Below are 55677 nucleotides of genomic sequence, written 5' to 3'. Positions count from 1 at the left end.
CAAGTCGCTGTTCGACGGGCTGGACGGTATCGACGCACTCAACGCCCAGATCGCCAATGCGACCGCTGATTTCCAGGCCATCGACGCGCTGATGCCGCAGATGATCACCCAGTTGAAGATTCAGCGTGACCAGACCCAGGCCCTGCAGGCCGTCATCGTCAACTCCTACGGGCCGTCGCATCTGCAGTCCACCCAGACCGACCAGACCTTCGACGACATGATCAACGTGGGCAACGATTTCGACGCCTCCCGCAGCGACGACTTCTTCTACATGCCGCGGGAAGCCTTCGACAACGAAGACGTCAAGACCGGTATGACACTGATGATCTCGCCCGACGGCAAAGCCGCGCGGTTCATCGTCACCCACGAGGGCAATGCGATGGGACCCGAGGGCGTCGAACACGTCGAACAGTTCCCCGACGCCATCAAGGCGGCACTGAAGGAGACCTCCCTGGCGGGGTCCCGGGTGTACATCGGCGGCGCCGGGTCCAACAACAAGGACATCAAGCAATATGCGGCATCGGATCTGCTGATCGTGGCGATCGCCGCGTTCATCCTGATCTTCCTGATCATGTTGTTCATCACGCGAAGTCTGATCGCCGCCTTGGCGATTCCCGGGACCGTGGCCTTCTCGTTCGCCGGTGCGTTCGGACTGTCGGTGCTGGTGTGGCAGCACCTGATCGGGCTGCACCTGCATTGGCTGGTGCTGCCGATCACGTTCATCATCCTGGTCGCGGTCGGATCCGACTACAACCTGCTGCTGATCGCCCGGGTGAAGGAGGAAGTGCACGCCGGACTGCACACCGGCCTGATCCGCGCGCTGGGCAGCACGGGAGGCGTGGTGACCTCGGCGGGGTTGGTGTTCGCGTTCACCATGCTCGCGATGCTCACCAGTGACCTGCGGACCATCGGCCAGGTCGGCACGACGGTGTGCATCGGACTATTGCTGGACACCTTGATCGTGCGGTCGTTCATCGTGCCGTGCTTGATCCGGATTCTGGGCCCCTGGTTCTGGTGGCCGACGCTGGTGCGCACCCGTCCGCTGCGCGAACCGACCGACTTCGCGGGGGTGCGGCGATGAGTATGTGGGCCGTACTGACCGTCATCTTCTTCTGTGCCATCATGGTTTTCGCCACGCTCGGTTCGATCTTCGTGGCACGGTTGGTGCGCCGGCCGACACTGCAACTCAGTGAGGGCGTCGGCGGCATCGCGGAGGTGCTGCGCAAACTGCGCACGCGTGAACCGATGACCGATGAGGAAGTCACCCTGGCGCGGCAGGTGGTGACCGACCGCGGGTCTTTCCTGGCGTTGTGCATCCCGCTGACCATCTTCAGCATCGGCTGCTTCTACGTGTTCGGCAGCCTTGAACACCTGCACGGTCTACGCCCCTCGGAACGCACCTTCCTGGGCGTGATCCCGATGTTCACCTCCACCAACCTGGGCGTCCGGATGCTCAAGAGCGCCAGGCTGAAACGGCGACTACCGAAGTAAAACACCTAGACTGGCCGCCGTGCGCCGCGACCGGGTCATCACCGCAACCATGATGTTCGCCGCGCTGATGGCGGCGGTCGTGGGCTGCTCTACTCCGCCGCCACCCACACCGACGGCCGCCGCACCGGTACACAACCCACCGCGTGCCACCATGCTCGACGAGACGACCACGGTGACCGGCGCACAGCCGACGCTGTCCGCGGACCCGGCCCAGCTGGCCGACGATCTGGTGGCCGACGAGCGCACGCTGCGCGACCCGGCCGCATCGGAGCCTGCCCTCGCACAAGCGGCGCGCCGGCAGCAGGTGGCCTACCGGGCCATCGGCCGTCACCCCGAATGGGACGGCGTCATCCGGCCGCGCATCCCGGGTGAACTGTCCGAGGTCTTCGACCGCAATGTCGACGCCCGCCGCCAACTGGCCGCGATGGCCCACCCCAAGGACACTGTGCCGGCCTGGCGCATCAACGCCCCGGCGCCCGCCGACGAGCTGATGACCTACTACCGCGAATCCGAGGCCGCCTCGGGTGTCGGCTGGAACTATCTGGCCGCCATCAACCTGATCGAGACCCGTTTCGGCAGTATCGCCGGCGACAGTGTGGCGGGCGCGCAGGGGCCGATGCAGTTCCTGCCGTCCACCTTCGCGGCGTACGGAGAGGGCGACATCCGCGCACCGCGCGACAGCATCATGGCGGCCGGGCGGTATCTGGCCGCCAACGGTTTCGCGGGCGACCATGATCACGCGCTGTTCCGCTACAACCACGCCGACGAATATGTGCGCGCGGTCAACGACTACGCGGCCGCCATGGCCGCCGATCCGGCGGTGTTCCCCACCTTCTACCGCTGGGACGTCTACTACGTGACGACCGCCGGTGACGTGCTGCTGCCGATCGGATACGCCGCCGACACACCGATCCCGGCGGTCGAGTACCTGGCGGCGCACCCGCAGTAGTCACGGTCAGATCAGCCGGGCGCCTGCGTACACAGCGTGCCGCGCGCGGCCGCCACCAGTCCGGCCGCCTGCTCCGGTGTCGCACCGTTGGGGCCCGCCACGGTGTCGATCGCCCCTTGCACACCCTGACGGATGTACAACGCGCGGCAGGCCTGCTGGCCGGCCATCAAGATCTGGTCATCGCCGCCGGGGAATCCCGCGCCGCGCGCCTGGTTGATGAAGTTCTGCTGTTCCGGCGTGATCGGGATGGGCCATGCGGCCGCCGTCCCGCCCGCGAACGCCAGCAACGCACCGGCCCCAAGTGCGCCGGCCAGTAGCCGAATCGGTGTCCCCCGCATGATTCCCCCTCGATGACGTGTCGATTTACCCCGTGCTCCAGTACATCATCTTTGCCACGCCGCCATGCCGGCCTGAACTAAAGTCCGTGCGAACCCGCCATGGGGCGGTCGATTCGGCGGGAGCAGATCCATGACGACGACGAGCGAAGATCGCAAGCCCGAACACCGGGGCGTCATGCAATCCCTCACCGGAATCTGTGTCCGGTATGTCGAGCGTCTGATGCCCGACCCCTACCTGTTCGCAGTGATCCTAACGCTCATCGTCGCCGCACTGGTCGCCCTACTGGTGAACGACGCCTCGCCCAGCGGCATGCTCAAGGCGTGGTACGGCGGCGTCTGGGGACCGCAGAACATCTTCACTTTCGCCTTCCAGATGGTGCTCATCCTGGTGACGGGCTACACGCTCGCCGAAGCTCCGATCCTGAAGCGGGCGATTGTCGCCATTGCGAGCAAGCCGACCACGCAGGTCCAGGGTGCGCTGCTGTGTTTCGGGGTGAGTGCCGTTCTCGCCCTGCTGAACTGGGGACTCGGCTTGGTGGCCGGTGCGCTGGTCGCCCGGCAGGTCGCCAAGCGCTTCCCCGATTCGCATTTCGGCTATCTCATCGCGGGGGCGTTCATGGGCTTCATCGTCTGGACGCAGGGACTGTCCTCGTCCATCGCGCTGGCCAACACCGACAGCGGCAGTCCGATCAACGTGATCCACAAGTTGACGAACATCACGGTGCCTTTGAGCCAGACCATCTTCCAGCCGTACAGCTGGTTGTCGGCGATCATCCTGCTCGCGCTACTCGCGCTGGCGATCTGGCGGATGGAGCCCGCGCAAAGCCTCGCACCCGATCCCGCGGTGTTCGAAGACGAGGACCAGCCGCCGATCGAGGCCGACGGCAAGAAGACATTCGCGGAGTGGCTGGAGAATCTGTGGATCCTCAATGTCCTCGTGTTCGCCGCGGGTGTCGCCTACTTCTGCGTCAGCGGTTTCGCACTGAACATCTCGTCGATGATCATGCTGTTCACCGTCACCAGCGCGCTGTTGCACCGCACGCCCATCCGGTTCATCCGCGCATTCACCGGCGCCGCAAAGGTTTCCGGACCGTTGCTGTTGCAGTACCCGCTCTACGGCGGACTGGTGGGCCTGCTGGGCTATCACGCGGTCACCGATTCGACGCCGCTGCAGACATTGTTGGCTCAGACGTTGGTCAGTGGAGCGACGGAGTACACGCTGCCGTTCCTGACGTTCATCGGTTCGGTGATCATCAGCTTGTTCGTGCCATCCGGCGGCGGGCACTGGGCGGTTCAGGGACCGATCGCCGTCGACTCGGCGCTGGCCATCGGTCAAGGCTCGCCTGCCTACCTGGGGTTGATCTCCATGGCGGTCGCCGTCGGCGAAGGGGTCGCGAACATGATCCAGCCGTTCTGGCTGCTGCCGCTGCTGGCGATCGCGAAACTCAATGTGCGCCAGGTGATGGGCTTCACGATCGTGGCGTTCCTGATCGGACTGGTGGTGTTGGGCGCCACCACGTTGATCGCGCCTTACGTGATCTGACCCTGAAGCGTCGCCGTCTGCTGCAGGTTCTCGGCGACCTCCTGCTGCCAGAAGCCGTTGGCATGGTGGGTGTCCACTTCCAACTCGAACCGGTCGGTCATGTCGCTGGAGACATCGGCAGCGTCGACGTAGAACTGCTCATACCAGCGCCGGTGCTGATAGACCGCGCCGTCCTCCTCGGTGAGCAGCGGATTCTCGATGCGGCTCTTGTGTTTCCAGATCTCGACATCCTCCATGAAGCCCTCGCCGAATGAGGTGTTCATCGCCTTGGCGAGCTTGGCGGCGTTCTCGGCAGGCATCCCCGGGATCAGCTGCACCGCCACACCCCACTGCAGCACGAACGAGTCGTGCGACACCGGGTAGTGGCAGTTGATCAGGGCCACCTCGATGGTGAAGTCGGGCGCGACGTCGTTGTGCAGCCAGTTGATCATGTAGGCGGGGCCGAAGTAGGTGGCCTCCGACCGCAACTTCGTTCCCTCCCAGAGCTTTTCATAGTTCTTCGTGGTGTCCGGGCGCGCCTTGGACTCCATGAACTGCGTGGCGGTGTGCCCCTCGATGACGTTCTTGAAGTACGTGGGATAGGCGTGATGGATGTAGAAGAAGTGCGCCATATCGACGTTGTTGTCGACGATCTCGCGGCAGTGCGAGCCCTCGATGAGGATCGAGTTCCAGGACCACGGCGACCACTCTCCCTCGTCGTAGCCCTCGATCGTCGGTGGGAACAGTTCGGGCGTGGGCTCTGCGCCTTCGGGGTCGTGCCACACCAACAGCTGGCCGTTGACCTCGCCCGTCGGCCAGCGCCGGGTACGGGCCAGCCGCGGCGTGCGCTTGGCGTAGGGCACCAGCGAGCACTTGCCCGTCGAGCCCTGCCAGCGCCAATCATGGAATGGGCACGCCACCGAATCGCCCTTGACGGAACCCTGCGACAGATCCCCACCCATGTGCCGGCAATAGCCGTCGAGCACCTGCAGGTCGCCCTGCGAGTCGGCGAAGACCACCAGCCGTGATCCGAAGGCGTTGACGGCGTGCGGCGTGCCGTCGCGGAAGTCGGCGGCCAGCCCGACGCAGTGCCAACCGCGCGCGAAGCGGTCCATCGGGACACCCGTGTCGATCTCCCGGATGGTGCTGTCTTCAACCATGGTGTCTCCTCACCTGACTGGCCTCAGTTAAGCATATTCGCTTATTTTGTCAGCGGGAATTATCATTCTGCTCATGAGGCGAGGGCAGCAAGCTCGAACCGCGATCTTGGATGCGGCCGAACGACTGATCGCGGAGCGCGGCACGCAGGTGCCGTTACGCGATATCGCGGTCGCCGCGGGCCAGCGCAACAATTCGGCCGTCAACTACTACTTCGGCAACCGCGAGGAGTTGATCGAGGCCGTGGTGCGGCGTCGGCTGGAGCCGATGGAATGCGAACGGCGACTCATGCTCGATGCGCTCGGACCTGCTGCGGGCCACGATGTCCACGCCCTGCTCAGGGTATTGCTGCTGCCCCTGACCACAGTCGAAAGCGACTGCTATGCACAGTTTCTCAGGGCTGCGGCGGTGTACTTGCCCACCGATACCGACCATTCCGGAGGTTCGGCGTGGAGTGAGGTGCTCGACGGACTTGCTCGGGCGATTCCGACGACGAACCCGTCGGCGCGACGCGGCCGCATCGCAGCGTTGGGCACCACGATGTTCGCGCTGCTGGCCGAACTCGAGCGGTCGCCGCACTCTGTCGGATCGCTCGACGAGATCATCGGCATGCTCGCCGCGATGCTGACGGCGCCGGTCCGGGAGCCTGCAATCGCGCGCTGATCTGTGGCCAATCTTTCTGCGGCGGTTGAATTCCCAGTTGATTCACAGAATGGGGCGGTCACGTCCTGAGCGCACTCCCCTATGCTGCGCAACATGCGCGATCACCGACTTCGGGTGAGGTCGGCATTCGCTGTGTGGTTATTGCTCGCGACCGTCTGCGCCGGCGCAGTGCGCGTCGATGCTCCGGATCCGCGCGCACGACACCCCGTCGTATTGGCATCCACCCTTGACGCCGTCCCTGATCGACGCAGTCACCATTCCCATTTCATGTTCTGGGATGACGGCTCAGGTGCGGGCACACCGGTGCACGGCATGGTGGGCTGGATCGTCGGTCTCACCGCCGTGTTCGTGTCGCTACTGGTGGCAGTGCTGGTGCTGCGCAGGGTTCGGCGCGCGAAACGACCGACCGACACGAACGGGCGAGCCACCCTCTGGTGGGCGTTGGCCGGCGGACTGGTCGTCGTGGCAGCGGTGGTCGTCGGCATCACCTTCGGGATGTGATCCGACTTAGGCGCAGCCGTGCCGTCGGCGATTTTGCTACGCACCCGCCGGGCTCCTATCGTCAACGGGACATGCAGTGCGCACTTGAGAGGCGGCCATGACCCCAGATCCCGATTCCGACGAGGGCGGTCTTGCGGCCGTGAGCACGTGCGCGATCACTGAGCGTCAGATCGGATCCGTCACCGTCATCTCAGTGAGCGGCACCGTCGACATGATCACGTCGCCGCAACTGGAAGCCGCGCTCACCGCGGTCAGGGCGACATCACCGCAAGCCATCATCGTGGACTTGAGCGCCGTCAGCTTCCTGGCCTCGACCGGAATGGGGGTGCTCGTCGCCGCACACGATGCGCTTCCGGAAGCCACTCGGTTTGCGGTCGTCGCAGACGGTCCTGCCACCAGCCGCCCGCTCGATGTGATCGGATTCTCCGCCATCCTCGGGGTGCGCCCCACGCTGGACGACGCCCTGAGCACTGTCGCCATATAAAGGCGGCGCCGGAAACCCAAAGAACCCCACCTGGGCGGACACGAAGGCTCCGTCTTCCTCGTCGGCTCAACGGGCAACGACTACTGCGTGACACTTCTTGGCGTAGCCCCTGTCGGCCGCGAAGTCGTTTGAGCAGGTCCAGCACTGGCTGGTTCGCGCGAATGTTGTCCTTCTGAAAGTGGGTGATATCCCGCCGTACATCGTCCCCGGTGTGGCGTGGGCCCGCCCTTTTCGGTTGCGCCGGCAAAGGGGCTTGCGCTCATCGTTGCGGCCGGCGTGGTGGCCGTTGAAGTGTCATTCAGTTGGGATGGGAAGGCGCTGGCGGTCTGGATTGTCGGCGGGCGACGCGCCACAGGCTCGCGGGTAGCAGAATCAGCACCGCGGCGGGCAGCACCCACCACGTCGCGATGGTCGTTGTGGCGCTCAGCGCGCCGGTGAGCGCCAGCGCTACGAGGACACCGGCCGCCACGCGCCAGTCGTCGCCGACGATGAAGCGGTACCAGAACCTGGTGAACGCTGCGAGGCTGCGCATCACGAGGCCTTCTGCCGGTTCGCCGACGGCGAAGACAACTGCGGCCCGCGCGTCATCCCGCGCAAGACCACGACGAGCGCAAGGGCGAAAAGAGCGACGGTCGGAACTAGAGCCACCACGGCAACATCGGCGCCAGGCCAGTGTGCACCGGCGCCTTCGGCGCCCCAGAAGATACCGAAAGACGTGAGCATGATTCCGACAGCGAACTTCATGGTGTTCTCCGGTACCCGGGCAAGCGGGGCCCGCACCGCGATCCCTGCGGCAGCCACCACCAGGACCGCCGCCAGGGCCGCCCCCGCCGCGAGCGGAATGTCATGTTGATTGGCCCAAAGGTGACGGCGATGAAGGCGACCTCCAGACCTTCCAAGACCACGCCCTTGAACGACAGGGTGAAGGCGTACCAGTCACCGACCAGGGTGCGCCGGTCAGTCGGTGCGACCCGGGCGGCCGCGAGTTCGGTCGCAAAGACCGCGTCTTCGTCGTGCAACTCTTTAAGGCCGGCGGAGCGAAGGATGGACTTGCGCAGCCATCGCAGCCATCGCAGCCCGAAGGCCAACAGCAACCCACCCACCGCGAGACGCGGCGTACTCTCACGAGTCCAGGCCCGCGCACGAAGCCGCGCGTCAGCTTCTCCTGACGTAGCCCTGCGGCTCGTGCACCCAGTGTCGAATCCTGTTCGATAACATTGATCACGAGGTGATACCGATCGAGGTCGTTAAGCATGACCATGTCGAACGGCGTTGTGGTAGTTCCATTTTCCTTGTATCCCCGCCCATGCATGCCGCCGTGGTTGGCCTGCCGGCTGGGTATTCGGGCACGCATGGCCTGGGCGGGCCTCAAGGTCACCACATCGAAGGGTTCGACGATCCCGGATCGGAACCCTGTGAGTCCGGTTCCGCCAGCGTGAGCGAGGATCTTTGTCGCCGACCTTCGGGCTCGCACGCGAGCGAACGTGGCCCAACCGATGTGCAGCGCTTGCCTTGAAGTCGTTGGCAACCAGGACCATTCAGTCGTCGGCGGATCATCGGCCGAAGCGGCCAACACACGCACCCGGGTCGATCGTAAGCGCCAAAGGACTCTGATGCCTGGATCACCGGGCGCCATGCTTCACTTGGGTGCAAGTGTCTCGACCGACGTCGCCAACGGTGCAGGCAACGACATGGTCTGCCCTGTGCCCAGGGTTGGGCTTGCGGCTAGTACAACCGGGAACATTGCCAATTCAATCGACATCGACCGCTAGACAGCTAACCAATGGCCCCTTCACCGCCGGGATCGATATCGTCTGGCCGAAAGGCCATTATGGCTGCTCACTATCGGTGGTGGCCGCAAAGGAGTTAAGCTCGGTGCGACTCCCCAGATCCCGGATGAACGGAGGTTTGGTGCGTGACAGTCGGTGATGAGACGTCGGCATTTGCGGCGCTCGGGCAACGTGGACTGGTCAGTAGCATGCACGCTCGACTCGACGAGTTACTGGCCTCTCGTGACCAGATGGAGCGACTGCTGCGGGTGGTCGTCGGGTTGGCCTCCGACCTCGACCTCGACGCCACACTGCACCGCATCGTGACTGCGGCGATGGAACTGACGGGGGCGCGGTACGGCGCGTTGGGTGTACGCGCCATCGACGGCACCCTGCTGTCGTTCCTGCACTCCGGCATTTCATCTGACTCCGCAGAAAAGATCGGTCACTTGCCCGTCGGTAAAGGAGTCCTCGGTGTGCTGCTCGACCACCCCGAGCCGCTGCGCCTCGACAATCTGGGCGCACACCCATCGGCGGTCGGCTTTCCCGAGCATCACCCGCCGATGGGCGCCTTTCTTGGTGTGCCGATCACTATCCGCCAAATCACCTTCGGCAGCCTGTATCTCACCGAGCCGACCTTGCTCGCGACGTTCACCGAAGCCGACGAAATCGCCGCGCGGGCGCTAGCCTCGGCAGCCGCGGTCGCCATCGACAACGCCCGGCTATTCGACCAGGTACGCCTCACCGCCAAATGGATGGAAGCCAGCCGGGCCATCACCACTGCACTGGTCGCCGACGCCGCGCCCGTGGCATTGCCACTGAAGATGATCGCCGAACGCGTGTGCGAACTGACCCACGCCGAACAGGTCATCGTGCTGGTGCCCAGCGACACTGAACTGCCCGCAGCCGAGGTCGAAACCCTGATCGTCTCCGCCGCGGTCGGCCTGTACGCCGATGAGGTGATGGGCCAGTGCGTACCAGTCCAGGGCTCCACGAGCGGCGGCGTCTTCCGCTCGGGCGAACCGCTGATCACCGAGTCATTTCGCCATCCAATTCAATCTTTCACCGATATCGGGCAGCGGCCGGCGATCGTGATGCCACTGGGTGCCCAGCCCTCGACCACACTCGGCGTCTTGGTCATCGCGCGCAACCAGGGCGACACGCCTTTCGATAGTAGTTATCTCGACATGGTCAGCGATTTCGCAGACCACGCCGTCGTCGCTTTGGTATTGGCCGAGAGTCGCGAGCAGGCGCGGGAGCTGTCGGTGATCACCGATCGTGAACGAATCGCGCATGACCTGCACGATCACGTCATCCAGCGCCTGTTCGCGGCCGGAATGGATGTGCAGGGCACCATTGCCCGCTCGCGCTCCCCTGAGGTCAACCAACGGCTGAACCGGACGGTCGACGATCTGCAAGCCACCATCGACGAGATTCGCACCCGGATTTTCGCACTTCAGACGCCGGCGACTGAGTCTGATTTCCGTCACAAGATTCAGGACGCCATCGCCGGTCTCACAGAAAACCGCACCATCGAGACGACTCTGCGGATATCGGGACCACTGGGCGCAGTCGGGACAGAACTCGCCGAGCAAGCCACGCCCGCCATCGTAGAGGCGGTGAGTAACGCCGTACGCCATTCGGGCGCAGACCATCTCATCATCTGCATCGATGTTGCCGACGAGCTGACCATCGACATCAGCGATGACGGTTGCGGGATCAATCCCGACAACCATCGCCACAGCGGGCTGGCAAACATGCAGCGCCGAGCCGAATTGGTAGGCGGCAGTTGCGAAGTCGATGACGCGGCAGGTGGCGGCACTCGTGTACGTTGGACCGCTCCTATCGTGCTGTTCTGATCGCCAGCCCGGAGCGGCGCCTGAATGTCCGATCCCGTAGCCGAGGCATTGCAAGCTCAGAGAGCAACGATGTCGACGCAACACACTCGGGCCCATTGCTTTCCGACGTCAGCAGGCGATTGCCCTAAGATAGACGCCCTATCCCCCGTGGCTGAACCTGGCGGCACGGCGGTGGATCCGGTGCGTGCGACCCCGGGTACGTCGAGCATCGCGGTCATGCGCCGAGTCGGCGTAGAACACCTTCTTGGTTACTTCGACGAGCACGAGGTAGAGCAGGGCCATCATCACCAGGGCGGCGAAGAACACCAACGGCAGTGGCGTGAAGCCCAGTGGCTTCGCCAGCGGGGATAACGTCAGGGCCACCCCGACACCGATCACGGCGAACGTCGCCGCCGTCAGTACCTTGCCGGGTCGACTGCGGTAGAACGGGACACGCCGGGTTCGGATCGCGAAGATGATCAGTGTCTGCGTGGCAAGAGATTCGACGAACCAACCTGTGCGGAACTCAATCGGGCCCGCGTGCAGGACACCCAGCATCAGTCCGAAGGTCAAGAAGTCGAACAGCGAGCTGATGGGTCCGAACGTCAGCATGAAGCGGCGGATGAAGGAGATATTCCAGTGGGCGGGCGCCTGCAACTGTTCCTCGTCGACCCGGTCGGTGGGAATCGCGAGCTGCGAGCTGTCGTAGAGCAGGTTGTTCAACAGGATCTGGCTCGGCAGCATCGGCAAGAAGCTCAGCACCGCCGAGGCGGCCGCGGCGCTGAACATGTTGCCGAAGTTACTGGAGGTGCCCATCAGCACGTACTTGATGGTGTTGGCGAAGATGCGACGACCTTCGGCAACTCCGGTCGCCAACACGCCGAGATCCTTCTCCAACAGCACGACATCAGCGGCATCCTTGGCGACATCGGTCGCCGTATCCACCGAGATGCCGACGTCGGCGGCGTGTAGCGCCAGCGCGTCGTTGACGCCATCGCCGAGGAACCCCACCGAACGGCCGTCGCGCCGAGCCGAGGTGATAAGCCTTGCCTTGTGCTCCGGAGAGATCCTGGCGAAGATTGTGCAGTTACGCACGATGTCATCAAACGCATCGTCGTCCAGCTGGTCCAGCTCGACCCCGGTGACGGTGCCCCGGCTCACCAATCCCAAATCAGCGCAGACACGTTCGGCAACAAGGGGATTGTCGCCCGTAGCGACCTTGACCTCGATACCCAGTCCGGCCAGCCGGGCCAAGGACAACCTGGCGGCCGCCTTCGGTTCGTCGGCGAAGACCAGAAAGCCGTCCAGAGTCAGCTCCGACTCGTCATCGGCGGCGATGCTAGACAAGTCGGGGGCAGGCTTGCTGGCCACGGCCACCACCCGGCGACCATCGGCGAAGAGGGCGTCGAGCGTCGATACCGCCGAGCCGGGCACGCCGAAGCACTTGGCGATGACCTGCTCGGGTGCCCCCTTCACGATCAGCAGCCTTTGGGCGCCCTCGCCTACCAATGCCGAAGCCGCGCGGCGGGTGTGATCGAACGGCCACGTCGCGACGAGTCGAAGATCCCCGATCCTCAGACCACTGGCTCGTGGCGACTCCCACAGGGCAGCATCGAGGGCGTTGGCCGATCCCCCGCCCGTGACGGGATCGACCGCAGTCGCCAGCAGCCCCAGCCGAAGGACCCGGTCGGCACCGTGCCCGTCCGGATCCACCGCGTCGACCAAGGTGATGTGCCCGTCGGTCAGCGTGCCCGTCTTGTCGGTGATCAGCACGTCGATGTCGCCGAGGTCTTCAATGCACACCAGTCGCTTGACCAGAACCTTGAGTTTGGCCAGTCGTCCCGCACCCGTCGCCAGGCTGGTGCTCACGACGGCGGGTAGCAATTGAGGGGTGATGCCGACCGCGATCGCCAGGGCGAAAAGAACCGAGTCGATGATCGGGCGCTGCAACAGTATGTTGCTGACCAGGATGACCGCAGTCAGCGTCATTGCGACCCACAGCAACAGATAGGAGAAACGGCCGAGACCCTCCTGGAAGGCGGTCTCCGGCTGGCGGGTGCCGAGCGCTGCGGCGATCCGGCCGAATTGCGCGTCCGGCCCGGTCGCATAGATCACCCCGGACCCATCCCCGGCACTGACGATGGTACCCATGAAGGCCACATCGGTAGAATCAGCCAATGCAACACCGGCATTCGTTGTCGCAGGCCATTTCTCGGCGGCGCTCGACTCCCCGGTCAGAATGCTCTCATCACACTCCAGGCCGGACGCCGTGATCAGGCGCACATCGGCGGGCACGACCTCGCCCAACTCCAGACGGATCACGTCGCCGGGAACCAATTCGGCGACGTCGACCGGCGCGAACCGTCCGTCGCGGCGCGCCATCGCGGTGTGGCGCAGAGACGAATGCAGTTGCGCCGCCATCCGTTCGGCCCGGTACTCGTTGAAGAACCCCAGTCCGATGCTGGCCACCAGGATGACGCCGATGATGATCGCCTGCGTACTGTCACCCAGGAAGTAGGACAGCACGGCCGTACCCGCCAAGAGGATGAGCAGCGCGCTGCGCAGTTGACGTCCGAGTATCGGGAGCGCGCTGACCCGATGGGTGCGCACGGCGTTGGGGCCGTGGCTCGCAAGTCGGGCGGCAGCCGCGGCACCGGTGAGCCCCTGCAACGAGCTGTCCAACCAGACCAGGACCTCATCGGCCGATGCAGACGCGGCCCGCTCGGAGGTGATGAAGTCCGGCGTACTGGGCGGGGGTGAGGCCAACGGGCTCGCGGCGGCACGCATTACGAGGTGTGAGCGACGAAGACCGGCGTCAGTGGTTCGTCGCGCAGTGCCACATCCCGGAGCGCCCATTCGACTGCCGCATTCGACCACAACAAACCGTCGACTCCCACGATCAGCCCGCTACGCACGATGGCTGCAGACACGTCATCACCCTTCTGAGGGTTGGTCGCGCAGAATGATTTCTCCCGCGCCAGATATCCCTGACAGTAGGTTCCCTCGCGAGCCCGAGGCGTGGGCCATTGGTCACTTTCTAGAAGGCCTTGGGGCACCGATTACCTGGCCCGTGACGACCAGCGTCCTGGATAGTCGAGGACCTTGGACTCCAGCGAGGTGCCCTGGTGGCTCCGTAGCGTCGCCCATGCACTCTCCCCACGAGCAGTTAGTTCCGAAGCCCACGCCGCGGTTTGGTCCGCCGGCCACCAACGACAAGGAGAACAACGATGATCGACTTCGAATTCGACCAGGCCACCAGGATATTACGGCTGAGCCCCAAATCAGCCCTCGACAGAGTCGATTTCACCGAACTCGCGAACGCCGTCGACCCCGAGATTCAGAGCGGCGGGGACCTCGCGGGCATCATCATCGATGCCCCCCACTTTCCGGGCTGGGACGGATTCGGGGCGTTGGTGACCCACCTACGGTTCGTCCGCGACCATCAACAGCACGTCAAGCGGATCGCCGTTGTCACCAACTCGCACCTGGGCGACCTTGCCGAACGGCTGCTCTCGCACTTCGTCGCCGCCGAGGTCCGTCAGTTTCCTGCCGGTCAGACCGCGCAGGCGAGACAGTGGATCACCGTCGGGGCGGCGAACTCGGCCGATGCCGCCTCACTCTGAGACGCCACCGGTCTTTTTCGGGTGCAACGTGACACCGAGACCACCCCAACCATCCGAGCAACGAAGGACCCTCTCGTGAACGCATCGACAACGACGGGCACAGCAGGCGGTGCGGGTCAGCCGCTCCCTCTGACCCCGCGCAACCAGCAGAAGGCCGACGCACTCGGACTGACCTCGGCCACCGGCCTGGTCATCGGCAGCGTCGTGGGCACCGGCGTGTTCACCATGCCCGCCGTGCTTGCGGGCGCCGGCACCGTGAGCATCATCGTGCTGGCCGTGATCGCCGGTGGCGCGTTGCTGCTGGCCGTTCTGTTCGGCCAACTCACCAAACGGATCCCCAACAGCGACGGCGGACTGTACGCCTACGCGCGGTACGAGTTCGGCGACTTCGCCGGTTACCTCGTCGGCTGGAGTTACTGGATCTCCGCGTGGGCTGGGAACGCCGCCATCGTGGCGTCTTGGGTCTTCTACGTCGATGCCTTGTTCCAGCTGCACGATCCGAGCGGCCTGCTGAACTGGAGTATCGCGCTGATCGGTCTGTGGGTACCCGCAGTGGTCAATCTCGTTGGGGTGCATCAGATGGCGTGGTTCCAGAACGTCACGGTCGTGCTGAAGTTCCTGCCCCTGCTGTTCGTGGGCGTGGTGGGCTGGCTCTTCGTCGACAGCGCGCACTTCGGGGCGTTCAACGGCTCCGGCGGCAGCCTTTACAGCGCCATCGGAATCTCCGCAGGCGTGGCGCTTTTCTCCTTCATCGGGGTGGAGGCGGCGGCCATCACCGCCAAGCGCGTCACGAACCCCCGGGTAAACGTAGGACGTGCCTCACTGATCGGCACCGCCGCCAGCGCCGTGCTCTACGTACTGGTGACCGCCGCGGTCATGGGCCTGGTGCCACACGACACGCTCGTCAACACCGGGTCACCCTTCGTCGACGCCTTCGAGTCGATGTTCCCCAACAGTGCATGGGCCGGATCGTTCATCGCCGCGGTCGCGGTCATCTCCGGAATCGGGGCGCTCAACGGCTGGACCTTGATCGTCACCGAGAGCTCGCGGGCCATCGCCCAGGACGGACTCTTCCCGCGGCCATTCGCATGGACCGACCGCAACGGTACGGCCTGGTTCGGCATCGTCGCCGGTACCGTCCTGCCGTCGCTACTCATGTTGTGGCGCTACATGTCCGGCTCGGGTCTGACCGTGTTCACCTACCTGGTCAACCTCACCGTGATGACGGTTGCCATCGCCTACTTCTTCTCGGCCCTGGCCCAGCTGACCTTTCTGGTTTCCCGCCGCAGGCGGGCGCACGGCTGGCGATTGGCGCGGGACCTGATGGTCGCCGGCATCAGCGTGCTGTTCTCGATGTGGGTGACCTTCGCCTCCGGCTACCAGGTCGTCTATCAGGCGCTGGTGGTCATCTTGGCGGGCATGATCATCTACGCATTGCTCAATGCCCGTCGGCAGCGCCTTGGGGAGACCGCCGAGCCCACCGACAGCCGCACAGGGCAGGCCAACCCCGTTCCCCCGGCAGCAGGGCAGACGGGTTCGGACAGAGAAGTCGCCTGACGCGGTGCCGATAAGGGACTAAAGCCTCCTTACCGCAACGCAACTCGCCCCATAGCGTCGACCCTATGCGGTCAAGTCCGCGTGAACTGAAAGGACGAGGATGTCCGACACACTGATTTCACCCCCACCGGTAACCCGACCCGTCGCCAAGACCGGTCTCGGGCTGGCCGCCCTGACGGCAATCGTCGTCGGATCGATGATCGGCAGCGGAATCTTCGCGCTGCCTTCGCAGATGGCAGCCGTCGCTGCGCCAGGTCCCCTTCTCATCGGCTGGGCGATCACCGGCCTCGGCATGCTGACCCTGGCGTTCGTCTTCCAAACGTTGGCCACCCGCAAGCCCGGTATCGACGGCGGTGTCTACGGTTACGCCCGTGCCGGATTCGGCAACTACGTCGGCTTCACCTCGGCGTTCGGCTACTGGGTGTCGGCCTGGGTCGGCAACGTGGCCTACCTCGTCCTGCTCTTCTCGACACTGGGCTACTTCTTCCCCGACTTCGCTGGCGGTGCAACGGTTCCCGCGATCATCGGCGCCTCGGTCGTACTCTGGGTCGTCCACGGGATGACCCTTCGCGGCGTCCAGACCGCCGCTGCCGTGAACGTCGTGGTGACCGTGGCGAAGGTGGTCCCGATCCTGGTGTTCATCGCCATCGTCGCGGTCGGCTTCAAGGCAGGACTGTTCTCCGCGGACTTCTGGGGCAAGGCCGTACAGATCGACGGGGCAACTCTGGGCGACACCATGACTCAGGTCAAGAGCATGATGCTGATCACCGTCTGGGTGTTCATCGGTATCGAGGGCGCCTCGGTGTACTCCCAGCGCGCCGCCAAGCGCCGAGACGTCGGACGGGCCACGGTCCTGGGCTTCGCGGGCGTGCTGGCGCTGCTGCTCATGGTGAACCTCCTGTCCTACGGGCTGATGGCTCAAGCGAAGCTCGCCGGAGTGCCCGATCCTTCGATGGCCGGCGTCCTGGAGAACGAGGTCGGCACCTGGGGAGCCGCGTTCATCTCCATCGGCCTGGTCATCTCACTGCTCGGCGCCCTGATCGCGTGGGTGATGCTGTGCGTGGAGATCTTGCGACTGCCCGCCCTGGAACACGTGCTGCCCAAGGCGCTCGCCAAGGAGAACGCGCACGGCGCACCCGCGAACGCGTTGTGGCTGACCAACCTGTGCGTGCAAGCTCTGCTGCTATGGACGTTGGCCAACGCCAGCACCTACACCAGCCTGGTCTACCTGGCGACCTCGCTGATCCTGTTGCCCTACCTGTGGTCCGCGGGCTACCAGGTGCTGTTGGCGGTACGCGGCGACACCTACGAGGCAGGCCGCGGGCGTACCCGCGACCTGATCATCGGAATCGTGGCCCTCGGCTACGCGGTGTGGCTGGTGTACGCAGGCGGCTGGCAGTACCTGTTGGTGGCGGCGTTGTTCTACCTCGCGGGCACCGCGCTCTACCTGTGGGCACGAAGGGAAAGCCACCTCCCGGTCTTCACCAAACCGGAGGTCGCCGTCTTCGCAGGCGTCGTGGTGACCTCGGTGGTCGCCGTCGTGCTGATGGCCACCGGAAACCTGTCCGTCCTGTGAACGCCAACGAATCCCGGCTCGGCGTCTGGTCGGAAGCGGGCACGCTGCGACGGGTCATGGTCTGCGCTCCCGGCCTTGCCCATCAGCGCCTCACCCCCGAGAACTGCCACGACCTGCTGTTCGACGACGTCATCTGGCTACAGCAGGCCCGTCGCGATCACTTCGACTTCGTCGCCAAGATGGTGGACCGCGGCGTGGAGGTCCTCGAACTTCAGGACCTGCTTGCCGACGTCGTGGCCAAGCCCGACTCCCGCGGGTGGCTGCTGAATCGCACGGTGACCGACGACCTGGTCGGCCCCGGCCTCACGCACGAGATCCGGGCCTGGCTGACCGAACTACCGCCGGATCGGTTGGCGGAGTACCTGATTGGCGGTCTCGCCTACCAGGACGTGGTCGAGGAGGTGGACAGTGACTTCCTCTCGGTATTCAACGCACTGGACCCTGCCGGGTTCGTCATCCGCCCCCTGCCCAACACGCAGTTCATGCGCGACAACTCCGCGTGGATCTTCGGCGGGGTCACGCTGAATCCGATGTACTGGCCGGCGCGGCGGCAGGAGACGCTGCTCACCACCGCGGTGTACAAGTTCCACCCCGCGTTCGCCGACGAGAAGTACGACGTGTGGCTGGGCAACACCGACGGAGCGCCCTCCGATCACGGCTTGGCCACCCTGGAGGGGGGCGACGTGATGCCCATCGGCAAGGGACTCGTCGTCATCGGCATGGGCGAGCGGTCCTCGCACCAGGCGATCACTCAGGTGGCGCGCAACCTGTTCGCCACCGGCGCGGCCGAACGTGTGATCATCGCCCGCCTGCCCAAGACACGCTCGGCGATGCACCTGGACACGGTGTTCACCTTCTGCGACTGCGACCTGGTGACCGCCTACGCTCCCGTCGTCGACGGCATCGTGCCGATCAGCCTGCGGCCCGACGACGGTTCACCGTCCGGGTTGGACGTCCGTCGCGAACCCAAGGGACTCATCGACACCATCGGCGACGCCGTCGGCGTCGAGTTCCGGGTGGTGACCACCGCCGGTGACGTATACGGAATTCAGCGCGAGCAATGGGATGACGGCAACAACGTGGTGGCACTGAAACCGGGCGTCGTCATCGGCTACGACCGCAACACCCTGACCAATACCGCCTTGCGCAAGGCGGGCGTCGAGGTCGTCACCATCGACGCCAGTGAGCTGGGCCGCGGGCGCGGTGGCGGCCGGTGCATGACCTGTCCCATCCTGCGCGACCCGCTCTATACCTGAACCCCCATCGACGAGAAAGGACGCAACGATGGCGTTCAACAACCGCAACCGCAGTCTGCTGAGCCTCGTTCACCACACCGACCGGGACCTGCAATACCTGCTCCAGCTGGCCCGAGACCTCAAGCACGCCAAGTACTCCGGGGTCTCACAGCCCCGCCTGACGGGCAAGAACATCGCCCTGATCTTCGAGAAGAGCTCCACCCGCACCCGCTGCGCCTTCGAGGTCGCGGCCTACGACGAGGGCGCACACGTCACCTACATCGACCCGACGTCCTCCCAGATCGGGCACAAGGAGTCGATGAAGGACACCGCGCGGGTGCTCGGCCGGATGTATGACGCCATCGAATATCGCGGGGCGGGTCAACAGGTCGTCGAGGAGTTGGCGCAGTTCGCCGGAGTTCCCGTCTTCAATGGGCTGACCGACGAGTTCCACCCCACGCAGATGCTGGCCGACGTGCTCACCATGACCGAGCACTGTCCAAAGCCGTTGACCGACATCGCCTTCGCCTTCGTCGGCGACGGTCGCAACAACGTCGCCAACTCGCTGCTGCTGGTGGCGGCCAAACTTGGCATGGACGTGCGGATCGGCGCGCCGCAGGACCTGTGGCCATCTGAAGAGCACCTGACGATGTGTCACGACTTCGCCACCGCCTCGGAGGCCCGCATCACGGTGACCGACGATCCGGTGAAGGCCGTGAGCGGGGTCGACATCGTCTACACCGACGTGTGGGTCTCCATGGGCGAGCCCGTGGAAACATGGAGTGACCGGATCAATCTGCTGCTTCCGTTCCAAGTCAACCGCGAGCTTCTCGCCGCAACGGGTAACCCACGGGTCAAGTTCATGCATTGTCTGCCCGCCTATCACAACGCCGAGACCGAGGTGGGTGCGAAGATCGCCGCGCAGTACCCGTATCTCGCCGAAGGCGTCGAGGTCACCGAAGACGTCTTCGAAGGCCCGGCGAACATCGCCTTCGAGCAGGCCGAGAACCGGATGCACACCATCAAGGCGGTCCTCGTGGCCACCCTCGGCTGAGCCGATGCGGATCGTCATCGCCTTGGGAGGCAATGCACTCCTGCAGCGCGGGCAACCCATGACCGCGGAGAATCAGCGGGCCAACATCCGGGTGGCCGCCGAATGCATCTCGGCGATCACCGCCGGCAACGAAATCATCGTTGCGCACGGCAACGGCCCCCAGATCGGTCTGCTCGCCCTGCAGGCTGCGGCGTACCACGACGTGTCGCCTTACCCGCTCGACGTCCTCGGCGCGCAGACCGACGCGATGATCGGGTACGTCATCGAGCAGGAGCTCGGCAACCTGCTGCCCGCCGATCAATCGTTGGCGACGGTGTTGACCATGATCGAGGTCGATCGTGACGACCCGGCGTTCGAGCACCCCACCAAGCCGATCGGCCCGGTCTACGACCGCAACACCGCCGACCGGCTCAGGACCGCCAGCGGCTGGGCGATCGCCGCCGACGGCGACGAGTTCCGCCGCGTCGTCGCCAGCCCGAAACCCCAGCGGATCTTCGAGATAGAACCGATCCGACGACTGGTCGAACAGGGCACCATCGTGATCTGCGCCGGGGGTGGGGGCATCCCCACGATGTATGACGAGGATGGCCGGCTGCACGGCGTCGAGGCCGTCATCGACAAGGACCTCGCCTCGGCGTTACTGGCCGAACAACTCGGCGCCGACCTGCTGGTCATCGCCACCGACGTCGACGGCGTATACACCGACTGGGGCACGCCGAATCAAATCCGACTCGGTCGGGTCACCCCCGATGACCTCGACGACCTCGATCTCCCCGCGGGCTCGATGGGCCCCAAAGTTCAGGCCGCAGTGCAGTTCGTGCGAAATACCGGGCACGACGCCGTCATTGGCGCACTGTCGGCCATCGTCGAGGTCGTGGAGGGCGCGGCCGGAACGCGCGTGAGCACGCGCTGGCGCCAAAGCTCACCCCTGCGTGGCGTTTGACTGCCCTGCTTGAGTCGGCTCCGCCACACTCATCACGGTGGCGGGGCTGCGGGCAGTGTCAGTCGGAACGTTGCTCCTCCGCCAGGTGTCTCCGCAACGTCGATGTCACCGCGGTGGGCCACCGCGATCTCGCGGATAAGTGCAAGCCCGATCCCGTAGCGTTCGCGACCTACGGTCGACGTGTGATTCAGGCCGTGCGCGAACCGGTCGAACAATGTTCCCACCGCATCAGGATCGACACCCACGCCATCGTCGCGCACCTCGATGACGACGTACGTTCCGCGTCGTGCGACCCAGATCTCGACAGACCCACCCGGGTGTTCGTGGGCCAGGGCGTTGTCGACCAGGGATGCGATGGCACGGCGGATCGCCGCGGCCGACCCCAAGACCGTGGCGTCACGGGCTGACGAGTCGCCGTGAAGTGTCATCGTCAGGCGCACGCCGGCGGACTCTGCATGTTCGACCATGCTGGCTGCGACATCGCCGGCTATCCGCGGCACGTCGACCCGGACACGGGGTATGGCATTGCTTGCCATGGAGGCCGACGCGAGCAGGTCTTCGATCACCTCGCCGAGCACCCTGGTATCTGAGGCCAGGGCCTCGATCTGTTCCTTGGCCTCGTGGGCGTCGCCGTCGTCGAACCGGCGAGCGAGTAGCTGAATCCTGGTGTGCAGCACAGTCAACGGCGCGCGGAGCTCGTGGGAGGCATCCGCGACGAAACGCCGCTGCCGCGCCAGTGCTTCGGTGAGCGGACGGATAGAGCGTCGGGTGAGCAGGATGACCACCGCGATCGACGCCAGAATGCCGGTCAACTCAGCTGCACCCAGCGCGAGCAACAGCCGGCGTCGGCCCGCCTCGTAAGGTTCCAGCGCCAGCAGTGCCACCACCCTTCCCTGAGGCTTGTCGGCCACCAAAACCCGGTTCAGCCTGCCGTCGATACGTACGTCGGAGAACCCCGCCGTACGCCCGAGCAGATCGGTCGACGGCAAGTCGGTGGCGCTCGCCTGCACCTTGCCCGTGAGGTCACGCAGCACGAGCTGCATGCCCGGCGGCGGATCCGTCGCGTCGTCGGCGGTCGAAACCACCGAGTTCAGCTGCTCGGCGATCTGCTTGTTCTGGACGCGGACATCGACCAGGAACACCACCGCACCGACCACCAGCAGCACCGCCGCCAGCGCCAACGACGCTTGTACAGCGGCGATCCGGCCCGCTCGTCGCACGACCGCCAGGTCGCTACCGTCGGCCGTCATTCGACACCGAGGCGATAACCGGTGCCGTGTACCGTTCGCACGATCTGCCGACCAAGTTTGCGACGCAGGTAGTGCACGTAGGTGTCGACCACGCCGGGGTTATCGGCTCCGTCGAACGCCGCGGCCAGGAGTTGGCCGCGGGTGTAGACGCGTCCCGGCGCGGTCATCAGAACACTCAGGAGGGCAGCCTCTCGCTCGGAGAGCTCGACGTCGGCACCGATCCGGCGGCCACTGGCAGTACGCGTCACCCGATCGAGGCACAGACCGTCTGCACGAAGGGTCGAGCTGCTGGTAGGCCGTCGCACCAGTGCGCGTATTCGAGCCAGAAGTTCCGGCACCTCGAACGGCTTGACCAAGTAGTCCTGGGCTCCCGCGTCGAGACCCTCGACGCGATCGGCGATGGCGCCGCGCGCGGTGAGCACGAGGATGGGTGTCGCGATTCCGCGTGACCTGAATATCTCGACGAGCTCCACACCATCCATGACGGGAAGCCCGCGGTCGAGGATGACCGCGTCATAGTCTCCGAGCAATCCCCGGTGTAGTCCCTGCTGGCCATCGTGGGCCACGTCCACCTGGTAGCCCTCGTCGGTGAACAGCTCAGTGAGCATCGCGCACAGCGCCCGGTCATCCTCGACGAGGAGCAGTCTCGGCGCTGTACTCCGTTCGGCCACCAGACGAGCGTGCCATGTCACATCTTCGAAGGCTCGAAGATATGGCTGCCAGCATCGGTTCATGGATGCACGCCGCTCGGGATTTCGTCGCGCCGCGGCCGCGTCGTGGGCCCTCGCCGGGCTCGGCGTGGCCGGTGTAGCGGGCACCTCGGCGCTTGCCTTCGCCGATACCTTCAAACCGGCCCCGGCCCCGGCGGCGGTGCCAACGACCTTGGCGACAGACCCCGCAGCCGAGCAACCCGGCCGGTCGCCGAACCTCGACGTACCGCCCGCACCGACGGCCGACCCGGCTCCCGAACCCAGCACGACGTTGGCACCCGCGTCCAACCCTCGGTACACGCCTGATGACACGCCACCGGTCGCGACCGTCCCGGCTCCTGCCACGCGTGCGTCGCGGGTACCGTCGACGCCCCCGACCACGAAGCGACGCAGCCTCACGCCGACGACGGTGATGGCACCGAATTTCTCACCGCGCATCACGATTTCCCGCGGCTCATGACCGTCGCCGCACCGCTGGCGGCACACAGCCGGTGGCAGCGCTGGAGCACTGACATGCAGATCGTGCTCACCGATCCCGAGTCGCTGCCCATCGCCCGGGCGGAGGTCGACGCAGAACTCGACGCCGTGGACGCAGCCGTGTCCCGCTTCCGGCCTGACTCCGAGATAGCTGCGCTGGTGAGGTCCGCCGGTCGACGCACGAGGATCAGCGCGACGCTGACGAACCTGCTCGGTGCCGCACTGGACGCGGCCGCCCAGACCGGTGGCGATGTGGACCCGACTGTCGGCGCGGCACTGGTCGCACTCGGTTACGGCGGCGCCGTGGCGCCCCCCGACACCGGCGAACCGCTCATCTCTTCGATTCTCGCACCGGCGGTTTGGTCGATGGTCAAGCTGGAGGACGGCTTCGTCACGGTGCCACCTGGAGTACTGCTCGACCTCGGGGCGACCGCCAAGGCGGTGGCCGCCGACCGGTGCGCGGCACGGGTACTTGGGGCAACCGGCAGCGGGGTACTGATCAATCTGGGCGGCGACATCGCCACTGCGGGCCCGTCGCCCACCGGCGGCTGGCAGATCGGGGTTCACGATGCCGACGGTGAGCCAGAGACGTCGCTGGCCCTGCCCGCCGGCGCGGCGCTCGCCACGTCCAGCACCCTGCGCCGCCGCTGGCGATGCGGCGGGGATCTCGTTCACCACATCGTGGACCCGCGGACTGGACAGCCTGCGGATCCGGTATGGCGCACCGTCAGCGTGGCCGCGCAATCCTGTTACGCGGCCAACACAGTCTCCACCGCCGCCGTCGTTCGCGGCTGGCGGGCCGTGGAATGGATTGACGGCCTTGGCATGTCGGCGTGGTTGGTCGATCGCGCCGGCAACGTCCACCGGGTCGGTCGCTGGCCCCGGACGAATTCGGAGGCGCACCGATGACCGACCAGGCACTGTGGGCGCTGGGCCGGGGAACGGGAATCACGGCGTTGGCGTTCCTGACGGTCTCCCTGGCGCTGGGCATCGCCACCCGATCGGGGCGCCGAGTCGCGACACTCCCACGATTCGCCGTCACCGACGTGCACCGGTTCGCCGCACTGGCCGGCACCGCCCTCGTCGCGCTGCACATCAGCCTGCTGTTGGCCGACCCGTACGCTCAATTGCGATTGATCGACGTCGCTGTGCCCTTCCTCGGCGCATATCGACCGTTCTGGCTGGGGATGGGAACGCTCGCGCTCGACGTGCTCGCCGTGTTGATCCTCACCAGTCTGTTGCGCCACCGGCTGGGGTTGCGCGCCTTCCGCATCGTGCACTGGGCCGCATACGCATTGTGGCCGATGGCGTTGGCACACGCCCTCGGCAACGGCACCGATGCCGGCCGCGGATGGTTCGTGGCCATCGCAGGCGGTTGCGTGCTGGCTGTCGCGGCGGCGCTGGTATGGCGGCTGCGGACCGATTTCACCGAATACGCGCAAGCACGCGCAGTGGGTCACCGATGAGTCTGACGAGATCACCAGAACCAGATCCGCCCATGGCAAATCGGCTCTTCGCGGCACGCGGCCCTGAACTCCGTGAACACCACGCCCGGTTCGGCAGGATTCCGGCGGCTACCGCCGCGAATCTGATTTCCGCACTGCAGTTGGCAGGTCTGACCGGCCGGGGTGGTGCCGGATTCCCGACCGGCCGCAAGATGGCATCGGTTTCCGGACGCAAATCGGTCGTGATCGGCAACGGCGCCGAGGGCGAGCCGCTGAGCCGTAAGGACGCGGTACTGATGTCTCGCGCACCGCATCTGGTCCTCGACGGGCTACAGGTGGCCGCCGAAGCCGTCGGCGCTCAGGAGCTCTACCTCTACCTCCCCAAGCACGTGGCGCCGACCGCGCGCCACGCGATCGGCGAACGCGTTGCGGCCGGAGTCGACCAACGTTCCGTCCGCGTGATCGAGGCCCCTGACACCTTCATCGCCGGCGAGGAATCGGCTGTCGTCAGGCGTATCGAGGGCGGACGGGCGGTGCCCCGTGACCGCACCGTCCCCACCTCACTGTCGGGGGTGAAAGGACGCCCAACGCTGGTCAACAACGTCGAAACCCTGGCGCACGTCGCGCTGATCGCCCGGTGCGGGCCGCAGTGGTTCCGATCCGTCGGAGACCCCGCGACACCGGGCAGCATGCTGATCACCGTGTCCGGTGGCGCAAGCAGGCCCGCGGTCACGGAGATCCCTTGCGGGACAACCCTCCCGGAGGTGCTGGCCCGCGCAGGTATCGATGATCTGAGCACAGTGCGCGCCGTGCTCGTCGGCGGCTACCACGGCACGTGGATCCCGGCGTCGGCCATCGCGGGGGTTCGGCTGTCGCGGGCGGGCCTGGCCCCGTTCGGAGCCAGCCCTGGCGCAGGAATTGTGCACGTGCTCCGCACCGACGAATGCGGCCTCGGGCGGACTGCCGACATCGTGGCCTACCTTGCGGGGCAAAGCGCCCAGCAGTGCGGTCCATGTCGCATCGGCCTGCCATTGATGGCCCAACTCTTCGACGACCTGGCCTACGGTCGAGCGGACGATGTCGCCCTCGTCGAATTGGACCGGCTGTTGGACGTGGTGGATGGTCGCGGCGCGTGCCGGCACCCCGACGGAACCGTTCGACTGGCCGCCAGCGCGCTGTCCGCCTTCGGCGGCGACATCGCCGCCCATAAAGTCGGCCGCTGCGAGGCCGCCTTCGCCGCGGCGCTGGTCACCGCAAGCCGTGATCGAGGACGACACCAGGAGCACTCGTGACAACCTCACCGAATTCACTTCGCCTGCACGTCGACTGGACCAGGTGCGATGGCCGAGGGCTCTGCACCGAACTGTTACCGGGTCTGCTCACCCGGGACGACTGGGGTTATCCACTGGCGCGCAACGGCTCTCCCGAACCCACCGTTCCCATCAACGAACTCGGCGCAGCTCACATCGCGGTACGCCGATGCCCGCGCATTGCCTTGTCGCTGCTGGCCATTCCCAAATCCTGACCGGGCAGCGTAGCCCGTCCCCCGTTAGATCAACCCGAGAAGGAGTTAGTTCGTGACGACGCTCAATGGGCTGCCTGCCCACGCCCTGCTGGTCCACTTCATCGTCATCCTCGCACCGCTCACGGCGGTCCTGGCGATCCTGTGCGCGCTCTGGTCGCCGGCCAGGAAACGATTGGTGTGGCTGGTCTTTGGTCTCGCGACAGCCATCGCCATCGTCACGCCCCTCACCACCGATGCGGGCGAATGGCTGGAACACCAGGTGGACCGGTCGCCGCTTCTGCACGCGCACACCGAACTGGGTGACACGATGATCTACTTCGCCGTCGCGCTGTTCATCGCCGCGGCGTTGCTGACGGCGATCCACCTACGCGAGGTCCGTGGTCACACCATCGGCCGCAGTGCGTCGTGGATCGTGGCCGCCCTCGTCATCGTGGTGAGTGTGGCTACCTCGGTGCAGGTCTACCGCATCGGCGACAGCGGCGCACGCGCGACCTGGGGAGATCAGGCCGGCAGTACCGCAAAGCCATCCGCTCCGTGACTGAAGCGAGTCACTCGACGCCGCGGTTCGGTCCGATGCCGGTTCTTGGAGGGCTCGAAGAATTCGATGCCAGCATTCGACCCATGGACTCACCCTCGGTCGGGCTTCCTCCGCGGATGACCACCCGGAATACGGGTACCACCCCCAAAGACCCGTACGCGTTCGGCGCAGCTCTCATTGAACTGGCCACACAACATGTTCGGCTACGTCACTCCAATCGCAACTCAACGACGAGCATCCTCGGAGATGCCGATGCCAACGTGTCACTGACCAGCTACGGAAAGCGCATCTCCACCGTATGGCAGACCATCGAGACAATCGGGGCGGGAAGCACCAGGCCACGTCGCCTCATCCTGTGGCTTGATGATGCCGAGGCTTTGGCCGACCTGCCGCCCACCCTGCGACGGCTGCAAGCTCGCGGGCTGGAAATCCGACGGTGCCTCGACCACGGACCGCACAAGAAGTACTTTCCCTACCTCAACGAGGTCCTCCCTTCGGAACCCGACCGCACGCTCGTCACCGCCGACGACGATGTGTTGTACCCAGCGCAATGGCTCAAAGACCTTCTCAACGCGCATCACCCGAATCAGGTGACAGCGTTTCGCGCCCGAATCCGGAACGAAGGCCCCTACCGCACATGGCCACTATGCGAAACGATCGAAGCGTCGGACAGGGTATTGGCGACCGGCACCTCCGGTGTCGCCTATCCGCCCGCGGTGCTTCTGACCTTGAGGCATCACGGCGACGCATTCACCCGGATATGCCCACACGCCGACGACTACTGGCTGCACTACGCCACAATCGCTTCAGGTATGCAGGCCCGCCAAGTCCGTGAGACCGCTGCGTTGTGGTGGTCGGTACCTAACGCGCGAAACCGAGGGCTGTGGGACGGCACCGGAACCGCAAACGACGCCATCGCCGATATAACACGTCACTTCTGGCAGGAGAACTGAGATGGGATCACCGCCCACCGACTCAATGCAGGAAGGCCGAGAGTGCATTGGATCGGCGACCTGAGATGACCGGCGTGGCAGGCACCGAGCGCGGTCAAAGCGGCGTGCAATCGCCCGCATTGCGCGCCGCGGCTTACGCATTCGGTCTGGCGAGCCTGGTCTGCGCGACGCTGCTGGGCATCTACACCGCGACCGCCACACTGCCGGACTGCGCCGGCTTCTACACCTGCACCCGGGTCACCGACCGCACCATCTTGCTGGGATCGACGGCCACCGCGACCTCGCTCGGCGTATTCGTGGTACTGGCGCTGTTGCGGCTCACGCATGCCCGCGCGCCCGCCTGGCTCCCCCGGGTACTGCGCGTCATCCTCGTCCTCGGCGCCGCCGGCTTGCTGGCCTGCTACCAGCTCACCCAATTCCCCACCCTGCGCAGCGCCATGACCGCGGTCATGGCCGCCTCACCGCCCATGTGGACCGCCAGTTGGGCCCTCTGGCTCACCGTGACAGGCCTGCTGGCAACAGCCGCAGGCATCACCGACACGGGTCACGCCGCCGCGGCCCAATCGCAGCCCGATGTTGGGTGACCAAATGCTCTAGTCGCCGTAGGCAGCGTCAAGCACCCTGAGACTGCAAGGCAGCAAGGAGAACCCATGACCCGCCACCGTCTCAACACCCTCGAAGAAGCGTTCCTGCAGACCGAGGACGCCGATGGCCACGTCAGCATGGCGCTCGCGGCAATCGCTGTACTGGACGGCCCTGCACCCGACATGGACAGCCTGGTGGCCGTGCTCGAGGAACGCACCGCCCGTCTCCCCCGGTGCCGTGAGCTCCTGCACGAGACGCAGATGGACCTCGCGGCACCGCGCTGGGTCAGAGATGAGGCATTCGACATCGACCATCACGTGCGCCGGGTCGCGGCGACAGCGCCGGGCGACAATGCCGCGTTGTTCGCCGTCGTGGCCCAGGTGATGGAGCGACGTCTGGACCGTTCACGCCCGTTGTGGGAATGCTGGGTGATCGACGGCCTGGCCGGAGACCGATGGGCGATGTTGATCAAGATCCACCATTGCATAGCCGACGGCATCGCGGCGACGGCCATGTTGGGCGAGATCTGTGACAACGGGTCGCTCGCCGTCCCCGACGCCGGGCGCGCTGAGTCGACGACCACGCCCTCGGGCGCCTGGAACATGAATCCTGTCGATTGGGTGCGCTCTGCTTGGCGGATCTCGGCGGGCATACCTCAGGCCGCATTCCGGATCGCCACCGGCGCAACCGAGTTGGCGACTGCACTCTTGGCGGACTCGCCCACGTCATTCACCGGACCGTTGAGCGATCTGCGCGCCTTCGATACGGCGTCCGTCAAACTCACAGATGTGCGCATGATCGGTGAGCGCTTCGGCGCCACGGTGAACGATGTGGCACTTGCCGCGATCACGGACAGCTTCCGATCCGCAATGCTGCGACGTGACCTCACCCCACGGGCCCATTCACTGCGTAGCGCCGTACCGGTGTCGCTGCGGTCGGCCGAAGACCTCCACACTCCGGATAACCGCGTTGCCGTCACGTTGCCACAGTTGCCCATCGAATATGAGGATCCCCTGCGGAGGCTGCAAGCGGTCCATGACCGCATGGCGTCGGCCAAATCGGGCGGTCAGGTGAGTGCGGGCGCGTTGGCCGTCGCGGCGGCAGGGCTGCTGCCGTATGCCGTCACCGCGCCACTGGTGCGGTTGCTGACCCGGCTACCGCAACGCGGCGTGATCACGGTCGCCACCAATGTGCCTGGCCCGCAAGGCCTGTTGCACATCGCCGGCTGCGAGGTGCTCACCTTGATTCCGGTGCCGCCGATCGCCGTGCACCTTCGCACCGGTATCGCGATCCTGAGCTATGGCGACGAGTTGGTATTCGGCGTGATCGGCGACGCCAACAGTCCGCTCAGCCCGGACGAATTGGCGCGCGGTATCGAAGCCGGGGTTGCCCGGCTGGCCGCCATCGCCGCTGCTGCCCGGCATTCACGCCGGATGGGCAACCTTCTACTGCTGGCCGGATAGGCCCGCAGGTCTCACGATTGGAGATGTGCCATGTACTTCAACCACGACATGGGCTGGTGGAGTTACGCCGGGATGGGTGTCGGCATGGTGGTCTTCTGGTCCGCCGTCCTGTTCGGAATCATCGTCACCGTGATGTATGTGTTCCGGGACCGTCCGTCGATGACGCCGCCGTCGCCGCAGAGCCCACCTGCCGAGGAAATACTCGCCGCAAGATTTGCCCGCGGAGAGATCGATGAAACCGACTATGAGCAACGGATTGCGTTACTGCGCGCCCAAAGCCGCCGTTAGATTGAACCGGTGACAGCACAGACCATGCGAGCATGGCAGGTCCGCTCGCCCGGAGCGATGCGCACCCGGCCGCTGGAATTCGTCACCACCACCGTCGGCGAACCCATCGGTGACGAGGTGCTGATCGCCGTGCACACCTGCGGGGTGTGCCGCACCGACCTGCACGTCAGCGAGGGCGACCTGCCCGTCCACCGGCCCCGGGTCACCCCGGGGCACGAGGTGGTCGGCGAGGTTGTCGCACTGGGGCCGGCAGCCACCGGGATCGGTGTCGGCGACCGGGTGGGTGTCGCGTGGCTGCGGCATACCTGCGGGCAGTGCCGGTATTGCCGCGCAGGCCGGGAAAACCTGTGCCCGGACTCGCGCTACACCGGATGGGACGCCGACGGCGGTTACGCCGAATTCGTCACCGCGCCTGCATCTTATGTGCACCATCTGCCGGCCGGCTATTCCGACACCGAGCTGGCACCGTTGCTGTGCGCGGGCATCATCGGCTACCGGTCGCTGCTGCGCGCCGACCTGCCGCCCGGCGGGCGCCTGGGCATCTACGGTTTCGGCGGCAGCGCGCACCTCACCGCGCAGGTGGCCCTCACCCAGGGCGCCGAGGTACATGTGATGACACGCGGCGCCGCGGCCCAGGAGCTCGCGCTGGCGCTGGGCGCCGTGTCGGCCCAGGGAGCCAGTGACCGGCCACCGGTCCCGTTGGATTCGGCGATTCTCTTTGCGCCGGTGGGTGAGTTGGTGTTACCGGCGTTGGAAGCACTCGATCGGGGCGGCACCCTGGCCATCGCGGGCATTCACCTCAGTGACATCCCGGTGCTGAACTACCAGCGGCATCTCTTTCAGGAACGCCAGGTACGTTCGGTGACGTCGAATACCCGCAGCGACGCGCGCGCGTTTCTGGCCTTCGCCGGCCGGCACCACATCGAGGTTAGCGGCCCGGAGTATCCGCTGGACCGGGCCGACGCCGCGCTGGACGATCTGAGCTCTGGGCTGATCGCCGGTGCTGCGGTACTGCGAGTCAGCTGAATCCGGATGCTGAGCCCGAAACGCACCGCTCAGTAACCTTCGATCTCGCCTGAAGTGTGTGGCGCGGAAACACCGACGCTGCGGGCAAGATCGACCAGGGCGCGTGTCACCGCTACCTGACTGCCCGATCCGCCCGGTCCCTGATCGCTGCGTGCGAGCGACGCCAGCCCGGCGCCGACCCATTCTCGCCCGTGGAAGTTCAGCTTCGCCCGCGCGATCGTCTGATCTTGACGATCGCCGATCGATATCGTGACAAGCCAACCATCCTTGGCGGGATCTGCCTGTTCAGGGCGTTCTAGGTCGCTCATGGAACCTCCTGGGATGCGTGAACTATCTCCATCCCAGCGCAATGCCGTCACCTCCGATAGGGACCGAAGTCCCGTACCTGAATTCGTCGAGCACCCACCACCCGGGCAGCCGAGGCAGGGTGACTTATGGCCCTGGTATCGGTGCAGGCCGGGTCCGTAATGTCGAAGCCATGTTGCCAGACACCAAACCCGTAACCGTTCTCTCCGAGAGCCAGTGCTGGCAACTGCTGGGCAGCGTGTCGCTCGGCCGGCTCGTCACCAGCGCCGATGGCGAACCGGCGATCTTCCCGGTCAATTTCGTCGTACAGCAACGGACGATACTGTTCCGCACCGCCGAAGGGTCCAAACTGGCCAATACGGCGATCAACAAACACGTGTTGTTCGAGGCTGATGACCATACCCTCGGTGAGGGTTGGAGTGTCATCGTCGCGGGCCATGCACGGACACCACACACCGACGACGATCTTCACGACGCCGAACAGGCCGGGCTGTATCCGTGGACCGCCACACCGAAACCCCACTTCGTCCGTATCCGACCGCTGCGAGTCACCGGTCGCCGGTTCACATTCGGCCCCGAGTCCGTTGTCTAGCTAAGTGATTCGGTGCGATCATGCCTGATCCGAAGATTGACGGAGCCATCGTCGTCGCTGTCGACAACTCGCCGACGAACGTGGCTGCCGTGCAATGGGCTGCAGAAGAGGCGCTCCTGCACGCCCGCCCGCTGCTACTTGCGCATGCCGTGACGCCGGACATCGTCGATACTGACGATCCCGTCTTGCGCACTCGTTTCGATCGTTGGCGTATGCACTGCGCCCGAGTACTTCTCGCGGAAACGAAAACCTCCGTGGCCGAGCACACGGAGCTGGATGCCGCCACCATATCGACTGCGGCGTTCTTGGGCAACCCGGTGAAGTCGCTGACCGAATTGTCTGAAAGCGCATGGATGATCGTCCTCGGCAGTCGTTTCCGCGGATCAGTAGGCGGTCGCCGGCTCGGGTCGACGAGTGCGGCGTTGTGCTACCGAGCGCGGTGCCCCATCGCGGTGATCCACATGCACGACCCCGTCCCGCCGGGAAAGCCCGTCCTCGTCGGCATCGATGGATCTGCCGCGTCCGAACACGCTGTGTCCCTGGCATTTGACGAGGCAGCGCGGCGTCACGTCGGGCTCGTGGCGGTGCACGCGTGGAGCGATGAGAACGTCCTGCAACTGCTCGGCGCGGATTGGGAGGACTACCGCGGCCATGCCGAACAAGCCCTGCGACGAGCAGTGACGCATTGGCGCGGACGGTACCCGGACGTTGAGGTGAGCGAGAAGATCTACTGCGACCGCCCGGCCCATTGGCTCATCCAGAAATCCGAGCACGCCGGCCTGGTGGTCGTCGGCAGTCACGGACGTGGCGCCTTCTCGACACAGATAAACGGATCAGTCGCGACCGCCGTCGCCGAAGGCGCTGCCGCGCCGGTGATCATCGCTCGGGAGGTGTGAGGTGCCGCAAGCGGTCGTCCCACTGCTCGATGGGCGATCGAAGGTCACCTTGCGCGACCTCACGCCGGCAGACTTCGATGTAGTCGCCGAACTCGCCGACGGGCTCAGCGATGACGAAAGGTACCTGCGCTTCTTCACCGCTCATCCCGGCTACATCCCGCAGTGGGCCGCCTCACTCACCCAACCTGCTTCCGGCGCCGTGGCGTTGGGCGCGTTCGACCACGGCGAACTGGTAGGCGTTGCGAACTACATACCTTCGGATGCGCCGGATCGGGCAGAGGTCGCGATTGTTGTTGCGCGATATCAGCACGACCGCGGCGTGGGTACGGCGCTACTAGCAGAACTCATCCGCCTAGCCAAGGACAACGGGTTCCGGCATCTGGTGGCCGACGTCCTCGCCGACAACCACGGTATGCAGCGCATCATCGCGGACTCCCCCCTGCCGGTGACATTGCGTCGGAAGGGGTCCATCGTCGATGTGGATGTCGACCTAACCGGCATCCGGCAGAACGAGTAACGAACAATTCGTGCCACGTAAGATCGCCGTGGCGACAGGGCTGACAAGTTGAGCGATCGATTCGGAGTCGTCTGCAGATGCGATGACCAGTTGGTCGATACCGGCGCTCTGCGCAAGGAGATTGGTGATGTCGTCCGAGCGCGGGAGGACGGCGATCTGGATGTCCCGATCGCCGACCAGGGACTCGAGCTTTGCGCCGACATTCTCTGAACGCGGCGATCCGGCTGGCCAAGGGGTGAGAGCGAGTATCGATGCATCGCGCAATTTCGCCTCCTGCATCGCCCGCTCCAGCACCACGTGTGGCTCGGGCGTGTCGTTGAGGACGGCAACAATCCAGCGATGCGGGCCGACCCGCTCATGCGCGTGCCGGCGGTGCACGATTGCCAGCGGGGCCTGCACGGTCTGGGCCAGACGCGCGGCTGTCGAACCACGCCGGCCTGGACCCGAATCGTGGGTGCCTTTCCAGCCGACGCACACCATGTCTGCCGACCGCGAGGCTTCAGCCAGAACGTCCACCGGATCGCCTTGCAGGATGTCTGTCTCGATCGTGACCTGACGCCCGCTGGCATTCAGGGCATCGCTGGCCTCCTGCAGGGTCCGGACCGCGTGAGCGGTCGTGTTTCCGACATGATCGTCCACCTCGACAACCTGCACCAATCGCAGCGGAACATTCCGGTCGGCGGCTTCATCTGCAGCCCAGAATGCTGCTCGTAGAGCAGATTTGGATCCATCGATACCGACGACGATGGGCAATGAGATCGATGTAGTCATAGGCGGGCTCTCCCTGGGCGGGTATTTCTTCCGAATACGTCTCACGGTAAGCGCGGATGATGCGCATCAGATATGGGCTTTGGTCCTCAACCTGATGGCCTCGGGCCCTGAATGATTGATCGCCGTGGCGGCCTGGAGTAGCAGCAGGCGGTGCGGCGTCGGTGTATCAGGACAATCACTGCTGGGTGTGCTTGGACCGGCAGACCACGACGGGGACTGGCGAGTGGTGCAGCATGTTCATGCTGGTGGATCCCAACACGGTCGAGGCGACGAGATTGCGGCCCCGGCTTCCCACGACAACCAACTGCGCACCCCCCAATCGGTTCAGGAGGGCTCGGCGAGGCTTCCCGGCGTCCACGAAAAGGCTGACGTCAACCTCAGGGTGGAGCGGACGGTGAGGATCGATGGCATCGGTGAGCTCGTCGCGTTGTAGCTTCTCCAGGACATCCCAGTCGATCAGGAACGGGATGGAAAGTTCCACGGTCGGAACCCGCGACGACCAGGAGTGCACTGCCCATAGCGGAGCGCCGAGCGCGGCGGCCAGGTCGAAGGCCAGCGGCACGGCAGCGCCGCTGGAACCGTCCACGCCCACCACAATCGGTTGTGTGCTCGGGCGCAATGTTTCACCACGCCACGCCACCACCGGGCATTGCGCGTGAGCAGTCAGATGAAGCGTGAGCGAACCCACGAGCAGTGCGGCCGTGGGTGACACGTCATCACACCCGAGCACCAACAGCCGCGCGTGCTCACTCAGGGACTCCATCGCTTCGTCGACGGGTTCAGAAAACGCACTGGTGAGGATCTCCAGATCTGGATGGCTCTCACGAACCGCACCACACACCCCGTCGAGGATGGACTGGGCGGCCTTCTGTTGTTCGTCGACGTACGCCGCCTGAAATGCGGCCATCGCATCGGTGAGCTGAGGACCGGAGTACGGTGCGGCGTGCACGATGTGCAGCGGCGATCCCAGCCGCATCGCGAGCGCACCCGCCCAGCGGGCCGCATGTCGCGCCGAGATCGTTCCGTCCACACCAACCACGATCGGCAGTGGTTGTTCAACCATGTCGCACACACCCTTCCTCATTGCCGGGCCCGCTGCGCGACGATTCCAGGAGGATCCGCTGTTCGGCTGCGGCGATCACCCGACGTGTCGTGTCGACAGCGTCGGGATTCACGGAGATCGACGTGATGCCCATCCGAACAAGGTGTTCGGCGAAGGTGGGGTTCGTAGAAGGGGCCTGCCCGCACAGCGATGAGGGCACGCCATGTCGGCGGGCCGTCGCGACGATAGTGCCGATGGCATCGAGCACGGCGGCGTCAGCTTCGTCGAATACCTCGGCGCAGATGTCCGAGTCGCGATCGACACCGAGCATCAATTGGGTGAGGTCGTTACTGCCGATGGAGACCCCGTCGATGCCCATTGCGATGTACGCGGGCAGCCAGTGCACCACCGACGGCACCTCGGCCATGATCCAGCGGTGTAGGCCCCGTTGATGCCCGAGCCGGCTGTGGTCCACGAGTTCGAGACACTGTTCGAGTTCCCACTTCGTCCGCACGAACGGGATCATGAGGTGCACGTTGGGATACCGGTCGCGGACCTCGGCCAACGCCTGGAGTTCCAGTGCGAACAGTTCAGGCTCCTTGACGTACCGGTAGCAGCCGCGGTAGCCAATCATCGGGTTGTGTTCCACGGGCTCGTAATCAGCTCCGCCGGCGAGGTTGCGAAATTCGTTGCTGCGGAAGTCTGTTGCCCGATAGATGACAAGACGCGGCGTGAACGCAGCGGCGATCCGGCCGATGCCGGCGATGAGTGCATCGATGATGGTGCGTTGTTCGCCGCGGGCGATCAGTGCACGCGGATGCTGGCCGCCAAGTCCCGCAGTCAGCATCAATTCGGCACGCAACAGGCCGACGCCGTCGACGTCGGACGCCGCGATCGTGTCAGCGTTTTCCGGCAAGGCCATGTTGGCGTAGACGCGAGTCGCAGTGACCGGTGCGGATGGCGCTTCAGGCATCCCGGCGGGCGCGGGCCGCGTCCTGATCGACACCGGCCCCACCGGGTTCGCCCTGAGGACCTGTCCGTGGGTGCCGTCCACTGCGACCAGCACTCCGGGCCGGAGAACACTGGTGGCCGAGCGAGCGCCCACGATGCAGGGAACCGACAGTTCGCGTGCCACGATCGCCGCATGACACGTCACGCCACCGCTTTCGGTGACCAGTGCGATGGCCCGCCGAATGGTCGGCATCCAGTCTGGATTGGTCATCGGTGCCACCAGGATCTCCCCGTCACACAACTGATTTCCCTCTTGCGGACTGTGCAGGACGCGGACTCGGCCGGTCGCCGTTCCCGGTGCGGCAGGCAGGCCGCGCAGCAACACGTCAGTTCCCGGATGGTCGGCATTCGTGTCCGCGGTAGGGGTGAGTCCGAGGGTGGTGATCGGCCTCGCCTGCACCAGCCAGGTTGAGCTCCCCTCGACGGCCCATTCGATGTCTTGTGGGCTTTGGTAGTGCCGTTCTGCTGCGGTCGCCAGCTCGACAATGCGGTGCACGTCCGATTCAGAGAGCACTTGAGCTTCGGCTTGTGCAGGTTCCAGTTCGATGATCGCGTCATGCCCGTCCCCGCCGCGGACGATCTTGAACGGTTTGGTACCGATGTTGAGGTCGACTATCCGTCCGGTGTTTTTGTCCACGACGTAGGTATCTGGTTGTACCTTGCCGGACACCACCACCTCGCCTTGACCGAACGCGGCCTCGATGACGATATGGTCGCGGTTTCCGGTGCTGGGATCGGCCGTGAATGCGACCCCTGCGCGATCCACGGCAATCATTCGCTGCACTACCACGGCCATCTCGGGATCGGCGGTGAAATCGCGGCTGGCCCGGTACGTGAGTACCCGCGGGCTGAACAGCGACGCCCAGCAGGTGACCACTGCGTCCAGGAGTTTCTGTTCGCCGACGATGTTGGTCACCGTGCGGTTCATTCCGGCAAACGAAGCGTCGCTGCCGTCCTCACCAGCCGCCGATGATCGCACGGCGACAACACAATTCGAGCCGAGGTTGCGATACGCCGCGATCACTTCGCAGCGCAATTGCTCGGTGATACCCGAATCGAGCACCAGATTCTGCATCCGCTTGCACAGTTCGTCCAAACGAGCGGTGTCGTCGACATGGTCGAGCGCATCCCGGTGCAGTGCGGCCAGCTTCTCATCCACTCCGCCGGCCCGCATCGACCGCCGGTAGGCGCCGCACATGAGCACGAAACCCGGTGGCACCGGTAGTCCCGCTGCGATGAGCTCACCCAGGTTGGCACCCTTTCCACCCACACTTCGGGCATCGGCGATCCGGACACCGGCAAGATCTCGAACGAGGCCCGAGGTATCTGCCGTAATGTCCAGTGACGTTGCTGATGTGGTCATTTCCGCGCCGTGAGCAGTACTTTCAACGCCCCGGTATCCGAAGGCCGGCTGAACACGTCGTACGCGGCCTCGAACTCATCGAAGGTGAACCGGTGGGTGATCATCGCAGAGGTTTCGAGCAGGTCACGGGCCACCAGGTCGATCAACGTCGGGGTGGAGTACGTGTCGACCAATCCCGTTGTGATGGTGAGGTTCTTGATCCACACCTCTTCCAGGTGCAGTGTCGCGGGCGCACCGTGCACACCGATGTTCGCGACGTGGCCGCCGGCCCGGACCAGTCTGACCGACTCCTCGAAGGTGCCGGGAGTCCCGACGGCCTCCATCACGCAGTCTGCACCCAAGCCGCCGGTCAACCCGTCGATCACAGCACGTGCCGATTCCGAATCGGCGTTCACGACGATGTCGGCACCGAACTTGCGGGCGGCCTCCAATCTGGCGTCGGCCACGTCGATGACCACGATCGCGCGGGGACTGTACAGGCGCGATGTGAGTACCGCGGCCAGCCCGATCGGCCCAGCACCGACGATGGCGACGACATCGCCTGGCTGGACTGCCCCGTTGAGAACGCCCACCTCATAGGACGTGGGCAGAATGTCGGCCAGCATGACCATCTGCTCATCGCTCACCCCCGCAGGTACCTTGTGGGTGGAGTTGTCCGCGAAAGGAACTCGGACGTATTCGGCCTGGGTGCCGTCGATCAGGTGGCCGAGGATCCAGCCACCACCGCCCAGGCACTGCCCGTAGTGTCCTTCGCGGCAATAGCGACATTTGCCGCAGGCGGTGATGCAAGAGATCAGAACTCGGTCCCCCACGTCCAGCGTCTCGACCGCGGTGCCGACGGCGGTGACCGTACCGGCCGCTTCGTGACCCAGAATCCGGCCGGGTTCAACTTCCGGGACATCACCTTTCAGGATGTGCAGGTCGGTTCCGCAGATGGTGACGGCGTCGACGCGGACAATCGCGTCGCCGGGCTGCTGGATCTGCGGATTGGGCACCTCGTGCCACGACTGGTGGCCGGGACCCTCATATACCAGGGCTTTCATGTGCGGACTCCTTCGGGACGAGTGATTGGAACGCTGGTTCGGCGATCAGATGCCTACGGAGCACAACGCCCGCGCTTCGGCGACGTTCTCCTGCAGCGATCGGCCGGTATCGACGCAGTGGGCGCCGACCCAGGCGTCGGGGTCTGGTGTGAGCGGGGCTGCCATCGCTGCGGTGGCATCCGAGGACGTCACACCACGTGTCGCGATGCGCGCCTTGGCATCGGCAAGGGTGGTGGTACAGATGAATTCCAGCACCGGTGCAGAGCAGTTCGCGGCGAGTTCGTGGGCCAGCGTGCGGTGACGCGGGTCGCGCCAGGTGCCGTCCAAGATCACCGTCTGGCCGCCTGTCAGGAGCCCGCGCGCACGTCGGAGCACCTCGGAGTAGACGGTGTCGATGTTCGTCGGGTCGTACAGTCCCGCGTACAGGGTGCCGGCGGATCCGCCGATGCGGCCGGACGTTAGTAGATCGTGGCGGACATCGTCGGTGGACACCACCTGCGCGCCGATCTCGTTGGCAAGGGACTGCGCCAGAGTCGTTTTCCCGGTGCCCGGTCCCCCGCCGACGATGATCAGCCGTACCGCACCCGCTGCCAGATGCTCGAACGCGATGGCGAGATGCTTGCGGGCGTCTGCGCCCGCCTCGCGGCGCCCTTGTCGCACGCAAATGCAGTCCACCTTGGCGCGAACGATCGCGCGATAGGCGATGTAGAAATGCTTGAGCGAAGGAGGCGCTTGATCGTCGGCGAGTTGGCAATACCGATCCAAGAAATGCTCACCGAGGTCGTTGCGGCCGAGGAACTCCAGATCCATCGCCAGGAAGGCCGCATCATCGACTCCGTCGACATACCGCAACTGGTCGTCGAACTCGAGGCAGTCCAGTAACGCCGGGCCCTCCGGTAGACAGAACACGTCGGAGGTCTGCAGGTCGCCGTGACCGTCGATGATCCGACGCTCATGAATGCGCCGTGCGAACATGGCCGCCCTACTCGCGATGAACCGGGTGGCGAGGCGCTCCACCGCCGCAACGGTGTCGGCAGGCAGGATGTCGGCCGTATAGCGGCGCAACTCCGCAAGGTTTTCCTGCCAACGAGCGGCGACCGCTTCCGCGGTTGCCGACGCGTCGATGGCATCGCCCCGCTCCGCTTCACGGTGGAAGCGGACCAGCACCTCTGCGATCCGGTCGAGGTGACCCGTAACCGGCCGGCCGTCGGTGACCATCAGGGCCAGGCGCTGTGAATCAGGTTGGCGGCGCATCACAATGACCGGTTCGCTTTGCTGGTCCGCGGGACAGTCAAGGTGCGCGACACCCAAGTAGCACGTCGGCGCCAACCGCCGATTCAGCGCAACCTCGCGTTGACAGACGCGTTCCCGTGCTTGCCGGGTGCTGAAGTCCAGAAAGTCGTTGACCACCGGCTTCTTCGCTTTGTAAGCACGGTCCCCGACCAGCACGACGATCCCGGTGTGCGTCTCGTGGACAACGGCAGGGCCGATCGCCGCGGCGAAATCGACGAGCGAGGCCGGTGCTACATCCATATGTAGGATGCTCGTCGCCGGCCGACGCCGCCGGAAGCGGTCGACCGGCCCCCACACGCCGCCATTGGTCCTCGTTCAGAAGGGCACAAAGACTCTGCTCGGGACGGTGTGGCCGCAACTGCGAAGTTCTGGGACCAATGGCCCTTCTGCACAACACGACGTTGAGCGATGGTCAAGGAATCACCTCGACGAACTTGGACGGAGCCATCATGCAGCGGACCTACGTGGCCACCGAGGTACTCAAGGACGCGGTGCAGCTGGCATGCCGTGCTCCGTCGGTTCACAACAGCCAGCCATGGCAATGGATCGCCGATTCTGGCGCACTTGAACTGCATCTCGATGAGAGCCGCCTGGTGACGACCGATTCCTCGCATCGGCAGGCGCTGATGAGTTGTGGCGCCGTCCTCGATCACCTCGCGGTGGCGATGGCAGCTGCAGGGTGGACAACGAGCGTTGACCGCTATCCGAACCCGAACGACCACAAACATCTGGCTTCGGTCTATTTCACCGAATTGGATTACGTGACGGACGGACACCGGCAGCGGGCGGAGGCGATCCGCCAGCGCCGAACAGACCGGCTGCCCTTCGCCGCACCGGCGGATTGGAGTTCTTTCGAATCGGAGTTGCTGCGGGTCGTCGGAGATGCCGCTGTCGTCGACGTACTCGACGACAGCGACCGTCCGGCCCTCGTCAAAGCCTCGGTTTCGACCGAGGACGCACGCCTGTACGACTCCGCCTACCATGCGGAACTTGATTGGTGGACCTCGTCATTCGACCCCACCGCGGGAATCCCGCGCAGTGCACTGATCTCCGCCGCGGAGACCGACCGGGTCGCTGTCGGACGCCGGTTTCCGGTCACCCACCATCAGGATCAGCGCCAAGAGGTACCCGAAGATCGTTCCCGGATCGTCGTGATGTCCACCTACGACGACACGCGTGTGGATCTGCTTCGTTGCGGTGAAGCACTGTCTGCGGCACTGCTGTCGGCCACCATGGCCGGTCTGTCCTCCTGCACACTGACCCACCTCACCGAGGTGGCAGCCAGTCGCGAAGTGATCCGGTCACTGACGGGGCACGACCTCCCCCAGGTGTTGATCAGGATGGGCCGAACACCATCCGGCGAGGTAGTCCCTCCGCCAACACCACGAAGGCGCCTCGACGAAGTCCTCACCATCCATCGCTGAGCCGTCCAGCCAACCGAAAGGGAAAAGCCATGAGTCACAAGCATCCCAAGAAACATCTCGAGCACCTGACCGTCAAAATCGTCGTAGACGAGGTAGGCGACGGCACCAACGCCATCGCGCGAATGGCATGGGAGGACGGAGAGTTGATCGGAAGGGGCCGAACCACACTCGACCCCGAAGATCATTTTCCCGAGCAGGTCGGGGAGAACCTCGCCATCGCACGCGCGTTGTCAGATATCGCAGGCAGGCTCTATGCCGCCACCGCGTCGGATATCCAACTGGTGACCGGTGAGCGGGTATCGGTCCGCTGATCGACTGGGGGCGAGACAACCATCATGAAGACAACATTGCAGATGCCACCGGTGGTAGTCGGAGTGGATGGATCACGTGCGGCCGTGTCAGCGACCGTCTGGGCAGTCGATGAAGCTGTTCAACGCGATGTCCCGCTCCGCTTGACCTATGTCATCGATGGCGACGACGACGCCGACTCTGCCGCCCACGATCTGGCGACAGCCGAGATCGCCGTCCGCGAATGCATCGTGGCAGCCGAGGCGGGCCAGAAACCCGTCAAAATCGAAGTGGAGATCAGGTGGGGAAATCCCACCAGCGTGCTCCTCGAGGCATCCAAGTCAGCGGCAATGATGTGTATCGGGGCGACCGGCCAGGAACATATGCCCGGGGCCACACTGGGCGCGCATATCGGCGAACTGACCGGCACCTCGCACTGTCCGATTGCTGTCATCCCTGCCACCTCCCCGTTCGACACGTCGGGAGTTCTCGCCGAGATCGATGACCCGTGGGATACCACCGCGGTGCTGGAACACGGGGTCGCCGAGGCCCGACTCCGGCACGCAAACCTGTACATTCACGACACACAGGTACGAGCAGCCGGCAGCCGTTGTGCGCACGCCGAGCTCGAGCATAAACTCGACTGGCTGAGGCGCAAGTATCCGGACCTGAACATGAAAATGACTGCGTCCCCCGGCAGTACGACCACGTACCTGCGCAAGCACGCTGCATCGGTTGATCTTCTCGTCGCCGGCCGAACCCGGCGAGGTGGCCTCGGTGACCTGATCGGGTCACCTCGGCACACCGCCGCGCCCGACGCCAGGTGGCCGGTGCTGGTCTGCCCTCCCAGGGCGGCCCTATGACCGCCACATGCCAGGCTTCGTCGTCCCGAGCGGGAAGGCCCAACGACTGACCGGGACCGCGAGGTGTCACGGAGTGCCGGGCAGGCGATCCATATCACGAGCGGTCAGGCTCTCCAGCTGGTTGGCCAGATCGGCGAGCGCACGGGCGATCGCCAGTTCTGTACCGACTTCCGCGAGATCTCGGTCGCGCGGCCGCACGCGGGCGAACCCGATTCCGGAAGTCGTCCTCCCCCGCCACAGCAGACGAGCCTCAGCTCGGGTACGTCCACAATGCTGATCGAGGACCAGTTCGACAGTCCTCGGCGGGTATTCATCGTCGGCGTGCTCGCACGCAGTACGAGTTTCTGGTCCGTTCACAGCTCTATCCGACTACATCGGCGCCACAGCAGGCTAGGGACCGAAGTCACGAGTTCGACCTGTCGAAGGACTAGTGGCCCTATCTGAGGGCCTGCCCTGAGGGCATGGTTGGATCATGAGGATCGATGCGGTGCGGATGGCAGCTTTGGCGGCCTTGCTCTATGGAGCACGGCGTTATTGGCGCAACTGGGGTACCACGAAGGATGAATGTGCCACGCGCCTGCCCGGTGATGAACTGTTGCGGGAACCGCTGGTCATGACCACCGAGGGGGTGTCGATAGACCGACCCGTGGCGCAAGTGTGGCCGTGGGTGGCACACATCGGGCAGAACCACGGCGGTTGCTGCACCGGCGACACCGTCGAAATCCTCTGTGGAACAGACCATCACAGTGCCGATCGCATCCACGCCGAATCACAGGACCTGAGATCAGGGGACACGGTGCGGCTCGCTCCTGCGGGATGGCTCGGGATGCGCAACGGCATCACCCTGACCGTGGCACAGGTGATCCCGAATGAAACAGTCGTCCTGCACGGGTCCCCACCGGCCATTCCGTGGGACATCGTCTGGTCGATCCATCTCGTCCCGCACTGGGATGATCGTTGCAGGCTGCTCGTGCGAACCCGGGTGGGATTGCGGCACCCGGCAGAGGTGTTCGCCGTAGCTCTCGCCGGTTCCGTGCACTCGGCGTTGACCAGGAGAATGTTACTGGGTATCAAACACCGGGCAGAGCGGCAACCTCATTGCGCCGCGATCGAGGCGTAAGCCCCGTGACCGTCGGTCCACGAGCCGACCGTCTTCGGCCTGTTCTGCTTCTCGCCGGCACAGTCAGCGCTCTCGCAGGTGGCGGCCTGGCCTGGTTTCTCGGAGCGCACCACTACGCTGAGATGCTCTGGAGCGTGGGAACTCTGATGGCGGTGGGACCCGCCGTCTGGTGGGTGGCCGCCGCCATGAAGGAGCGCCGTTTCGGCGCCGACCTCATCGCCGTCCTGGCACTCGTCGGCGCGCTGGCGGTTGGCGAACACCTTGCCGGAGCCCTGATCGCCGTCATGTTGGCCACCGGCCGCGCACTGGATTCCGCGGCTGAACGCCGTGCGACCCGGGACCTGCGCGCTCTATCCGACCGCATGCCCCGTGAGGCACGAAGACGCGATGCCGACGGGGTGGTGACCGTCGCGGTGGAGGCGATAGTGCCGGGTGACCGGTTGATCATCGGTCCGGGAGAAGTCGTGCCGGTGGACGGGCAGATCGCCGCGGAAGCAGCGACCCTAGACGAATCCGCGCTCACCGGCGAGTCCGTCTACGCCCAGCGCCAACCGGGCGATGAGGTCCGCAGTGGAGTCGTCAATGCCGGTGCGGCAGTGGAGATCGAGGCGACCGCAACCGCACAACACAGCACCTACGCGGGGATAGTGCGGTTGGCGCAGGATGCCGCCGGGCAGAGCGCACCGGTGGTACGGCTGGCCGACCGGTTCGCCACGTGGTTCCTGCCGCTGACGCTCGCGGTCTCCGGTACAGCCTGGCTGATCAGCGGTTCGGCCGACCGTGCGGTCGCAGTGCTCGTGGTCGCCACTCCGTGTCCGCTGCTCTTGGCCGCACCGGTGGCGATAGTCTCCGGCCTGTCCCAGGCCGCCCGGCTCGGTGTGATCGTCCGCAGCGGCGGCGCACTGGAGAATCTCGGGAAGACGACCACACTGGTTCTGGACAAGACGGGCACGATCACCACCGGCCGGCCCGTGGGGACCGATGTCGTGACCGCACCGGGATGGACGCAGGCTGAGATTCTTCGACTGGCCGCCTCCGCCGACCAGTTCTCACCGCACGTTCTCGCACACGCGATCGTCGATGCCGCTCGTCACCGGCGGGTGCCCATCAGCGTGCCCTCCGATGTCGTCGAAGTCGCTGGCACCGGTACGTCGGCGACGGTGGACGGGTTGCGAGTGACGGTGGGAAATCAAGCGCTTCCGTCCAGCCCGCCGCCATGGGCCGTTGCCGCGCTCACCCGGGTGACATTCGACGGCGCCGTCATTGCATGGGTGTGTGTCGACGACGTGCTGGTCGGCGCTGTCCTGCTCAACGATCCGTTGCGAGTCGACGCGCCGCGCACACTTCGCCGGCTGCGGGCAGCCGGCATCGATCGGATGGTCATGCTGACCGGTGACCGGCCGGCTCCGGCCGAGCACATCGCAGCCGTGCTCGGACTCGATCAGTGGCTTGCCGACCAGACACCGGCCGACAAGCTCGCCGGGGTGCAGGCAGAACGCACGAAGGCCGTCACAGCGATGATCGGTGACGGTGTCAACGACGCGCCCGCGCTGGCCGCAGCCGACGTCGGTATCGCACTCAGTGGGTACGGCTCGACGGCGAGTTCTGAGACCGCAGATATCGTCCTGGCGACAGGTCGTATCGACCGGTTGGCCGATGCCATGCTCATCGCTCGCCGGTCCCGGCGCATCGCCGTGCAGAGCGCCGGGGTCGGGATGGGACTGTCCGTGTTGGCGATGGGTTTCGCTGCGGTCGGCCTTCTCGCACCAGCGATCGGCGCTCTTCTGCAGGAGTTGATCGACCTCGCCGTCATTCTCAATGCACTGCGCGCCTTACGGACACGCGGGGTGGGCGCTCCGGCTCTGCGCGACAGCACCGAAGATATGCTCCGGAAATTCTCTGCCGAGCACGACCAGATGCGCGGCGAGCTCGGAGCGTTCCGCGCGGCCGCGCATCAGCTCTGTGACGGTAACCTCGCGGCAGCATGGCCGGTGGTACAACGGGCCGACATGTTCGTGCAACAAGTGTTGTTGCCGCACGAGCATGCCGAAGACCGCAGACTGTATCCCGCGCTCGCGACACCACTGGGTAGCTCGGAAGCCACGGCGACCATGAGCCGAATGCACGCCGAGATCGACAGCCTGGCGCACCGCCTCCACGCTCATGTCATTGTGGCCGAAACCAAAGGCGGAATCGGCGAGGCCCAACGTGAAGATCTCCTTGGCTGCCTTTATGGACTCGACGAGTTGCTGTCCGTGCATTTCGTGGCGGAGGAGGAGAACTACTTCAGCTTGTTGCCCGATGCCGACCGCGACGGAAGCGGCGGCGGATGACCTTCTGCTCTAGTGAGTGTGATCGTAGAGCGTGACGATGAATGCATCAGTTACATCTGAATCCAGATCGAAGGAGCACCCTTCATGCCCACGCTCACAAAGAAATACGGGATCGTGGTAGCCGTGGACGGCTCCCCCGAATCCGACACGGCCGTGTCCTGGGCCACCCACGAAGCCGCCCTGCGCCACTCCGAGATCACGCTCATGCACGTCATTGCTCCGATGATCGTGACGTGGCCCATCGGCGCCGCCCAGCTGGAGATCGCCGAGTGGCAGAACGGGGCCTCCCGGCAGATCCTGGAACAGGCCGAGAAGACCTTCCAAGCCAGCATCGGCGACCTGCATGTCCCCGCCGTTCGCACAGAATCGATTCCCTCGCCGGTGATTCCGTCCCTTATCAACATATCGAAGGACGCGGCGATGATGGTCGTGGGAATCCGCGGCACAGGAAGGCACAGCCGGTTGACGATCGGCTCCGTCAGTAACGCCCTGCTGCATCACGCACAGTGTCCGGTCGTGGTGGTTCACTCCGACGACCGCGCCGATCCGACCGCGCCCGTCGTACTGGGAATAGACGGGTCGAGTGCGTCCGAATCGGCGACTGCGTTCGCATTCGAAGAAGCCTCATTGCGCGGCGTGGATCTGGTGGCCATGCACGCCTGGAGCGATACCGCGGTGTTTCCAGCCATCGAAATGGACTGGCACCTCTACGAGCAGCAGGCGCAGGAAACACTCGCCGAGCGCCTTGCCGGTTGGCAGGAGAGACACCCGGATGTCCATGTCCACCGCAGGCTGCCGTGCGACCGACCCGCGCACTGGCTGGCCGCAGAGTCGCAGAGTGCGCAGTTGGTCGTCGTCGGTAGCCGGGGCCGCGGTGGTTTCACCGGGATTCTGCTGGGCTCGGTGAGTTTGTCGGTGGCACAGCAGTCCGCAGCACCCGTGATCGTCGTACGAGATTGACCGCGGCGGCAGTATCCAGTGGATGACGATTGCACTGAGGCGGCCGTCACGATGCAGGGGGGCGCCCGGGTCACCATCGATCCCCGTTTTCACGATGGGGTGTTGTTCGGTCTCGCTGGAGTGTCGGCTGATACGACGGCAGTGCTGGCATTGGCTCGTCGGGCTCGCGACCTCGGGTTGAAGCCGGGGTTCTGCGCGACGCCGGAATGCGGACGGCAGCTGCCTACCGATATCGGCGATCTATTCCTCTCGCCCGTAACCGATGGTCCGGACGAGCTGTTGGAGGCCGCCAGGCGACTTGGTGTCCGGCCAGACCGTTGCGTGGTTATTGAGACTACTTCTGCAGGCATCACCGCGGCCCGCGATGGCGGGTTCGGTCTCATCGTGGGTATCGCATCGTGCGGGCAGGGAACAGAGCAACGGGCCGCCGACGCCGATGTGGTGATCACCGACATGGCCGAGATCGACCTGCGCAATGGAGATCACAGGATGTCGGCACTGCCCGATGCCTTGGAAAGCTCGGCTCAAATCGCGTCGGTGTTGGCCGGCCGGTCTCCCTCGATCTTCATCGACTTCGACGGGACCTTGTCCGAGATAGTCGATGATCCTTCGACCGCGACATTGGTTGCCGGCGCGGCGAACGCGCTGCGCCAACTGAGCTCGCGATGTCCTGTCGCCGTCATCAGTGGCCGCGAACTATCCGACGTGCGAGCGCGAGTGGGAGTTCCCGGGTTGTGGTACGCCGGCTCCCACGGGACCGAACTGGTGAGCCCGGCCGGCCGACTCCAAAGCTGTTGGCCCGCGGCCAGGGCGACCCCGTCGGTACAGGCAGTCATCCACGACCTACGGCCGGCGCTCCGCGCATTCCCTGGCGTTCTGATCGAGGACAAGCGACTGTCGGTCGCGGTGCACTACCGCAATGCGGTCGCCGAGTGCGTGCCGCAGGTAATGGCAGCGGTTCAGGCGGCCGGTCAGCGTCACCAGTTGCGCGTCACTCACGGCCGGAAGGTCGTCGAGCTTCGACAAATGATCAGCTGGGGCAAGGGCAAGGCGATGAACTGGATCGCGGGCCAGTTCGGCGCGTCAGAACCGTTGCTGCCCATCTACATCGGCGACGACCTCACTGACGAGGACGGATTCGATGGCGTCAAGTTCGATGGAATCGGTATCGTCGTGCGCCACGACGAGGACGGTGACCGTTTCAGTGCTGCGCATTTCGCGCTGGGTTCGCCCCGCGAGGTCACGGATTTCCTGACGCGGCTGGCAACGCAGCCATCCCCGGGTGCGCGCGACGACCTGGACGGCTGGAGTATTTCCTTCGACGGTTACGTACCCGGCTCCGAACGTCTTCGCGAGGCGCTGTGCACCGTCGGCAATGGCGCATTGGCCAGCCGAGCGGCGGCCCCTGATGCTGGACCAGGCCCCAACCACTACACGGGCACCTATGCCGCCGGCGTGTACAACAGGCTGACCGACGTTGTCGGCGGCGTCGTCGTCTGCAATGAGAGCATCGTCAATCTGCCCAACTGGCTGCCACTGTCGTTTCGCATCGACGGCGGGGCGTGGTTCGACCTGGACAGCGCCAATCTGCTGTCCTACCGGCAAACGATGAACATCCGGGATGCCGAGTGCGTGCGCGAGATTCGGTGTGAAGATACCGAAGGACGCCGCACAACCCTGACTCAACGCCGAATCGTCTCCATGCACAATCCGCATGTTTGTGGATTGCAGATGGTATTGCTTGCTGAGAACTGTTCCGGCACAGTTGATATCCGTTCCACCACCGACGCAGGAATCACCAACTGCGGGGTACATCGATACGCGGCGCTATCCGGTCAGCATCTCAGCGACATCGCCGTCCGCAAGTTGGCCGACGGTTCCGTGCTGGTCGACGCACAAACCACGAATTCGCAGATTCCGGTCGCGGTGGCGACCCGCACCACCGTGTGGCTCGGCGACCACCCGGCCGAAACGACTTCCCTTTTCTCGCATGAACTCCCGATCGCCGGATACGACATCACCTGCCAGGTTGAGACCGGTCGGGCGCTGACGGTCGAAAAGGCCGCAGCAATTTTCACCGGACGGGATCGCGCGATATCGGTTCCGGCCGAGGCCGCAGGCAACCTACTTCCGGATCTCGGACGCTACGAGCAACTGCGGGCAGCCCACACCGGCGCCTGGGCGCAGTTATGGGAGAAGTTCGATTTCGACATGCCCTGCTCGACGAAATCGGAGGCGATTCTGCGACTTCACATCTTGCACCTCCTTCAATCTGTTTCAGGGCACACCGCCGACCTCGACGCAGGGGTGCCCGCGCGTGGGCTGCACGGGGAGGCATACCGTGGTCACATCTTCTGGGACGAGTTGTTCATCGTCCCGCTCCTCACTCTTCGCCTACCGCAGGTGTCTCGCGCACTGCTCGGCTACCGGAGCCGGCGCCTTGCACAGGCCCGCCACGCCGCGATTGCCGCGGGGTATGCAGGAGCGATGTACCCGTGGCAGTCCGGCAGCGATGGCCGAGAAGAAAGCCAACAGTTACATCTCAATCCTTTGTCCGGAAGATGGAACGCCGACAGCAGCCACCTTGCCCATCACATCGGCTCGGCCGTCGCCTATAACGTCTGGCACTACTACCAGATCACCGGCGATCGGCAGTACCTGATCGATCACGGCGCGGAGGTGCTCGTCGAGATCGCGCGCTTCTGGGTAAGCCGTTGCCGGCACGACGCGAATAGGCATAGATACGTCATCGACGGGGTTATCGGGCCCGACGAATTTCATTCGGGTTACCCGGAACAACCGAATAATGGTGTCAACAACAACGCATACACGAACATCATGGCGGTCTGGGTCATCCTACGAGCCTTCGACGCACTCGCGGCACTACCCCTCCCCGACCGACTCGATCTCCTGGATCGCCTGGGGGTCGCGGGTGCTGAACTGGCACAGTGGGAAGCGGTGACCAAGCACATGTTCGTGCCGTTTCACGAGGGTGTGATCACCCAGTTCGAAGGCTACGAGAAGCTACGTGAACTGGACTGGACTGGATACCGGCTCCAGTACAAGAACGTCGGTCGCCTCGACCGTATCCTGGAGGCCGAGCACGATGATGTCAATCGTTATAAGGCAGCCAAACAGGCCGACGTGCTCATGTTGTTCTACTTGCTGTCGGCCGACGAGCTGCGCGAGATCTTCGCGCGGTTAGGCTATTCCTTTCGGCCACAGCAGATCCCGGACACCATCGACTATTACGCAAGCCGCACCTCGCATGGGTCCACGCTGAGCGCGGTCGTCCACTCCTGGGTATCCGCACGCGGCAACCGCGACCAGGCCATGCGGTACTTCCAGCAGGTGCTCGACTCCGATGTCGCTGACATACAAGGCGGCTCCACCGCTGAAGGAATCCATCTAGCCGCTATGGCCGGAAGCATCGATCTTCTTCAGCGGTGCTTCACCGGGTTGGAAACCCGGCGTGACCGACTGGTGTTGGGGCCGATGTGGCCAGAAGACCAGGGCAGCTTCACATTCTCGCTATGGTACCGCGGTCACCGGCTGCATCTTGTGATCAGAGGCCGCACTGCCGAAGTCACCGCCGACCCTACAGGCGCACCCGCGATCGAAATTGAGTGCCGGGGCCGTGTCCAGCACCTGGCATCCGGGCAAACCATCCACGTCGGTTAGGCCGGCACCAGAGGCATGCTGCGCCAGAACGCGCCGGCTGATGTTGAGGGTCAGGGGTATCAGATGGGTGGTGATCCGCGCTCGTGCCGCCAACCTGCGGTAGGTATGCGCCACCACCGACGCGATCTCATCGCGCCTGCGGTCGGGAAATCTCGCCATCAGCATCGTTGCCGTTCGGTCCAGCTCGTCGTGGACCGCAGGCGCCAACGTGCCTCGAGGATCAATTGCGCTGTTGTTCATCAGTTTTCGCTTTGATGAGGAGCTCGTCCGCCCCGGTCCCCATCTACTGTGTCCAGTTCCCGATCCCATGCGATAAGTCGGGACCGGTCGAGCCGCCGCCGCCCAACCCAGACAACTCCGGCCGAAGCGGCCGCAATGCCGAGCCATATGGTCACCGCAATACCCACTGCATCCGCCGCCGCCTGACGAACCGGTGTGGGCGCGGAAGTATTCGCCCCGCGAGCGTCCACCCAAATATCGTGCCTGGCGCCGATCGAGGCTGGCATCGGCCAGGGCACCAGCCCGCTGTGTTCCGAACCGGCTGCGGTCCACCGGGCGAGCACAACGGACGAGACCTGACGCTGCTGCGGCACAGTTTTGGTATCTGCTTGAGCAGTGGCCGATATCAGGTGCCGAGTCGATGCCTGTTCTGCATACAGGCGCACGTGAGCATCGTGTACCGCAGTTCCGACGGCACCCGCGACGGGTATCGTCAAGATGGCCAAGGACAGCGCGAGAAACATGGTCAATGCTTCGATTCGGTCACTGATTCTTACCAACGGATTGCGGCTCAGCAAGCGGGCGCCGCTGCTTCCGGTCAGGTCGATGCGATAGATTTCCACGTCCCGCTCCTCACGACACCGCAATTGAATTGATTACTCCAGCTTGCGTTGAACCGCCCAGAAGTCCTAGGGCCCAAGGTCACTGACGGACGGCCGCACGCCCCGTGGGCTCAGGTGATCGGGTATCCATCGAGTCTGCTGACGACTTCGCTCAGTGGCCGCCGTGGGGTGGCGGGAAGCGGATCGGCGTTGACGGGTGCCCACCCGATACGCAGCAGAACCTGAGGGATTTGGCTGATGCCGAATACCGCTGTCTGGAGCAAATCCCGCGTCGCCTGAATCTCCAGGGGTTCAGTGATTATGCAACTGGCCAATCCCATCGAGGTCGCCGTCAGCAGGATCTGGCTGGTGGCCTCGCCGGCGCGCAGTCGGGCAACGACGTCGTCGGCCGCGGTGCCGAGCGCAAGTAGGACGCCGTGATCATCCTGTGCGTCTGAGCCCGTCGGCTCTGCCAGTGCAGGGCCGGCGAAGAATCGGGCCGGCGTCGGGGAATTTGGATCGGGGACGGGTGTGTTCCGCGCGGGTACGCCCGCCGTTGCACTGTAACGACCACTCCAGGAAGTCAATTCGCCGAGATAGTCTGCGTCCTGACCATGCTGGCGAACGGCCTGGGCGAGAATCGCCCTGAACTCATCATCCGTCTCGACCCGTCGCATGGTGACACCCATTCGGGCAGCGCGCGCCCCCATCATAGCGACGTGTCCAGGCGGGACCGGCCAGCAGCTGTAGTGCCGGCGGTCAGTTCGGCGTTGAGGAATCGCCGCCGCGAGGGTGATATCCATCCCCCCGGGCCGACCCAAATGAAACTCGATCGAGGCCAGGTGGTCAGGTGCGGCTGGGTTGGGCAGTCGGTGAACCTTGGACTGCCAGCCCAGTGCAGCCAGCGCCACAACGCAGTGGTTCAGCGCAATCCCACAACTGACGACGAGATCACGCCGGTCCGGGTCGGTGTGTTCAAGGTGACGCGGTGGGTCGGCGAAGAGATGGATGCTATGCGGCCCCACCTGCCACCGCCAGGGTTGTGAGTTGTGCACCGAGGGCGCGCGCGTAGCCAAAGACAATGCGGCATGCACTGTTTCGGCGGCGGGTAGATGACCGGACATGGCGGTTGACCTTTGCTTGTGGTGTGCTTCAGCTCAACTATGCGCAACTTCGGGAGGCACCGTCAGGGCCGGAGGTGCTCACTACGAGGGACCTATGGCCTTCGGCTAGGGCCGAAACGTGATGGCCAGAACGGCAAGGTCGATGAGCAAGAGTCCCAATCCGGCCAGCGGAACCCAGATCGCGTGCTTTCGCGATGCGGTGAAGAACGAAGTGGCAATCGTCACCACCGCAACGAACGGCGGTCCGTAGGCAAGAATGCCGAACCAGAACTCCCCTGGGCCCATGTGCTGGCAGCCCGCTTCGGTGCATCGGGCGAGGCCCATCACTGCTCCGAATGCGAAGAGCATGACGGCCATTGCCACCGGTACGGTCAGCAAGGCGAGCAACCAGTTGAGCCAGAGCGGGCTACCGCCGCGGTGTCGGGGATCCGTCCAGCGTGTGGAGGATTCGGTTGTCGTATTCATCGGGAGGTCCTTTGCCGGTCACGTGAGCAGTAGAGACCATCGCATCATCGTGTCGATCCGCGTGCTAGGGTCTGAAGTCCTCTGGTGCTGAAGGGGATTTCACTGCTTCAGGACGGTTCACGTGTTCTTATCCGTTCGACGGACCGCGGTAGTATGAGCAGCTCCAATTGCGCTCGCATCGCAGCGATCTCGGGGTTTCTCACGAAGGTGTCGATGACGGCGGCATCATCCGCCGTCGTAACGATCAGATGGTCCACACCTGGTTGCTGCAATATCAGCGCAGCGAGATCCTCCGGTCTGGCTATAGCCCACAACTCAGCTTGATCTGCGGCTTCGACGTAGCCGATCGCGCTCAGGTAGTCTTCGGGGTCGCAATGTGGCGGGGTCAAGAGCATCACCGTTGCGCCCCACCGCACCGCCTCACGTATCGCGGTGCTCAAGACCGATCCGGCCGATGCTGTCTGTCTTGTGACAGCAACAACCCAGCGATCGTTGCAGTGTGTCTCGTTCTTTCCAGAGTTGGTCCACACAAGGCGCACCGGCGATCTCGCCGATCGGATGATCGAAGCCGCGTCTGGGTATTCAGCCGCCGGGAGTACTTTCTCGGTCTCGCACGCATCAACCGTCGGAACATCGGTGACTACATCCATGAGCAGACCTTCGGTAGACCGGCAGTTCAGTGGGATCTGACGCTAGGTTTGAGCCGCTCGCTTGCGCTAATGGCATTGGTCCGGACCTGCCGGGACGTTGGTCCCATCCCAGGGTTTGTCTGGCATCAGTCCACCGGGAGCGGTGCGCTCCATATCACCTGGGTGCCACCGGAAGGACCACCGGTGACAGTGCATGCCCCGCCTACGGACTCGGCCCGTCGGGCGAGATTGGTCAGTCCGCTACTGCAAAAATCCGCGCGTGACACTGCATTTCACCCCGACGTCAGGGTCGTGGCTGAACCTGGTCGAGGTGTTCTTCTCGATCATCACCCGCCAGGCCATCCGCCGCGGTTCGTTCAACAGCGTCAAGGAACTCATCACAGCCATCGGTGCATTCATCGACGGCTGGAACCAACGCTGCCACCCGTTCGTGTGGACCAAGACCGCAGACGAAATCCTGCCCCACACCCGTAAACCAAATTCAGACGCGGGACACTAGTAGCGCCAGCCGCTCGCGAGCCTGTACTTCGGTCAGGCACGGCACAGGATGTGAACTGATGGTCACCAGTTGTTCGAACGGGGCCACCTTGGGGGCGAGCGCAGGGGCCACCAGAACCAGCCATATCCGGTCGGTCCACCCCGAGACACAACTGCTGCTGCGCCCGAACCGATTTCGCGGAAAAGCAAGAACTCGTATCCTAAGAGTTCCAGCTCGGCGATGGCCACATCAACTGAGCACGGTACCGTCGAGCACGACTTGCGCCGGACAATTCGCGGGTGTGCCGCACGCAGTCCGGTGACATCAACAGACGCGCGTTGCTTCGCGACCCCGCCATCGATGGCGGATGACGCCTGTACGTCACCAGTCATGTTTCGTTGGTACGCCCTGCGCTCAAGAGCCGATAGGGCCGAAGGTCACTCCGCACCCCGCACCGCGGATCGACGCCGATTACCCGTACGAACGGCCCCTATGGGAGGGACTTCAGCCCCTAGTCGGGCCTGGTCGCCGGTGGTCGAATTCGTGGTGGCACAACATGCGCCAAGCCGATCAGAGGAGAACAGCATGAACAACGTCGCTGTCGAATCCGGCGAAGTGGTCCCGACGGAAGGAGAAGCCTGTAAGCCACCCGTAGTCGTGGGTATCGATGGGTCAGACGCGGCTGTGAACGCGGCACTGTGGGCGGTCGATGAAGCCACCGTACGTAATGCTCCGCTCCGCCTGATCTATGTGATTGACGACGAGCGATGGCCCGGGACCGTGCACAGTGCTACCCAGACCGAGGTCGACTTCGCTCGGCGTTCGCTCACCTGCGCCACGCAGGCCGTAGGGCGCGGTGGCGCACATGTCACGACCGCCGGCGCGGTGTTACGCGGCCATCCCGATGACGTGTTGATCACAGAATCAGCCAACGCGTCGTTGGTGTGCGTCGGATCGACGGGCATCGGTTGGGTGGTCAGTAAGGTGCTCGGTTCGACTACGGAATCTGTTGCTGCTCAGGCACACTGCCCTGTTGCGATCATTCGACAGCCCGAAGCTACGGGTCCGAGCGGCGCGGGCGGAGCAGTCGTGGTCGGCTTCCCACGAGCACGTCACGAAGACCGCGCGTTCCAGCAGGCGTTGGAGGAAGCCAGGCTTCGGCACGCCACGCTCGTCGCTGTGGGATTGTGGCGGGAGGACTTCGGCGACACACCGTATGACGAACTGAAACACTGTGTGCAGCATTGGCGTAGCCGCTATCCCGATGTGCATGTGTATCCGAGTCCTAGCCTCGCGGACCTACCCAGGTTTCTGGCCGACAATGCCGACGGACACGTTCAACTGGTCGTCATAGATCAGGATGACGCGCACCTGGTGGCGGACATCGTCGGACCTCAAGGCCATTCGCTCCTCGAGCACGGCCGGTGTTCGGTGCTGGTTGCGCGATGACATCGCAGATCTCATGACCACAGCTATCCACCCAACTGCTTCAGACCCTGAAGGAGAACGTTCCATGTCCATCACTACCTCCCCCCACCATGGTGTACTGGTCGCCGTCGACGGTTCCGGACCTTCCGACGACGCGGTGCGCTGGGCCGCTGCGGAGGCGGTTCTGCGCCACCAGCAACTGAGCATCGTCAGCGTCGTCAACCCGGTTGCGAACGGCTGGTCCGAA

General features: G+C 64.8%; 58 protein-coding genes and 3 pseudogenes (2 of these 61 only partly in view). 38 read left to right on the top strand and 23 right to left on the bottom strand.

Annotated features, from left to right (window positions below; all coding sequences use genetic code 11):
• The 3 genes from AC1DY7_RS11145 to AC1DY7_RS11135 all read left to right on the top strand — a co-directional run.
• Window positions 1-1081: the 3' portion of an MMPL/RND family transporter gene (locus AC1DY7_RS11145; RefSeq protein ID WP_477493731.1), read on the top strand. 1757 nt of this gene lie to the left of the window's left edge; the window shows 1081 of its 2838 coding nt (coding positions 1758-2838); its start codon lies beyond the left edge, outside the window; its stop codon occupies window positions 1079-1081.
• Window positions 1078-1491 carry a hypothetical protein gene (locus AC1DY7_RS11140; protein WP_477493730.1) on the top strand — a complete coding sequence of 138 codons (414 nt, stop codon included), beginning with the start codon at window positions 1078-1080 and terminating at the stop codon, window positions 1489-1491. Before AC1DY7_RS11145 ends, AC1DY7_RS11140 begins: the two co-directional genes overlap by 4 nt.
• A 151-nt stretch (window positions 1492-1642) precedes the next feature.
• Window positions 1643-2440, top strand: a complete 798-nt coding sequence (locus tag AC1DY7_RS11135) for a lytic transglycosylase domain-containing protein (RefSeq protein WP_477493814.1) — start codon at window positions 1643-1645, stop codon at window positions 2438-2440.
• Window positions 2441-2451: 11 nt separating this feature from the next.
• On the opposite strand, the gene AC1DY7_RS11130 is transcribed toward AC1DY7_RS11135, so the two are convergent.
• On the bottom strand, window positions 2452-2778 hold the full coding sequence (locus tag AC1DY7_RS11130; RefSeq protein WP_477493729.1) for a DUF732 domain-containing protein: 327 nt from the start codon (window positions 2776-2778) through the stop codon (window positions 2452-2454).
• 130 nt (window positions 2779-2908) lie between these two features.
• On the opposite strand from AC1DY7_RS11130, the gene AC1DY7_RS11125 reads away from it, so the two are divergent.
• The gene (locus AC1DY7_RS11125; protein WP_477493728.1) at window positions 2909-4321 is read left to right on the top strand and encodes a TIGR00366 family protein; all 1413 of its coding nucleotides are present in this window, start codon (window positions 2909-2911) and stop codon (window positions 4319-4321) included.
• On the opposite strand, the gene AC1DY7_RS11120 is transcribed toward AC1DY7_RS11125, so the two are convergent.
• Window positions 4309-5460: a 3-ketosteroid-9-alpha-monooxygenase, oxygenase component gene (locus tag AC1DY7_RS11120; RefSeq protein ID WP_477493727.1), complete on the bottom strand. Its 1152-nt coding sequence runs from the start codon at window positions 5458-5460 to the stop codon at window positions 4309-4311. The genes AC1DY7_RS11125 and AC1DY7_RS11120 overlap by 13 nt on opposite strands.
• 73 nt (window positions 5461-5533) lie before the next feature.
• On the opposite strand from AC1DY7_RS11120, the gene AC1DY7_RS11115 reads away from it, so the two are divergent.
• The 3 genes from AC1DY7_RS11115 to AC1DY7_RS11105 all read left to right on the top strand — a co-directional run bounded on the left by AC1DY7_RS11115 (window position 5534) and on the right by AC1DY7_RS11105 (window position 7106).
• Window positions 5534-6121: a TetR family transcriptional regulator gene (locus tag AC1DY7_RS11115; protein ID WP_477493726.1), complete on the top strand. Its 588-nt coding sequence runs from the start codon at window positions 5534-5536 to the stop codon at window positions 6119-6121.
• A gap of 267 nt (window positions 6122-6388) precedes the next feature.
• Entirely contained in the window at window positions 6389-6622 is a 234-nt protein-coding gene (locus AC1DY7_RS11110) for a hypothetical protein (protein ID WP_477493725.1), read from the top strand.
• 97 nt (window positions 6623-6719) lie between these two features.
• Window positions 6720-7106, top strand: coding sequence for an STAS domain-containing protein (locus AC1DY7_RS11105; RefSeq protein WP_477493724.1), 387 nt, complete (start codon window positions 6720-6722; stop codon window positions 7104-7106).
• A 298-nt stretch (window positions 7107-7404) separates the two neighbouring features.
• On the opposite strand, the gene AC1DY7_RS11100 is transcribed toward AC1DY7_RS11105, so the two are convergent.
• From AC1DY7_RS11100 to AC1DY7_RS11085, 4 genes and pseudogenes are all read right to left on the bottom strand, one after another.
• Complete coding sequence (locus AC1DY7_RS11100; protein ID WP_477493723.1) at window positions 7405-7638, bottom strand: hypothetical protein; 234 nt, start codon at window positions 7636-7638, stop codon at window positions 7405-7407.
• On the bottom strand, window positions 7638-7850 hold the full coding sequence (locus tag AC1DY7_RS11095) for a hypothetical protein (protein WP_477493722.1): 213 nt from the start codon (window positions 7848-7850) through the stop codon (window positions 7638-7640). The genes AC1DY7_RS11100 and AC1DY7_RS11095 overlap by 1 nt, the downstream gene beginning before the upstream one ends.
• On the bottom strand, window positions 7847-8209 hold the full coding sequence (locus AC1DY7_RS11090) for a hypothetical protein (RefSeq protein WP_477493821.1): 363 nt from the start codon (window positions 8207-8209) through the stop codon (window positions 7847-7849). Before AC1DY7_RS11090 ends, AC1DY7_RS11095 begins: the two co-directional genes overlap by 4 nt.
• An 18-nt stretch (window positions 8210-8227) precedes the next feature.
• Window positions 8228-8451, bottom strand: a pseudogene (locus AC1DY7_RS11085) (phosphoketolase family protein); the annotation flags it as partial.
• 633 nt (window positions 8452-9084) lie between these two features.
• Between AC1DY7_RS11085 and AC1DY7_RS11080 the strand changes: the two are divergent.
• On the top strand, window positions 9085-10734 hold the full coding sequence (locus tag AC1DY7_RS11080) for a sensor histidine kinase (protein WP_477493813.1): 1650 nt from the start codon (window positions 9085-9087) through the stop codon (window positions 10732-10734).
• A gap of 138 nt (window positions 10735-10872) precedes the next feature.
• Here the strand turns inward: AC1DY7_RS11080 and mgtA are convergent, their stop codons facing one another.
• On the bottom strand, window positions 10873-13500 hold the full coding sequence (gene mgtA, locus AC1DY7_RS11075) for a magnesium-translocating P-type ATPase (protein ID WP_477493721.1): 2628 nt from the start codon (window positions 13498-13500) through the stop codon (window positions 10873-10875).
• The gene (locus AC1DY7_RS11070) at window positions 13500-13643 is read right to left on the bottom strand and encodes a hypothetical protein (protein WP_477493720.1); all 144 of its coding nucleotides are present in this window, start codon (window positions 13641-13643) and stop codon (window positions 13500-13502) included. Before AC1DY7_RS11070 ends, mgtA begins: the two co-directional genes overlap by 1 nt.
• A 297-nt stretch (window positions 13644-13940) precedes the next feature.
• Here AC1DY7_RS11070 and AC1DY7_RS11065 point away from each other — a divergent pair, with 297 nt between their 5' ends.
• From AC1DY7_RS11065 to arcC, 6 genes are all read left to right on the top strand, one after another.
• The gene (locus tag AC1DY7_RS11065) at window positions 13941-14336 is read left to right on the top strand and encodes a SpoIIAA family protein (RefSeq protein WP_477493719.1); all 396 of its coding nucleotides are present in this window, start codon (window positions 13941-13943) and stop codon (window positions 14334-14336) included.
• A gap of 75 nt (window positions 14337-14411) precedes the next feature.
• Window positions 14412-15893, top strand: a complete 1482-nt coding sequence (locus AC1DY7_RS11060; protein WP_477493718.1) for an APC family permease — start codon at window positions 14412-14414, stop codon at window positions 15891-15893.
• A gap of 100 nt (window positions 15894-15993) precedes the next feature.
• Window positions 15994-17469, top strand: coding sequence for an arginine-ornithine antiporter (gene arcD, locus AC1DY7_RS11055; protein ID WP_477493717.1), 1476 nt, complete (start codon window positions 15994-15996; stop codon window positions 17467-17469).
• Window positions 17466-18725, top strand: coding sequence for an arginine deiminase (locus tag AC1DY7_RS11050; protein WP_477493716.1), 1260 nt, complete (start codon window positions 17466-17468; stop codon window positions 18723-18725). The genes arcD and AC1DY7_RS11050 overlap by 4 nt, the downstream gene beginning before the upstream one ends.
• Before the next feature lie 28 nt (window positions 18726-18753).
• The gene (locus tag AC1DY7_RS11045; RefSeq protein ID WP_477493715.1) at window positions 18754-19758 is read left to right on the top strand and encodes an ornithine carbamoyltransferase; all 1005 of its coding nucleotides are present in this window, start codon (window positions 18754-18756) and stop codon (window positions 19756-19758) included.
• Between the two features lie 4 nt (window positions 19759-19762).
• Window positions 19763-20701, top strand: a complete 939-nt coding sequence (gene arcC, locus AC1DY7_RS11040) for a carbamate kinase (protein WP_477493714.1) — start codon at window positions 19763-19765, stop codon at window positions 20699-20701.
• A gap of 32 nt (window positions 20702-20733) precedes the next feature.
• Here the strand turns inward: arcC and AC1DY7_RS11035 are convergent, their stop codons facing one another.
• Window positions 20734-21951, bottom strand: coding sequence for a sensor histidine kinase (locus AC1DY7_RS11035; RefSeq protein ID WP_477493713.1), 1218 nt, complete (start codon window positions 21949-21951; stop codon window positions 20734-20736).
• Window positions 21948-22622 (bottom strand): response regulator transcription factor, encoded by a 675-nt coding sequence (locus AC1DY7_RS11030; protein WP_477493712.1) that lies wholly within the window; start codon window positions 22620-22622, stop codon window positions 21948-21950. Before AC1DY7_RS11030 ends, AC1DY7_RS11035 begins: the two co-directional genes overlap by 4 nt.
• Before the next feature lie 61 nt (window positions 22623-22683).
• On the opposite strand from AC1DY7_RS11030, the gene AC1DY7_RS11025 reads away from it, so the two are divergent.
• From AC1DY7_RS11025 to AC1DY7_RS10975, 11 genes are all read left to right on the top strand, one after another.
• Window positions 22684-23121 (top strand): hypothetical protein, encoded by a 438-nt coding sequence (locus tag AC1DY7_RS11025; RefSeq protein WP_477493711.1) that lies wholly within the window; start codon window positions 22684-22686, stop codon window positions 23119-23121.
• The gene (locus AC1DY7_RS11020) at window positions 23118-24047 is read left to right on the top strand and encodes an FAD:protein FMN transferase (protein WP_477493710.1); all 930 of its coding nucleotides are present in this window, start codon (window positions 23118-23120) and stop codon (window positions 24045-24047) included. The genes AC1DY7_RS11025 and AC1DY7_RS11020 overlap by 4 nt, the downstream gene beginning before the upstream one ends.
• Window positions 24044-24604: a ferric reductase-like transmembrane domain-containing protein gene (locus AC1DY7_RS11015; protein ID WP_477493709.1), complete on the top strand. Its 561-nt coding sequence runs from the start codon at window positions 24044-24046 to the stop codon at window positions 24602-24604. The genes AC1DY7_RS11020 and AC1DY7_RS11015 overlap by 4 nt, the downstream gene beginning before the upstream one ends.
• A gap of 32 nt (window positions 24605-24636) precedes the next feature.
• Entirely contained in the window at window positions 24637-25875 is a 1239-nt protein-coding gene (locus AC1DY7_RS11010; protein ID WP_477493708.1) for an NADH-ubiquinone oxidoreductase-F iron-sulfur binding region domain-containing protein, read from the top strand.
• Window positions 25872-26108, top strand: coding sequence for a ferredoxin (locus tag AC1DY7_RS11005; protein ID WP_477493707.1), 237 nt, complete (start codon window positions 25872-25874; stop codon window positions 26106-26108). Before AC1DY7_RS11010 ends, AC1DY7_RS11005 begins: the two co-directional genes overlap by 4 nt.
• Window positions 26109-26160: 52 nt before the next feature.
• The gene (locus tag AC1DY7_RS11000; RefSeq protein ID WP_477493706.1) at window positions 26161-26646 is read left to right on the top strand and encodes a DUF2231 domain-containing protein; all 486 of its coding nucleotides are present in this window, start codon (window positions 26161-26163) and stop codon (window positions 26644-26646) included.
• 116 nt (window positions 26647-26762) lie between these two features.
• Complete coding sequence (locus AC1DY7_RS10995; protein WP_477493705.1) at window positions 26763-27599, top strand: hypothetical protein; 837 nt, start codon at window positions 26763-26765, stop codon at window positions 27597-27599.
• Between the two features lie 74 nt (window positions 27600-27673).
• The gene (locus AC1DY7_RS10990; RefSeq protein ID WP_477493704.1) at window positions 27674-28183 is read left to right on the top strand and encodes a hypothetical protein; all 510 of its coding nucleotides are present in this window, start codon (window positions 27674-27676) and stop codon (window positions 28181-28183) included.
• A gap of 66 nt (window positions 28184-28249) precedes the next feature.
• A complete protein-coding gene (locus tag AC1DY7_RS10985) occupies window positions 28250-29647 on the top strand; it encodes a wax ester/triacylglycerol synthase family O-acyltransferase (RefSeq protein WP_477493703.1) in 1398 nt (465 codons plus the stop codon).
• 30 nt (window positions 29648-29677) lie between these two features.
• On the top strand, window positions 29678-29935 hold the full coding sequence (locus tag AC1DY7_RS10980) for an SHOCT domain-containing protein (protein ID WP_477493702.1): 258 nt from the start codon (window positions 29678-29680) through the stop codon (window positions 29933-29935).
• A 24-nt stretch (window positions 29936-29959) separates the two neighbouring features.
• Window positions 29960-30961 (top strand): zinc-binding alcohol dehydrogenase family protein, encoded by a 1002-nt coding sequence (locus AC1DY7_RS10975; protein WP_477493812.1) that lies wholly within the window; start codon window positions 29960-29962, stop codon window positions 30959-30961.
• A 29-nt stretch (window positions 30962-30990) separates the two neighbouring features.
• Here the strand turns inward: AC1DY7_RS10975 and AC1DY7_RS10970 are convergent, their stop codons facing one another.
• Window positions 30991-31269 carry a dsRBD fold-containing protein gene (locus AC1DY7_RS10970; protein ID WP_477493701.1) on the bottom strand — a complete coding sequence of 93 codons (279 nt, stop codon included), beginning with the start codon at window positions 31267-31269 and terminating at the stop codon, window positions 30991-30993.
• A 170-nt stretch (window positions 31270-31439) separates the two neighbouring features.
• Here AC1DY7_RS10970 and AC1DY7_RS10965 point away from each other — a divergent pair, with 170 nt between their 5' ends.
• From AC1DY7_RS10965 to AC1DY7_RS10955, 3 genes are read left to right on the top strand one after another with little or no spacing between them, the layout of a single operon-like run.
• Window positions 31440-31859 (top strand): pyridoxamine 5'-phosphate oxidase family protein, encoded by a 420-nt coding sequence (locus AC1DY7_RS10965; protein WP_477493700.1) that lies wholly within the window; start codon window positions 31440-31442, stop codon window positions 31857-31859.
• 20 nt (window positions 31860-31879) lie between these two features.
• A complete protein-coding gene (locus AC1DY7_RS10960) occupies window positions 31880-32755 on the top strand; it encodes a universal stress protein (protein ID WP_477493699.1) in 876 nt (291 codons plus the stop codon).
• 49 nt (window positions 32756-32804) lie between these two features.
• Window positions 32805-33272 (top strand): N-acetyltransferase family protein, encoded by a 468-nt coding sequence (locus AC1DY7_RS10955; RefSeq protein ID WP_477493698.1) that lies wholly within the window; start codon window positions 32805-32807, stop codon window positions 33270-33272.
• Here AC1DY7_RS10955 and AC1DY7_RS10950 read toward each other — a convergent pair.
• The 5 genes from AC1DY7_RS10950 to AC1DY7_RS10930 form a co-directional block, all read right to left on the bottom strand.
• On the bottom strand, window positions 33246-34043 hold the full coding sequence (locus AC1DY7_RS10950; protein WP_477493697.1) for a universal stress protein: 798 nt from the start codon (window positions 34041-34043) through the stop codon (window positions 33246-33248). The two genes, AC1DY7_RS10955 and AC1DY7_RS10950, sit on opposite strands and share 27 nt — an antisense overlap.
• Window positions 34044-34218: 175 nt before the next feature.
• Window positions 34219-35106, bottom strand: a complete 888-nt coding sequence (locus tag AC1DY7_RS10945; protein ID WP_477493696.1) for a universal stress protein — start codon at window positions 35104-35106, stop codon at window positions 34219-34221.
• The gene (gene ppsA / locus AC1DY7_RS10940; protein WP_477493695.1) at window positions 35099-37459 is read right to left on the bottom strand and encodes a phosphoenolpyruvate synthase; all 2361 of its coding nucleotides are present in this window, start codon (window positions 37457-37459) and stop codon (window positions 35099-35101) included. Before ppsA ends, AC1DY7_RS10945 begins: the two co-directional genes overlap by 8 nt.
• A complete protein-coding gene (locus AC1DY7_RS10935) occupies window positions 37456-38502 on the bottom strand; it encodes a zinc-dependent alcohol dehydrogenase family protein (RefSeq protein WP_477493694.1) in 1047 nt (348 codons plus the stop codon). Before AC1DY7_RS10935 ends, ppsA begins: the two co-directional genes overlap by 4 nt.
• Before the next feature lie 45 nt (window positions 38503-38547).
• The gene (locus tag AC1DY7_RS10930) at window positions 38548-40035 is read right to left on the bottom strand and encodes a bifunctional aminoglycoside phosphotransferase/ATP-binding protein (protein WP_477493693.1); all 1488 of its coding nucleotides are present in this window, start codon (window positions 40033-40035) and stop codon (window positions 38548-38550) included.
• Window positions 40036-40244: 209 nt separating this feature from the next.
• On the opposite strand from AC1DY7_RS10930, the gene AC1DY7_RS10925 reads away from it, so the two are divergent.
• From AC1DY7_RS10925 to AC1DY7_RS10915, 3 genes are read left to right on the top strand one after another with little or no spacing between them, the layout of a single operon-like run.
• Entirely contained in the window at window positions 40245-41219 is a 975-nt protein-coding gene (locus AC1DY7_RS10925; protein WP_477493692.1) for an Acg family FMN-binding oxidoreductase, read from the top strand.
• 29 nt (window positions 41220-41248) lie between these two features.
• On the top strand, window positions 41249-41530 hold the full coding sequence (locus tag AC1DY7_RS10920; protein ID WP_477493691.1) for a dsRBD fold-containing protein: 282 nt from the start codon (window positions 41249-41251) through the stop codon (window positions 41528-41530).
• Window positions 41531-41554: 24 nt separating this feature from the next.
• Window positions 41555-42370 carry a universal stress protein gene (locus tag AC1DY7_RS10915; protein ID WP_477493690.1) on the top strand — a complete coding sequence of 272 codons (816 nt, stop codon included), beginning with the start codon at window positions 41555-41557 and terminating at the stop codon, window positions 42368-42370.
• Between the two features lie 66 nt (window positions 42371-42436).
• Here AC1DY7_RS10915 and AC1DY7_RS10910 read toward each other — a convergent pair whose 3' ends face one another.
• Window positions 42437-42727 (bottom strand): dsRBD fold-containing protein, encoded by a 291-nt coding sequence (locus AC1DY7_RS10910; protein WP_477493689.1) that lies wholly within the window; start codon window positions 42725-42727, stop codon window positions 42437-42439.
• Between the two features lie 115 nt (window positions 42728-42842).
• Between AC1DY7_RS10910 and AC1DY7_RS10905 the strand changes: the two genes are divergently transcribed.
• The 4 genes from AC1DY7_RS10905 to otsB all read left to right on the top strand — a co-directional run bounded on the left by AC1DY7_RS10905 (window position 42843) and on the right by otsB (window position 50464).
• Window positions 42843-43490 carry an SRPBCC family protein gene (locus AC1DY7_RS10905; protein ID WP_477493688.1) on the top strand — a complete coding sequence of 216 codons (648 nt, stop codon included), beginning with the start codon at window positions 42843-42845 and terminating at the stop codon, window positions 43488-43490.
• Between the two features lie 134 nt (window positions 43491-43624).
• Window positions 43625-45823 carry a heavy metal translocating P-type ATPase gene (locus AC1DY7_RS10900; protein WP_477493687.1) on the top strand — a complete coding sequence of 733 codons (2199 nt, stop codon included), beginning with the start codon at window positions 43625-43627 and terminating at the stop codon, window positions 45821-45823.
• Window positions 45824-45907: 84 nt separating this feature from the next.
• Window positions 45908-46783, top strand: a complete 876-nt coding sequence (locus AC1DY7_RS10895; RefSeq protein ID WP_477493686.1) for a universal stress protein — start codon at window positions 45908-45910, stop codon at window positions 46781-46783.
• 51 nt (window positions 46784-46834) lie between these two features.
• Window positions 46835-50464 carry a trehalose-phosphatase gene (otsB, locus tag AC1DY7_RS10890; protein ID WP_477493811.1) on the top strand — a complete coding sequence of 1210 codons (3630 nt, stop codon included), beginning with the start codon at window positions 46835-46837 and terminating at the stop codon, window positions 50462-50464.
• A gap of 72 nt (window positions 50465-50536) precedes the next feature.
• Here the strand turns inward: otsB and AC1DY7_RS10885 are convergent.
• From AC1DY7_RS10885 to AC1DY7_RS10865, 5 genes and pseudogenes are all read right to left on the bottom strand, one after another.
• Window positions 50537-50704, bottom strand: a pseudogene (locus AC1DY7_RS10885) (three-helix bundle dimerization domain-containing protein); the annotation flags it as partial.
• The gene (locus AC1DY7_RS10880; protein WP_477493685.1) at window positions 50704-51306 is read right to left on the bottom strand and encodes an Rv1733c family protein; all 603 of its coding nucleotides are present in this window, start codon (window positions 51304-51306) and stop codon (window positions 50704-50706) included. The pseudogene AC1DY7_RS10885 and the gene AC1DY7_RS10880, both read right to left, overlap by 1 nt.
• Window positions 51307-51416: 110 nt before the next feature.
• The gene (locus AC1DY7_RS10875) at window positions 51417-52409 is read right to left on the bottom strand and encodes an Acg family FMN-binding oxidoreductase (RefSeq protein WP_477493684.1); all 993 of its coding nucleotides are present in this window, start codon (window positions 52407-52409) and stop codon (window positions 51417-51419) included.
• 105 nt (window positions 52410-52514) lie between these two features.
• A complete protein-coding gene (locus AC1DY7_RS10870; RefSeq protein ID WP_477493683.1) occupies window positions 52515-52874 on the bottom strand; it encodes a hypothetical protein in 360 nt (119 codons plus the stop codon).
• Between the two features lie 107 nt (window positions 52875-52981).
• Window positions 52982-53524 carry a hypothetical protein gene (locus AC1DY7_RS10865; RefSeq protein WP_477493682.1) on the bottom strand — a complete coding sequence of 181 codons (543 nt, stop codon included), beginning with the start codon at window positions 53522-53524 and terminating at the stop codon, window positions 52982-52984.
• 247 nt (window positions 53525-53771) lie between these two features.
• Here AC1DY7_RS10865 and AC1DY7_RS10860 point away from each other — a divergent pair.
• Window positions 53772-54023 (top strand): annotated as a pseudogene (locus AC1DY7_RS10860) (IS630 family transposase); the annotation flags it as partial.
• Between the two features lie 62 nt (window positions 54024-54085).
• On the opposite strand, the gene AC1DY7_RS10855 reads toward AC1DY7_RS10860, so the two are convergent.
• On the bottom strand, window positions 54086-54394 hold the full coding sequence (locus tag AC1DY7_RS10855; RefSeq protein WP_477493681.1) for a sigma 54 modulation/S30EA ribosomal C-terminal domain-containing protein: 309 nt from the start codon (window positions 54392-54394) through the stop codon (window positions 54086-54088).
• 193 nt (window positions 54395-54587) lie between these two features.
• Between AC1DY7_RS10855 and AC1DY7_RS10850 the strand changes: the two genes are divergently transcribed.
• Together AC1DY7_RS10850 and AC1DY7_RS10845 are read left to right on the top strand one after the other, a co-directional pair.
• Entirely contained in the window at window positions 54588-55451 is an 864-nt protein-coding gene (locus AC1DY7_RS10850) for a universal stress protein (protein WP_477493680.1), read from the top strand.
• Between the two features lie 64 nt (window positions 55452-55515).
• Window positions 55516-55677 carry the start of a universal stress protein gene (locus AC1DY7_RS10845; RefSeq protein ID WP_477493810.1) on the top strand. Its footprint extends 735 nt past the window's final position, so the window shows 162 of its 897 coding nt (coding positions 1-162); the start codon lies at window positions 55516-55518; its stop codon lies beyond the right edge, outside the window.

It is taken from the genome of Mycobacterium sp. P2_H7 (genome assembly GCF_056403275.1).
This window is presented reverse-complemented; position numbering and strand designations above follow the sequence as displayed.

What these genes read in the sequence shown, in the direction of transcription:
- AC1DY7_RS11140 (WP_477493730.1), top strand. Translation starts at nt 1,078, where the DNA reads ATGAGTATGTGGGCCGTACTGACCGTCATCTTCTTCTGTGCCATCATG.
- AC1DY7_RS11135 (WP_477493814.1), top strand. Translation starts at nt 1,643, where the DNA reads ATGCTCGACGAGACGACCACGGTGACCGGCGCACAGCCGACGCTGTCC.
- AC1DY7_RS11130 (WP_477493729.1), bottom strand. Translation starts at nt 2,778, where the DNA reads ATGCGGGGGACACCGATTCGGCTACTGGCCGGCGCACTTGGGGCCGGT.
- AC1DY7_RS11125 (WP_477493728.1), top strand. Translation starts at nt 2,909, where the DNA reads ATGACGACGACGAGCGAAGATCGCAAGCCCGAACACCGGGGCGTCATG.
- AC1DY7_RS11120 (WP_477493727.1), bottom strand. Translation starts at nt 5,460, where the DNA reads ATGGTTGAAGACAGCACCATCCGGGAGATCGACACGGGTGTCCCGATG.
- AC1DY7_RS11115 (WP_477493726.1), top strand. Translation starts at nt 5,534, where the DNA reads ATGAGGCGAGGGCAGCAAGCTCGAACCGCGATCTTGGATGCGGCCGAA.
- AC1DY7_RS11110 (WP_477493725.1), top strand. Translation starts at nt 6,389, where the DNA reads ATGTTCTGGGATGACGGCTCAGGTGCGGGCACACCGGTGCACGGCATG.
- AC1DY7_RS11105 (WP_477493724.1), top strand. Translation starts at nt 6,720, where the DNA reads ATGACCCCAGATCCCGATTCCGACGAGGGCGGTCTTGCGGCCGTGAGC.
- AC1DY7_RS11100 (WP_477493723.1), bottom strand. Translation starts at nt 7,638, where the DNA reads ATGCGCAGCCTCGCAGCGTTCACCAGGTTCTGGTACCGCTTCATCGTC.
- AC1DY7_RS11095 (WP_477493722.1), bottom strand. Translation starts at nt 7,850, where the DNA reads ATGAAGTTCGCTGTCGGAATCATGCTCACGTCTTTCGGTATCTTCTGG.
- AC1DY7_RS11080 (WP_477493813.1), top strand. Translation starts at nt 9,085, where the DNA reads ATGCACGCTCGACTCGACGAGTTACTGGCCTCTCGTGACCAGATGGAG.
- mgtA (WP_477493721.1), bottom strand. Translation starts at nt 13,500, where the DNA reads ATGCGTGCCGCCGCGAGCCCGTTGGCCTCACCCCCGCCCAGTACGCCG.
- AC1DY7_RS11065 (WP_477493719.1), top strand. Translation starts at nt 13,941, where the DNA reads ATGATCGACTTCGAATTCGACCAGGCCACCAGGATATTACGGCTGAGC.
- arcD (WP_477493717.1), top strand. Translation starts at nt 15,994, where the DNA reads ATGTCCGACACACTGATTTCACCCCCACCGGTAACCCGACCCGTCGCC.
- AC1DY7_RS11045 (WP_477493715.1), top strand. Translation starts at nt 18,754, where the DNA reads ATGGCGTTCAACAACCGCAACCGCAGTCTGCTGAGCCTCGTTCACCAC.
- arcC (WP_477493714.1), top strand. Translation starts at nt 19,763, where the DNA reads ATGCGGATCGTCATCGCCTTGGGAGGCAATGCACTCCTGCAGCGCGGG.
- AC1DY7_RS11035 (WP_477493713.1), bottom strand. Translation starts at nt 21,951, where the DNA reads ATGACGGCCGACGGTAGCGACCTGGCGGTCGTGCGACGAGCGGGCCGG.
- AC1DY7_RS11025 (WP_477493711.1), top strand. Translation starts at nt 22,684, where the DNA reads ATGGATGCACGCCGCTCGGGATTTCGTCGCGCCGCGGCCGCGTCGTGG.
- AC1DY7_RS11020 (WP_477493710.1), top strand. Translation starts at nt 23,118, where the DNA reads ATGACCGTCGCCGCACCGCTGGCGGCACACAGCCGGTGGCAGCGCTGG.
- AC1DY7_RS11015 (WP_477493709.1), top strand. Translation starts at nt 24,044, where the DNA reads ATGACCGACCAGGCACTGTGGGCGCTGGGCCGGGGAACGGGAATCACG.
- AC1DY7_RS11010 (WP_477493708.1), top strand. Translation starts at nt 24,637, where the DNA reads ATGGCAAATCGGCTCTTCGCGGCACGCGGCCCTGAACTCCGTGAACAC.
- AC1DY7_RS10995 (WP_477493705.1), top strand. Translation starts at nt 26,763, where the DNA reads ATGACCACCCGGAATACGGGTACCACCCCCAAAGACCCGTACGCGTTC.
- AC1DY7_RS10985 (WP_477493703.1), top strand. Translation starts at nt 28,250, where the DNA reads ATGACCCGCCACCGTCTCAACACCCTCGAAGAAGCGTTCCTGCAGACC.
- AC1DY7_RS10980 (WP_477493702.1), top strand. Translation starts at nt 29,678, where the DNA reads ATGTACTTCAACCACGACATGGGCTGGTGGAGTTACGCCGGGATGGGT.
- AC1DY7_RS10975 (WP_477493812.1), top strand. Translation starts at nt 29,960, where the DNA reads ATGCGAGCATGGCAGGTCCGCTCGCCCGGAGCGATGCGCACCCGGCCG.
- AC1DY7_RS10970 (WP_477493701.1), bottom strand. Translation starts at nt 31,269, where the DNA reads ATGAGCGACCTAGAACGCCCTGAACAGGCAGATCCCGCCAAGGATGGT.
- AC1DY7_RS10965 (WP_477493700.1), top strand. Translation starts at nt 31,440, where the DNA reads ATGTTGCCAGACACCAAACCCGTAACCGTTCTCTCCGAGAGCCAGTGC.
- AC1DY7_RS10960 (WP_477493699.1), top strand. Translation starts at nt 31,880, where the DNA reads ATGCCTGATCCGAAGATTGACGGAGCCATCGTCGTCGCTGTCGACAAC.
- AC1DY7_RS10950 (WP_477493697.1), bottom strand. Translation starts at nt 34,043, where the DNA reads ATGACTACATCGATCTCATTGCCCATCGTCGTCGGTATCGATGGATCC.
- AC1DY7_RS10945 (WP_477493696.1), bottom strand. Translation starts at nt 35,106, where the DNA reads ATGGTTGAACAACCACTGCCGATCGTGGTTGGTGTGGACGGAACGATC.
- ppsA (WP_477493695.1), bottom strand. Translation starts at nt 37,459, where the DNA reads ATGACCACATCAGCAACGTCACTGGACATTACGGCAGATACCTCGGGC.
- AC1DY7_RS10935 (WP_477493694.1), bottom strand. Translation starts at nt 38,502, where the DNA reads ATGAAAGCCCTGGTATATGAGGGTCCCGGCCACCAGTCGTGGCACGAG.
- AC1DY7_RS10930 (WP_477493693.1), bottom strand. Translation starts at nt 40,035, where the DNA reads ATGGATGTAGCACCGGCCTCGCTCGTCGATTTCGCCGCGGCGATCGGC.
- AC1DY7_RS10925 (WP_477493692.1), top strand. Translation starts at nt 40,245, where the DNA reads ATGCAGCGGACCTACGTGGCCACCGAGGTACTCAAGGACGCGGTGCAG.
- AC1DY7_RS10920 (WP_477493691.1), top strand. Translation starts at nt 41,249, where the DNA reads ATGAGTCACAAGCATCCCAAGAAACATCTCGAGCACCTGACCGTCAAA.
- AC1DY7_RS10915 (WP_477493690.1), top strand. Translation starts at nt 41,555, where the DNA reads ATGAAGACAACATTGCAGATGCCACCGGTGGTAGTCGGAGTGGATGGA.
- AC1DY7_RS10905 (WP_477493688.1), top strand. Translation starts at nt 42,843, where the DNA reads ATGAGGATCGATGCGGTGCGGATGGCAGCTTTGGCGGCCTTGCTCTAT.
- AC1DY7_RS10895 (WP_477493686.1), top strand. Translation starts at nt 45,908, where the DNA reads ATGCCCACGCTCACAAAGAAATACGGGATCGTGGTAGCCGTGGACGGC.
- otsB (WP_477493811.1), top strand. Translation starts at nt 46,835, where the DNA reads ATGCAGGGGGGCGCCCGGGTCACCATCGATCCCCGTTTTCACGATGGG.
- AC1DY7_RS10875 (WP_477493684.1), bottom strand. Translation starts at nt 52,409, where the DNA reads ATGTCCGGTCATCTACCCGCCGCCGAAACAGTGCATGCCGCATTGTCT.
- AC1DY7_RS10870 (WP_477493683.1), bottom strand. Translation starts at nt 52,874, where the DNA reads ATGAATACGACAACCGAATCCTCCACACGCTGGACGGATCCCCGACAC.
- AC1DY7_RS10865 (WP_477493682.1), bottom strand. Translation starts at nt 53,524, where the DNA reads ATGGATGTAGTCACCGATGTTCCGACGGTTGATGCGTGCGAGACCGAG.
- AC1DY7_RS10855 (WP_477493681.1), bottom strand. Translation starts at nt 54,394, where the DNA reads ATGACTGGTGACGTACAGGCGTCATCCGCCATCGATGGCGGGGTCGCG.
- AC1DY7_RS10850 (WP_477493680.1), top strand. Translation starts at nt 54,588, where the DNA reads ATGAACAACGTCGCTGTCGAATCCGGCGAAGTGGTCCCGACGGAAGGA.